Genomic DNA, 57,066 nt, shown 5'->3' with positions numbered 1-57,066 from the left:
TGGCACCCGTCACCAAAATTTTCCGGCCGTCGAACTTCGCCATGGGGTCTACCTTCGCTGTCTCCGAGTGGTCATGTCATCGATGTCATCGGCTCTGCGGAGCGCTCATATGTCATCGGTGTCATGGACGGTACCTCAGCCCGGTTGAGTCAGTGCCGAAAACGGCGAGATTGCGTATTCACGCTGTTCAGAGACGGAACCCTCCGGTCCGATATCGGCCTCTCGCAGGGGCGGCACGAAGAGTGCCGCTGGTGTCCATGTCACCGGTGACATGAATTTTCGCGAAACGCGTGACAAATGTGAGTTGTGTGGGTCACACTCGTTAACACAGCGAGCCCCGTAGGGAGCTCGACCTGCCTCGCAGATCACGATCACCGACCGTGCTGCACGGGCACCGGTGGGGGTATCCATCCCGCATCCGACGGTTTTCGATTCGACCAAGGAGTATCCATGGCCAGCGTTGCACCTGTTGCGACACCGATCCTCGAGGCGAGGGGATTGTCGAGGAGCTTCGGAAACGTGCGCGCCCTCGACGACGCCGATTTCGACATCTACCCCGGCGAGGTCGTCGCCCTCATCGGCGACAACGGTGCCGGCAAGTCGACGTTGGTCAAGGCGCTCTCGGGCAGTCTCGCGGTCGACACCGGCGAGATTCTGTTCGACGGCACCGCGGTCGATCTCGACAGTCCCACCGTGGCAGCCGAACTCGGCATCGAGACGGTGTTCCAGGATCTTGCTCTCGCGCCGCACCTGAACGCGCAGCAGAACATGTTTCTCGGACGCGAACTGCCGGCGAAGGGGCTGCTCGGCCATCTCGGCTTTCTCGACGTCTCCACAATGCGCACGCAGTCGCAGGACGCGTTGAACGAACTCGGAGCCACCGTGCGTAGCCTCACCGTTCCCGTCGGAGCCATGTCGGGTGGCCAGCAGCAGGCCATTGCGATCGCTCGCGCGGTCGCCTGGGCCAAAGGCGTTGTCTTCCTGGACGAACCGACCGCGGCTCTCGGCGTGGTTCAGACCCGAAACGTGCTCGACACCATTCGCCGCGTGGCGGACAGGGGAGTGGCCGTGGTGTTCATCAGTCACTCGATGCCACACGTGATCGAGGTCGCCGACCGCGTTCAGGTACTGCGCATGGGCAAACGTGTCGCCACCCTCGACGCCAAGAACACGACCATGGAAGAACTCGTCGGCGCGATGACCGGCGCAACCACCGGAGCCACACGATGACCAACCAGACCATCAGCCCATCCCTCGAGCCGATGCCGCCCGGCGACAAACCGTCTCGCCACTCCTTCGATCTCGTCGAAGCGCTCGGTAAGTTGGCCCGGGTTCAGGTGTTCCAGATCGTGCTCGTATTGGCTGCGATCTGCCTGGTGTTCTCGATCATGGCTCCCGGCAGCTTCCCCGAGTGGGGCAACATCCGCCAGATCATCCAGAACGTATCCATCCTGGCCGTTCTCGGGATCGGCATGACGTTCGTCATCGTCACCAGTGGCATCGATCTGTCGGTCGGGTCCGTTCTCGTCTTCTCCGGCGTCGTCTCGGCCAAGACCATGGCCGCGATCGGCGGTGACGGATGGGGAGTTGCCGCCGTCGGAATCGTGGTGGCACTGGGGTGTGGCCTGTGCTGGGGATTGCTCAACGGTTTCCTGATCGGTAAGGCCAACGTGCCTCCGCTGATCGTGACTCTCGGGACCCTGGGCGGAGCTCTCGGGCTCTCGCAGGTCATCACCGGGGGCGTCGACATCCGCGACGTACCACCGGTGCTGGTCGATACCATCGGCTACGGAAACTTCCCGGCCACCACCATCCCCCTGATTTCGAGCATCGCGTTGGTTCTCGTGGTGATCTTCGGAATCGTGCTGCATCGCACCAAGTTCGGCCTCTATACCTTTGCCGTCGGCTCCAAGGAGCAGTCTGCTCGACGCGTCGGCATCAAGGTGGACATGCACCTGGTCAAGGTCTACGCACTCTCCGGAACTCTCGCCGGGCTTGCGGGCATTCTGTCTCTGTCCCAGTACGGCACCACCGCCATCGCCGGTCAGTCGCAGACCAACCTCAATGTCATTGCGGCAGTGGTCATCGGCGGAACGAGCCTCTTCGGCGGCATCGGAACCATGTTCGGCACCGTCGTCGGCCTGTTCATCCCTGCCGTGCTGCAGAACGGTTTCGTCATCGTCGGAGTCCAGCCGTTCTGGCAGCAGGTGGCCGTCGGTGCTGTCCTCATCGCAGCGGTCTACTTCGATCAGCGTCGACGCGACGCAGCGAGTCGAGGTCAATCACCCAGCTCCCTGAAGAAACTCTGGTCCCGAAGTCCCTAGCTCCTGCAAGCCTCGAAACTCCCTCTATCGCAACCCCTTTACAAGAAAGTCGACCATGATAACATCACGCACCGCCGTCGTTGCACTGAGTGTCGCTTCGGTCTCCGCCATGTTCCTGGCGGGTTGTTCGTCCGACTCCGAAAGCGGTGGCGGCAGCGGCAACATCGCCTTCATCCAGGGCGTCAGTGGCGACGAGTTCTACATCAGCATGCAGTGCGGAATCGAAGCTGCGGCGAAGGATGCAGGCGTCACCGTCGACACCCAGGGTCCGGTCAAGTTCGATCCCACCCTGCAGAAGCCGATCGTGGATTCGGTTGTCGCATCGCGGCCGTCGGCGATCCTCATCGCGCCCACCGACGTGGCCGCCATGCAGGCACCCCTGGCAGCAGCCTCCAAAGCGGGTATCAAGGTCGTCCTCGTCGACACCACCCTGGAAGACCCGTCCATCGCGGTCTCCTCCATCTCGTCCGACAACAAGGGCGGTGGGGCAGAAGCGTTCAACGCGATCGAGCGGCTCAGCCCGGCCGGCGGCAAGGTGCTCGTCATCTCCACCGATCCCGGTGTATCCACTGCCGACGCCCGAGTGGAGGGCTTCGAGGAAGCCGTCGGTGCCAACCCTGCCTTCGACTACCTCGGCGTGCAGTACAGCCACAACGACCCGGCCGAAGCTGCTCGTCTGGTCTCGGCCGCCCTGGCCAAGGACCCCGACATCACCGGCATCTTCGCCGCGAACACGTTCGCAGCCGAGGGCACCGCGACCGGAGTTCGGCAGGCGGGCAAGCAGGATCAGGTCAAGATCATCGGCTTCGACGCAGGCCCCGCACAGGTGAAGCAGCTTCGTGAGGGAACAGTGCAGGCTCTGATCGCGCAGCAGCCCGACACCATCGGCACCGACGGCGTCGCGCAGGCCATGGCCGCCATCAACGACCAGCCGGTCACCGCCGAGATCTCGACCGGCTTCCATGTCATCACCGCCGAGAACATCGACGGCGACGGTGCGCAGTACGTCTACAAGTCGTCCTGCTGACCTGTAGCCCCTCGAACTGCGGTGGTGCTCCTGGTGGCAGAACGTGCCCGGGAGCGCCACCGCTCACCAATCCGATCCATCCGATCCGAGGAACCAGTCATGACCGAGCTTCGCCGCGCGACGTTGGAACACCTGCCCGCGACCGTCGCGAAGCCGGACTACAACTTGGACGAACTGCACTGCGGTGTAGTGCACTTCGGCGTCGGCGCATTTCATCGTGCACATCAGGCGGTGTACTTCGATCGGCTGCTCGCAGCCGGACACCTCGACTGGGCACTGTGCGGAGTGGGAGTATTGCCGGGAGACAGGAAGATCGGGGATGTCCTCGACTCGCAGGACCACCTCTACACCCTGGTCACGGTGGATCCGGATGGTCGACGCGATGCGAGGGTCATCGGTTCGGTCGCGGATTTCGTCTTCGCGCCCGACGATCCGCAGGGCGTACTCGATGTGCTCAGCTCACCCGCCACGATGATCGTGTCACTGACGATCACCGAGGCGGGCTACGGCGTCGACGACGTCACCGGTGCATTCGAGCCAACCGATCGTGCGGTGCTCGACGACCTCGGGGACCTCTCGGTACCGTCGAGTGTCTTCGGCTTCCTGACCGTTGCGCTCGCCACCCGCAGGTACCACGGAATTCCGCCGTTCACCGTGATGTCGTGCGACAACATCGTCCACAATGGTTCGGTGACCCGAACGGCATTGACCTCCTTCGCCCGTCGGCACGACGCGGACCTGGCGGACTGGATCGACGCAACGGTGGCGTTTCCCAACTCGATGGTCGACCGCATCACTCCTGCTACGACGACCGCCGTGATCGACGACGTGCGCAGCGACTTCGGAATCGACGATGGCTGGCCGGTGCGGTCTGAATCGTTTTCGCAGTGGGTGGTCGAAGACACCTTCTCGTTCGGGCGACCGCCCTTCGGCGAGGTCGGAGTGCAGCTCGTCGCCGACGTCGCGCCGTACGAACACATGAAGCTGCGCCTGCTCAACGGATCTCATCAGGCCATGAGCTACCTCGGCATCCTCGCCGGATACACCCATGTGCACGAGGTGATGGCCAGCACCGACCTGTACGAGTTCGTCGCGTCGTACATGCGAGCCGAGGCTGCCCCGACGCTCGCCCCGGTCGATGGAATCTACATCGACACCTACATCGAGCAACTACTGCAACGCTTTTCGAGCCTCGCCGTGCGCGACACGCTCGAACGTCAGATCGTCGACGCATCCGCCCGTATCCCGAAGTTCGTGCTGCCGGTGATCCGCGACCGGCTCGCACAGGACCGGTCGGTCGACCACGGAGCGCTGGTGCTCGCCGCGTGGTGCGGAGTCCACGAGCGTGGGGACATTCCGATGATCGACGCGCATGCCGAACACCTGCAGCGATTGTCGTGGGAGGACCACGACAACCCCGGCGCTTTCCTGGCGAATCCTGCTGTGTTCGGCGATCTGTCGACAAGTCCGCGGCTACGCGGGGCGTACCAACGTGCCAAGCGCTCGCTTCAGGACGGCGGCGCGCGCGGAGCAGTGCGGCGTGTGCTGGAACAGTCGGTCGGGGTGGGTCAGCCCTTGTAGTAGACCACCTGATGGCTCGTGGCCAGCAACGTCCCACCTTCGGTCCACAGTTCCGCTGTCTGATCGAAATAGCCCTGATGGAACCGGCGTGCGCGTGCGGTGCCGAGGACGTACCCGTCGGAGTGCTGCTCGAGATCTCCGGGCGTGGCGAAGTAGTGGGTCGTCAGCGAGATGGTGCCGGCCGGCACGTAGCGACCGAGGCGCTGAAAGATCCTGGGGTAGAACACATCGCTGAGCGAGGTCAGCGCCGCGAAGTCCAATGGGCGCAGCGGAGTGTCGCGGATCCAGAGGGTCTCGGTCGAGTCCGGTGATTCCTGGTCGTTCAGAGCGCCTGCAACGAAACGCATCTCGTAGTTCTGCGCCCAGGCGATCGCGTCGGGAAAGGTGCCTCGGGGCGTGTCAGCGGGGGAGGGGACGGCCGGTGCCACCGCCTCGGTATTGTCCCACGTCTCGCGCCTCGTCCCGAACACCGCTGTAGCCGTGGTCGCGACGGCACCGTCCTGGATCAGCTCGAGGTACCAGTGCTGATTGCTTCGATTGGTTCGCACGGCGCGCGCAGAGATCTCGAATTCACCCTCGGCCACCGGACCGGCGAAGTTGACCGTCAGCGATACCGGCGACCCGAGGCATTCCGGATGCCGCTCGATGGCCCGGATGAACGTCGCGGCAGTGATGCCACCGAACGGGCCGACCATGTTGTTGTACGGCGCGGAGGTGTGCCCGGCGAAGGTGCCGGCGCCGACGGTCTCGAGGGCAACTGCTGTGTCGAACGGATGCATTGTTCTCCCGTAGGTCTCGATCGGCGTTCGTGCCGATTCAAACTATCCGGCCCGCTCGGGTGGTACACCGGGCGGCTCCCTCAAGGAATGATTCGCTGGTGGCGCAACTCGGCGACAATCTCGGCGAACATCGCCTCGGTGTCGACGAAACGGTGAAAACCCAGTCGGCGCGCCTTGGAACCGTCCGCAATGACGTCGTAGTCCCACGCGAACACGAAATCCCCGAAGGCCCAGGACGATACGTCGGAGTAGGGGATCTTCTGCAGCCCGTTCTCGGCGACGATCGAATCCCACAGCCGTTCCTTGTCTGCCATGACATCGGCCAAGGACATCGGTAGGGGAGTTGCGGTGTCGAGGTCGAAAAGTCCCGCGATGCGCGGCCACATCTCGCTCCAGCGAAACAGATCGCCGTTGGTGATGTTGAACGCCTGGTTGGCGCAGCTCGGCGTGGTGGCCGCCCATACCGTCGCCTCGGCGAGCAACGATGCATCTGTCATCTCGAGCAGCGCGCCGAAGGCGCCGGGCTTGCCCGGAAACCGCATGGGGACGCCCAGTTTCTTGCACATGGTGGCGTACACGGCGATGACGGTGGCCAGATTCATCGGGTTCCCCAGCGCGACACCGCACACCACCGACGGCCGGATCGCCGACCACGACCACCGCTTACCGAGTTGGCGCGTCTCGAGAAACTGCTGCTGATCGACGTTGAACTCGGGCGGCATGTGGGGCGGATCGGATTCTCGCGCCGGGGTTTTGAAGGGACCCAGGTGCGCGCCGTACACCTTGTAGCCCTGCATCAGGCTCACGTGCTCGAGGTCCGGTGAACGGTCCTCGATGGCCATGACCACGTTGACGAGCATCGCGAGATTGGGGGCGACGAGTTCGGCCCAGCTCGGTCTCTCCTGGTAAGCGGCGTAGAAGATGTGCGTGACGTCGGTCAGCTCGGCCAGTCGACGGTGGGTCTCGTCGGCGTCGAGCAGATCCACCGCGATGTGCCGGACGCGTCCGGCGTCGGTACCGCCGCGGCGTGAGAGCCCGACGATGTCCCAATCGCCTGTTCGCTGGAGGTGATCGACCAGGTTGCCGCCGATCACTCCGTTGGCTCCCACTACTACTGCTACTCGTGACATGACCTACTCCTATCTGGATATCGCGATATTGCGATGTCCCTAGTAGACCACATATCGGGATATCGCGATATCGGAGTAGGCTTCGAGGGTGGCTGACGAATTGGACCCCGGAGAGCTCGCGGCAGTGTTCGGTGCGCTGAGCAACCCCGCGCGATTGGCGATCATGCGGTGGCTCAAGGATCCCAGCGATTTCCCGCCCCAGCTCGAGCCCGCCGAGGACGTGGGAGTGTGCCTCAAGCACATTCAGTCGAGGGCTAGCGTCTCCCAATCCACCGCCTCGCAGTACATGGCCGTGCTGCAACGCGCGCAGCTGGTGACCAGCACCAAGATAGGTCCCTGGGTGCACTACAAACGCAACGACGAATTCCTCGACCGATTGGCAGAAACGATCAGGACCGACCTGTGAAGTTGTCGATCGCCTGATCGATCGAGCTGTTGTCCTGGTGCACAGCTCGCGCCCGGTCCCGCAGGGTGCGCCGGTCGCTTGCACGTGCGATCGCGCTCAGGTCGATGCGTTGCAACAGCTTCTTCGTCACCGGTCGTTTGCTGTCCCAGAATGCCAGTGCAGCAATGAGATCGGTGGCCTGCTGGCCGGTCAACAGTGCATGGGCGACCGCGCATTCCGCTGGGTCCTCGAACGGCAGCAGATAGGTGGCGTCGTCGAACACCGCAGGTCTGCCGTCGTAGGGGCCGACCATCCTGAACTGCGGAATCTTGTGGAATCCGGAGATCGCGATCTTGTACGGCGCAAACGTGTAGGGCCCCACACCGAAGATGCAGAACCGGGCGCGACTTCGGTAGATCGTCGACTTTCGACCATCGAGAGCTGTCGCGTTGTCGATCAGGTACTTCCACAGCTTCGGCGCGCTGTCCGCCAACTGCGCGGTGTCGTCACCGGTATGCGACTGCGGAACGATCATCCAGCGCGACACCACGCTCAGCTTGTCGCGATAGACGTCGGTACATTTGAACAGGGGAAACAGGAAGTCTCTCTCGATGTCCACCGAAGCTCCGACTTTGGTTCGCGGGCCGTCGTTCTCGGCCAGTTCCATCACGGCAGACGCGTCGTGCTTGATGCCCTGACGCCACATCAGTGGACTGACGCCATCGAATTGCTTGCTTCGCTCGTAGGCGTCGACGTCCGCGACGAGTTGTCCGTCGACCACTCCGATCCTGCTACTGGGGTGCAGTGCATCCATGCTCGGATACATCTGTGCGGTGTGGTCGGTTGCACCGGTCCCGAGTTCGACCACGAACCAACAGGCATCCACTCCGGCATCGAACCACTTCTTGGCGTCGATGGGTCGCAGACTCGAACCGGTGATCGGAAGGCCGTGACGAGCGCAGTGCAACAGGATGTTTCGCGCTACCTGGGTTTTGCAGATCATCGCGACGGTGACCGGGAAATCTGCGAACTCGGCGAGCAACTTGATCCAAATGAACTCCGCGATATCGAAATTGGAGCTGCCGGTGATCGCATCGATTCCGCGCGCGTTCCCGGTGTTCGCACGAGCCGGTCTGTTGCTGGAACCCAGAACCGACAGCTGAGAGTTGGTTACCCACGGTGGGTTGCCGACGACGAGAGTCGGGCCCGGCTCCGACGTCCATGCGATGTCGCGTGCCAGGTCGAAATCGAAAATCGAGGCGGTGATCACTCTGCCGAATGTCGATGCGGCCGCGGCGTACTCGGGCTGTACTTCGATTCCGACGCGTTCTGCATCGGGGTGGCTCTCGCCGATCACCGACAGGAAGTTTCCGACACCGCACGTGGGTTCGAGGACGCGAGCCCACTGTCGTCGAGGCAGGGTGTTCACCAACGCACGTGCCAACTCGATCGGGGTCTGGAAGTCCCCGAACTCGTTGTTGGGCATCGATGCCTCCGGCAGTGGTGCGGACGAGTGCCTTCCGTGGCACGGGAGTGGAGCCTGCGCAGCGACCCTGAGCCACGGCACCACCACCACTGCCGGAGGCACTAATGTGGACTTCGATGAAGCTTTCGCGTGCGGCCCTACTGCTGTCAACTCTGGTGTTCATCGGCGCTCTGATCTGGGTCGCCGTCACCGCAAGCGATCAAGTGCCCGCGCACTTCGACGGATCCGGTCAGGTCGATCGCATGGAGTCGAAACTGTCCTTCCTGCTCACGATGGGCGGCATCGGATTCGCGATGATCGGGTTGTTCGCGAGCATCGGTCGGTGGCTCCCCAAGGTTCCGGCGTCCATGGTGAATCTGCCCAGCCGGACGATGCACGAGTACTGGACTGCCGCCGAGAATCGACCCGAGCTGAACCGGAAGATGGCCGAGGACCTCGACTGGGTCGGCGCGGCAACGGCATTGCTCTTCGCCTGGATCACCGGCGTTGCGGGTGCGACGACGGGTGACTCGGTCAGCGTCTGGGTTCTCGCGGTACCGACTGCGCTGTACCTGCTGGCCATTCTGGGATACGTGGTGTTCGTCGTCAAAGGTGGCCGGTACCGCGTGCCGAAGGACTGACTCCGGTGTGGCAGGCGGATGACGTCCTCGCTGCACTCGACCACTTCGCCGTTGGAATCCGGCGGATTCGATGACACGCACTCGGTCGATGCTCAGTGCGTAATGAGTCCGTCGAGCAGAAGTTCACCGACGAACGTCGCGTTGTCCTGCGGGCTGTTCTGTCATCGGGTGAAGCACCGCATCAGCAGAGTGTTGGTGATTCCTGCCGCGAGATCGACTGGGCTCGAGCCCTTTCGGAAGATACCGGTGTCCTGCCCTCGTGCGATGACCGGCGCGATGATCGCCGGCAGGTTGAGCTTCTCCTTGATCGAGATCAGTCCCTCCGGCTCGCCGTAGGTGTCGTGTGCGACGGCGACGAGGAGAGCGTCCATGAATTCGAGTTCGTCCGCGGCGAGTTGCGCGCACCGCAGCATGTGATTCTGCAGAATCGTCAGCTCGTCGAGGCCCAGTAACTCCTGGCTCGTATCGGAGTCCAAGTTGGAGGCGTCGCGCTCGCTCTATCTCTCGATGGGAACCGTCAACACACACTTGACGCGCATCAGAGCCAAATACACGGCAGTGGGGCGAACGGCACCGACCAAAGCGACGTTGCTGGTGCGGGCTTTGCAGGACGGGTTCATCGACATCGACGATCTGTAAGCGGCTACCGCACCTCGACGCGACTGGACCGCATCTTCTTGACCACGAACCAGCTGATCAGCGCGACGACGATGCCGATGACGACGTATTGGAACACCGAGGCGTAGTTCTCCACGTAGTGCCAGTTCTCCCCGAGGAAGTATCCGGCGAGCACGAAGATGGAGTTCCAGATCAGGCTGCCGAGGGTGGTGTAGAGGGTGAATTGCAGAATCGGCATCCGGGACACGCCGGCCGGGATCGAGATGCCCGACCGGACCATCGGAATCATGCGACCGAAGAACACTGCAGACCGGCCGTGGCGAGTAAACCAGTCCTCGGCCTTGGTCAGATCCTCCGTCCCGACGAACGGCATCCTGTCGACGATGGCATACATCCGATCGCGGCCGAGCTTGACGCCGAGCCAGTAGAGGACGAGTGCGGCGATCACCGAACCTGCCGTCGTCCAGAACAACGCACTCAGGAGCGTCATGCCGCCCTGAGATGCGGTGAACCCGGCGAGGGGCAGGATGATTTCGCTGGGAAGGGGCGGGAAGAAGTTCTCCGCTGCGACGGCGATTCCGGCACCTGGGCCGCCGATGGCTTCCATCAGACTCACTGCCCATCCGGCTATCCCTCCGAGGTCGCTGTCGGCTGCGGCAAGGGAGGAGGGGGCACTCATGACAACGACTGTACGAAACCGACGGCCCGAAAATCTCCTCACCAGGGAATATGACCGAAAAATGAGACATATGGAACACTCGGACGTGTGAACCGAGTCTCCCGGATAGTGCCCGCTGTTGCCGCCACCACACTCCTGCTGACCGCCTGTGGGTCCTCGGAATCGACACCGACGCCCACGGACGGCACCACTCCGGCATCGACATCTGCGTCGTCGACGACCTCGAACCCGAGCTCCGCGACCGTCTACAACCTGCCGGGTACCGGAGTGTTCCCCGAGGGCATCACGGCCGCGGACGACACCTTCTACGTCACGTCGACATCCGACGGCGCGGTGTTCCGCGGAACCGTCGGATCCCCGGACGTCTCGGTGTTCTTGCCCGGCGGCGCGGACGGACGCACCGCGGCCGCTGGAATCGACGTGACCGATGAGGACGATCGCGCCGACTACCTGGTGATCGCCGGTGGAGCCACCGGCAAGGTCTGGGTGTACGACGCCGATTCCGGTGATCTGGTTGCCACGTTCACCAACGGGCTCGGTGCCGACGCGACATTCCTCAACGACGTCGCGATTGCCGACAACGGCGATGCCTACGTCACCGACTCGCGTAGCCCGGCGTTGTTCCGCATACCCGTCGAGCAGATGACGGCCGGAACGCAGGACGCTCCGTTGGAGACGTTCGTGAGCTTCGACGGCACTCCGTTCGCGTACGGCGAGGGATTCAACGCCAACGGCATCGTCGAGAACGACGACGAATCAGCGTTGATCGTCGTGCAGTCCAGTACCGGCAACCTGTATCGCATCGACAAGACCTCCAAGGAGATCACACAGGTCGATCTCGGCGGAGCAACGCTCATGAACGGTGACGGGATGGAGATGGACGACGACACGCTGTACGTCGTCCGCAATCGTGACGGGTTGATCTCGAAGGTCGACCTGAATGACGACGGCCGCAGCGGATCGGTCACCGGCGAGATCACCGACCCGTCGTTCGCGTACCCGACAACCGTTGCAGCCATGGACGATCGGCTGTTCGTGGTGAACAGTCAGTTCGACAAGCGCGGGGGAGAGCCCGTCGAGCCGTTCACCGTCAGCTCTGTTCGTGAGTAGAGCGGCTGCGCCGCATGTGCGCGGAAATTCGTAGCAGAGGTCGAAGTTCCGCGCACAACGATCAGTCGGCGACGATGGCGTCGATCTGACCGATTGCCGACGCCATGCCCTCGTCCATGCCCATCTCGACGAGTTCTTCGAGCTGGGTCAGGCTGTCGAAACGCGAACGGAGGGTCATACGTGTTGTGCCGCCGACGTCTTCGAGGGTCGCGGTGGCGTGGGTGACGGGCATCGTCGACGACGGATTGCCGGAGTCGTCGGCGAAACCGTCGTCGAAGGACACGGTGGTCGGAGCGGAGATCTCGGTGAAAAGCCACCAACCGGCCGCCTTCTCGCCCTCAGGGCCGGTCATGTAGTACGACGCCTTGCCGCCCGGGACGAAGTCGTGGGACACGAACGTCGCAGGCCATGTGGGCGGACCCCACCAGCGCTCGAGTTGGCGCGGGTCCTCCCAGATCTGCCACACCCGTTCGACTTTCGCGTCGAACTCCGCGACCAGGGTCATGGTCAGGTTCTCTGCATCCTTGTGTGAGCTGATGAACGGCATGATTCAGCCTTTCTCGTCCTCGGACAGAAGGTCGTCGATCCGGTCGACGCGGTGTCGCCAGATATCCTCGTATGTATCGAGCAGGGCGCGAGCGCGTGCGATGGTCTCCAGCCGAACTCGCACGATCTGCTCCCGCCCGCGTTTGTGTTTGGTGATCAGCGCCGCGCGGTCGAGAACCGCGACATGCTTCTGCACAGCGGCAAAACTCATGGCGTAGTGAGCCGCCAACTCCGATACCGACTGTTCGCCCACAGTGACCTTCGCGACGATGTCGCGCCGCGTCTTGTCGGCGAAGGCCTGGAACAGGCGATCGACCTCGGCGTCACTCATCTCATCTACAACCATTTGGTTGTAGGTTATGCCTGCCTGACATTCAGGTCAAGGAGTGCACCGGAACTTCAGGCAACATGGAGTGTGGACGGCGATCGACGTCGTCCGAGAGGGGAGGCGTTGTGCCGATTCGACCGGCCATGATCGGCGCTCTGTTGATTGCGCTGGGCGCACTCGTGGTGCTTGTTCTCGATCTGCACACTGCATGGCAGACGCCCTCCCATCTGCGCCGAACGATCAGCGAATACGGACTCGGCGCGCAGCAGTGGGTGTTCTCGATCGGCGTCGTTCTGCTCGCATTCGGTTCGGCGCTCACCCTCGCGTCCGCGATTCGACATCGCCTCACTCGGCCCGGTGCGACCGCGTCGATCTTCCTCACACTGTGGACCGTGGGACTTGTCGCCGTCGTCGCTGTGCCGAAGCAGGATTGGTCGAACGACGCCTCGCTGAGTCTCGGCGGGACGGTCCATCGGCTGGGGGCTGCCGTGGCATTCGTCAGCATCCCGGTCGCGGTGTTCGCGTTCTCGCGGCCCTGGCTTCGTGACACTGTGTGGGCCGTGCGCGCCCGCGTGACCATGGGACTCAGCGCGCTGTCCGTTGTGACGTTGATGCCCATCGTGTACGCGCTGGCTGTGGGAGCAACCGGCTCGCGTCCGTGGTACCGCGTCGTCACACTCGGCTATGTGGAGCGGGTGCTCGTCGTAGCCGAGGTGATGGCGCTCATCTCGTTGGCTCTGTGGGTGTGGGCCGCGGAACGTCGGAACGCAGTCGCGGAGTCGGCACAGGAGATCCGGTCCTCACAGCCTGCTTAGGGAACCGATTGCGCTCGCGTCGCGTCCAACCGTTCAGTGACGTCTGTGTCGAGAGGTTGAACGAATGCGGGTAGTGATTGGACGGGGGTTCGCGGCGGTCTGTGCTTCGGCGCTGGTGCTGACGGGTTGCACGGGCTCGACGCAAGGAACACCCGCCGCCAGTGGAAATTCCTCGACTGCACCGACGACGGTGGCGGCCGGTCCCGAGCCGTTCGACCCCTGCACCATCCCCAAATCTGCAGTGACGGCCAGTGGGTTGGACGTCAGCACCGAGCGACCCGACTTCGCGGGCATCACGACGTATCCCGGATGGAAGGGCTGCACCTGGGATGGGGTCGCGCTGAACAGCTGGTACTACGTCGCAGTCTTGTCGTCGTTGGAGTCCATCGACGAGTTGCTGCTCAGCCCTTCGTTCGTACGCGGGGCGGACTTGGAGCTGTCCGGGCGCACCGCGACTCAACTGCGCCATGCCGACGACATGCAGTTCCTCGGTTGCGCAGTGGCTCTGGGTACAGGCGATGGTCTGATCGTGCTCGACCTCCAAAAGAAGGGTTCACGCGACCTGCAGGGTGAACCCTGCACCGAGGTCAATCGACACGCGGTTGATTTGGAACCGTTCTTTCCGGCATAGACGGGACGCTGAAAACGATGGAGCAGTACGGGCTGAACCACAATCTCGGTCACTGGCGTGGACTTCGAGATCAGGCGGCGGCGGGCGAACTCGACGTCGAACCAGGAGTCGCTGCGCGCTGCGATGCTGTTTGCGCCGAGTATTTGACCAAGCTCGACCGAATGCTCGAAATGACGACTTCCCTCGCGTGGCCGCAGTCTTGGGGCGATTTGGACTCAGCTCAACAACTTCAAGCGAAGTTTCATCGCCTCGCTGTTGGCGACGAGGGCTCCGCCCGCTTTGCAATCAAGCAGCAGATCGAGATCATCAAGACGATGCGCGAGTTCTTTCAACACTATTTCGCCAAGGTAGAGGCGACGGACGCCGACACTGCGGCCACTGTCGAAGCACTGTCGCCACCGCGATAGACGAAAAATCCCGACGACCCAGTTGCTCGGTCGTCGGGATCGATCGCTCGAAACATTCTGCTAGCGAGCGAGTTCCACTTCCGCATCCTCGTCGACGAAGGGATCACCGTTTCGCGGAGCGTTGTAACGCTCGAGGTCGAGGATTCCTTCGCGCTTGGCGACGATGGTCGGCACCAATGCCTGACCGGTGACATTGACTGCGGTGCGACCCATGTCGACGATCGGCTCCACCGCAAGCAGCAGACCGACGCCGGCCAACGGCAATCCGAGTGTCGACAGCGTAAGGGTGAGCATCACCGTCGCGCCCGTTGTTCCTGCCGTTGCCGCAGAACCGATCACGGACACCACGATGATCAGGAGGTAATCGGTGATGGTGAGGTCGATGCCGTAGAACTGCGCGACGAAGAGTGCCGCAATCGCGGGATAGATTGCCGCGCAACCGTCCATCTTGGTCGTTGCCCCGAGTGGTACCGCGAACGACGCGTACTCCCGCGGAACTCCGAGGTTGCGTTCGGTGACGCGCTCGGTGAGTGGCAGGGTACCGATCGACGAACGCGAGACGAAGCCCAACTGGGTGGCCGGCCACACTCCCGAGTAGAAGTTGCGCACCGAAAGTCCATGCGCGCGAACGATCACCGGGTACACCACGAAGAACACCACGGCCAGACCGACGTAGATCGACACGGTGAAGACACCGAGCGAGCCGATGGCGTCCCAGCCGTAGGTCGCCACCGCGTTGCCGATGAGTGCGGCGGTGCCGATCGGCGCGAGGCGAATGATCCACCACAGCACTTTTTGCACGATGGCCAACAGCGACGCGTTGAATTCGAGGAACGGCTCGGCCTTCTTACCGACCTTGAGCGCAGCGATACCGATGGCAGCGGCAATGACCAGCAACTGCAAGATGTTGAAGCTCAGTGATGTGGTTGCAGTACCGCTCTCGGCGACCGTGGTTCTCGCGCCGAGTGCGAAGAAGTTGTTCGGTACCAGTCCGGTGAGGAACGACCACCACGACCCGACACTCGACGGATCGCCCGCCGACTCGGCACCTGCGCTGGTACGCGAGCCGGGCTGAGCGACCAACCCGATCACGATGCCGATGATCACGGAGATGAATGCCGTGATGGCGAACCACCACAGCGTCTGGATCGCCAGACGGGCAGCATTCGTGACCTCGCGCAGGTTGGCGATGGAACTGACGATCGCCGTGAACACCAGCGGGATCACCGCGACGGTGAGAAGTTTGACGTAGCTCGAACCGATGGTCGACAGGGTGCCGACCAACCAGTTCTCGTTACCGTCGGCGGCGTCGGGCATCGATCGGGCGATGAGTCCGAATACGACTCCGAGCACGAGTCCGGCAACGATTTGTGGACCGAACGCGGTTGCCCAGGTAGGGACACGGCGCGTTCGGGTAGCGCTGGGCGCAGACATGGATATGCCTTTCGAAAAGGAGAGGTGTCGACAGGGATGGACGACAGAAATACTGGTCGGCCGATGGGCCGAACTTCAGGGGTTGCGGTTTAGAGGACCGTCAACAGGTAGCGCTGGCTTGCAGACGCAAGTCGACATACCGTCGAGAGGTCAGCAGCGGATTCACTGATCGAACGGTACTCCGCCTCCGAACTGTGCAACCGAGCAGGGCGGCTCTGAGGGATCACTGTGGAATCGGTATGGGTGCGCTGCGGCGACGCTCGGACGCCGTATTCGTGGGCTAGCTTGAGGTTTCTTCCCGCCGACGAAACGAGATCATGAGTACCGAATCGAAGCCCCGAGGATTGGCCGGACGACTCGTTCGTGCCTTCTGCGCGGTGGTCGCCGCCCTGGTTGCCGTCGTTCTGGCATCGGCCGGTTGGGTGGCATACGCGACGGCGGGGAAGGTCTACGACGTCGACGATGCGCCGGACGCACCGGTGGCCATCGTCCTCGGTGCACAAGTGCGCGACGGCAAGCCGATGCGGTTTCTCTCCGGACGTCTCGACACTGCGGTCGCGTTGATGGCGGCGGGGAAGATCAAGGCAATTCTGGTCTCCGGTGACGCAGACGGCAACTCCGGCAACGAGATCCAAGCGATGACCGACTACCTGATCGAGAACGGAATCGATCCTGCCGTGATCATCGGAGACGATCACGGCATCGACACCTACGACACCTGCGCACGGGCGAAGGAGACCTTCGGGGTCGAACGCGGCCTGATCATCAGCCAACCCCTCCATGTGTCGCGAGCAGTAGCGTTGTGTGAGGACATGGACCTCGACGTCGACGGAGTCACGGCGGACTGCATCGACTGCAATACCCTTGCGGTAGTGCGCAACTACGCGCGAGAGTTGCTGGCGCGCCCCAAAGCGGTACTGGATCTGTGGTCGGGTCGCGATCCCGTGGTGGTGTCGCCGCCCGTCGATTCTCTCGCGAACATCACGAGCCGGTGAGTTCACCGTCGGGCAGGTGTGATCAGCCCCTCGGTTCTGAATATGTGCCTCCGATCGGCGTCGGTTATTCGAAGCGGGGGAGCCGATCAGGATGGACGACGGGAAGACGACGGCTCGAGCGGCGATAGAGTGAGCTTGCCCGGTTCGACGACTCTGCGGACCCGTGTTTTCAGGAGAAGTGAACGCTTGAGCTGGATCCGCTTGAACGACGTTGCCAAGGGATACGACCAGAAGGTGATGTTGCGCGAGGTGTTCTTCCGCCTCGCCGACGGCGATCGCATCGGTCTGATCGGGCGCAACGGCACGGGCAAGACCACCCTGCTGCAGCTTCTTCTCGGGCGTGAGACGCCCGATGTTGGAACGGTCGATGTCACCGAGGGCGCCCGAATCGGGTACTTCTCGCAGTTCTCGGAACTCGACGGTGATCGCAGCATCCAAGCGGAACTCGAATCTCTTTTCGTCGCTGTCCACGCGATCGAGGTCGAATTGGCCGAGGTAGAGGCCGCACTCGGGGGCGACCTCGACGAGAAGCAGATGTACAAGCTCGTCGATCGCCAGGCCGAACTGCTCGACGCCATGGAGAACAGCGGCGGCTGGACCTATCACCAACAGATCGACACTGTGCTCTCCATGCTCGGCTTCAACACGGAGCGGCGTGAACTGCCTGTCGATCGACTGTCCGGGGGCTGGCGCAACCGCGCGGCTCTGGCCAAAATCTTGATCGAAGCGCCAGACGTGCTGCTCCTCGACGAGCCGACCAACTTCCTCGACGTGGCCGGGATCGCGTGGCTGGAGCGCTGGCTGCGTGATTTTCGAGGAGCGCTTTTGGTCGTCTCGCACGACCGCGCCTTCCTCGAGCAGGTCGTCACCAGCATCGTCGAGATCGAGAACCATCACCTGCAGACCTACGACGGTAGCTACTCGGAATACGTTCAGCAGAAACAGTTTCGACTCAAGAACCTGGAACGCGAGTTCAGCAACGAACAACAGCTGCTGGCCTACGAGCAAGAAGCGATCAGCGATCGCAAGGAAGCGGTGAAGAACCCCAGCGGGGTGCTCAAGCGTCGTCTCGCGAACATCAAGAAGAGCAAGAGCCCGCGTCCGGTCGATACGGTGGTCACTGCGATCTACGGCGGACTGCACGTCCACGACAACCTTGCGGAGATCACTGGCATCTCCAAAAGCTATGGCGAGCAACGACTCTTCGAGAACATCTCGTTCACTGTGCATCGCGGAGACCGCATCGCCATCACCGGACCGAACGGTTGCGGCAAGACGACCCTCGTCGACATCCTCGTCGGTGCCGAGCAACCGGACAGCGGCAAGATCAAGTGGAAGACCAAGGCGCCGTCGTTCATCTACTACAACCAGGTGCTGGCCGACCTCGATCTCGACGACACCGTGTCGCATTCGGTCAATGCGATGCCGGGCAGCCTCGCACTGACGGCGACCAAGAAGGAAGTCCATCGCTTTCTGACACTGCTGCAGTTCTCCGAGATGGATCTCAAATCGAAGATCGGCGTGCTGTCCGGTGGACAGAAGGCTCGAGTTGCCCTGGCGCAGTGTCTGCTGTTCGGCGCAGGCGTGATCGTGCTCGACGAGCCCACCAACCACCTCGACCTGCAGAGCACCCAGGTTCTCGAACGTGCCCTGATGGCGTTTCCCGGTGCGGTGATCCTGGTGAGCCACGACAGGTTCTTCGTGGAGAAGGTGGCATTTCGCCAGTTGTCGTTCGACGGCAAGGGCGGGGTCACCGAAATCGCCGGCGTCCAGATGGCGTGATGGCCGGGTTCCCTACTACCCCTTGATCTTCGACGTCGCCGAGCCCCACTCCGCGTCGCGCAGCTCCTTCTTCCTGATCTTGCCGGTCGACGTCTTCGGTAACTCGACGATGAATTCGACTGCACGCGGGGCCTTGTAGGAGGCAATAGCAGATTTCACGTGCGCTACGAGGTCTGCCTCGGACGCTTCTGCGCCCGGTGCCAGCACCACGAATGCCTTGGGCCGCTCACCCCACTTGTCGTCCGGTACCCCGATCACCGCGACGTCGGCGACGGCGGGGTGGCTGGCAAGTGCCTGTTCCACCTCGATCGTCGAGATGTTCTCGCCCCCGGAAATGACGACGTCTTTGGCGCGATCGAGTAGCTGAACGTAGCCGTCGGGATGCATCACACCGAGATCTCCGGAATGGAACCATCCGCCCGCGAAGGCCTGCGTCGTGCCTGCGGTGTCGTTGTAGTAGCCCTTCATGACGTTGTTGCCGCGCATGACGATCTCGCCCATTTCCACTCCGTCGGGTTCGACGTCGATCAGTGCTCCACCCGGACCGGCCTTCTCGCGCACCACGCGCAAGCGATCGGCGGTGAGCATGCCGACTCCCTGCCGAGCCAAGCGTCGAGCCTGCTCGTCGCCGTCCAGTTCGAGCCATTCCTGCTTCGCCTCGCACACCGAGTACGGGCCGTAGGTCTCGGTGAGTCCGTACACGTGCACGAGCGTGGCACCCAGCGCACGAATCTTGCCGATGATCGTCGGGCTCGGGGGAGCTCCGGCCGTCACGATGGTCAGGGGGCGATCCAGTGAATGTGCTTGCGCTGCAGTGGCAAGAGTGGTCAGCACTGTCGGTGCGCCGGCGAGGTGGTCGACGCCGCCGTCGATGGCCGACCAGATCGCATCGCCGCGGACACCGCGAAGGCAGACGTGCGTGCCCGACGCTGCCGTGACCGCCCAGGTGGTGCACCACCCGTTGCAATGGAACATCGGCAGTGTCCACAGATAGCGAGTGTCGATGCCGAACCCCTGGTGGTGCAGTTCACCCAGCGAATTGAGATAGGCACCGCGGTGGGTGTACATCACGCCCTTGGGCCGACCGGTGGTGCCTGAGGTGTAGTTGATCGTGATGGTCGAGGTCTCGTCGTCGACCTCCCACTCCAGCGATTCGTCGGAGCCTCGCCCGAGGAAGGCGTCGTATCGAGTGGCGTGCGGCAGCTGTGCGTACGTGCCGTCGGCGGCGGGTGTCTCGACGATCTCGCGGACCGAATCGGCGATCGGATCTGTTCCGAGTCCGGTCAGCAGCTCCGAATCACCGACCAGCAGAACTGAACCGGAGTGATCGCAGATGTAGCGCACCTCGGCGGGCGACAGTCTGGTGTTGATCGCGACCAGAACGGCACCGGCCAGTGGAACTGCGTAGTGCGCGAACAACAGCTCTGCAGAGTTGGACGCGATGTAGGCCACTCGATCTCCATGGCCGACACCCGACGCGCGCAGTGCGTGCGCGAGCCGGGTGACGTCGGCGGCGAACTGCTCGTAGGTGAATGTCCTCGGCCCGTCCACCACGGCGGTCTTGTGGGGGTGGACCTCCGCTGCGCGTTCGAGAAAGCGAAGGGGCGTCAAGGGAGTATCGAGACCGGTCATGGCAGTCAATGTAGCGCGCACTCACGAGGCCAGATCGGATTTGTCGAGACGTTCGCGCCCACCGGTAAGGTTCGCGCGTTCGGCGGCGGACCGGCCGGCACGTCGTCCCGCTTGATCGCGCGCCTCGATTCGTACCTCCGTTGTCGACGGATACATGGCCGTGAATGCCTTGTTCACGGCTTGGCTCCGCTCGGCCAAGACCGGCACCAAGGCACTACCGTGATGCTCCGACGCGGACTTTGTGGCTCGCTCCCGAGCTTCCAGCAAGCGCTGGCCGACGCGGTGGGCGTACGCGATCAGAAAGGATTTCCTGAAGCTGCGACCTCGGGCTTCCGGTGATTCGGCAAGTTCGTCGAGTGCGCGAGAAGACTGCACGAGTAGCGATGTGAACAGCAGCTCGCACAAATCCAGATCGACTGGGAGGCCGACGATGTTGACCAGAGCGAATCGCTTGTACCACAGGGTCCGGGCACCATTTGCTTCGCAAACACTGTGCAGGAGAAGTGACTTGGCCTCCGAGTACGGACTGTCGACCAAGATGCGGCGAGTGGTCACGTCGCCGATCGAACCGCGCGGGTTGTCGGACTCGAGCAGCGCATGGTCGATGGCGTAACGAGTCATGAGATCTTGAGCCTTCGCCGAGAACGCCTCGGCCTCGGCCGCAAACTGGGTGGACTCCGCCTTCGCCAGTAACCCCCGGATCTTGGCCAGCATCTTGGGATCCGAGACGCCACTCTTGTGGGTCGCTGACGGTGTCGGCGAGGATCGAACCGACGACCACTGTGATGGAATGGGAACGAGCTTGTCGAGTGAACCCAGTGAGGTCGTATGGCCGAGGACGGTCAACACCGTGTTCCAGCAGTCGGACGTGGAGACCCGAGGCCTTGAACACCACCTTCGAAGGCGTTCGACGGAAACGCCTGCAGTGGAATCGATTTTCAGATCGATCAGTTGCTCTCGCCAGGAATCGGGTGCGTTGGTGAGGGCCGAGGAACGCTCCGTATGGGTAGCGATCGCCTCCACCAAGAGCACCCCGGCTACGGATCCGATCATCTTTCGAGTAGCGTGCGCGAGTTCGGCTGGCTGCCAACCGATCTCGAACAACCTGTCGACAGAGTGGTCGAGTATTCGTGCTGATGCGGCGTACGCAGGATCGACTTCGGGCGTGCACTCGAATTTCGCGAGGCGGTCTGCAACCAGCCGAACGTACGCCTTCCACCCCGGCCCGCGAGTGGCATAGTCGAGGCCTATCTCGACAAGGTGAACCGGATCCGCGTCCGGCCAAATTTGCCCGGTGCGGTGAAAATCTTGCAAGCTGTCCAGATCGATACGACTCATCGTCGTCCCCTCCACGTCCCCCGGTGTGGTCCCCGAACTGTTCGGTAGATCGCAGAGTAGGGGAGGGGTCTGACAAGTTATTCGAACGTGTCAGCGAGGAGCGAGCATCTGCAGCAGTTCCTCGACCGACGGCAGACCGGGAATCGCGGGAAGGTTCGGAACAGGAACGGCGGCAGGCGGTGCCGTCAACTCGATTCCGCCGAGCGTTGCCAACACGTCGTCGGTGTTGGATCGGGTCGGTCCGTATGTATTGGATGCAATGACGAAGTCATCGCCGATCGACGCGGACGCGACCACACTCGATCGGTCGTCGGCCCATCCCCACTTGGTCCCGGTCACGCCGGGCAACTGCTTGGTGCCCCAGTCCTGAACCATTCCATCACGTGCCACAGGAGCCGCGGTGTTCATCCAGGCGAGGACGGGGCTTGCGGGATCGGTGCGCTTCTTCGCCGCCAGGAATCGCACGGTGTCGGCTGTGCTCGTGGACGAGTTGCCCCAGAAACCGCCCCGCGAGGTAGAGGTGAGCCCGAACTCCGCCGCAGTCGCATCGATGGCCTGGGGATATTTGTTGTCGAGTACGGAGGCTGCACCGTCGTCGCTGACCTGGACCATCCTGGCGGCCAGGTCGAGGTCTCTGGGCGAACCGTCGCCGAAGCGTACGACGTAATCGGCCATGTAGAGCTTGACGGTCGACAGTCCCGGGCGCGCCGAGTTGTCCTCCGCGCTGCCCACGTAGGTCCCCGTCGGTATGTGTTCGTACGACAACGACGTTCGGGCCGGGACATCCGAGAGATCGCCGGGCGTCGGCAATGCCTGCGCCGGTGCCGCGCACAACAACGCCACGGCGATACCGACAATTGGGACAGCAGTCCTGGTGAAGATGCGTCGCAGGGCCGGCATCTCGTGCTCCTCGAGGTGTTGGCCCGCCGCGAATCGGTGGCCGATGACTGTAGCTACCCCGATTGTAGACGCTTCAACCTCGATACCGTCCGGGTGAATGCGACGTTGTTGTGCATTGCACTCCGATCGACTCGAAGGCGCATCGATCGCAACCGGAGTGAGCGATCAGGAGCGGCGGAGCGCCGAGAGCATCTCCCTGGAGCGTCGCAGCGTGCCTCGGTTCGCCCCGGTCGGCCAGGTATTGGGCAGCTCGATCGGATCCGTCAGGCGGCCGGCGTTGAAGTCGTCGACCAGATGGCCGACGGTTTCCTGGGCGCAGGATTTGTTGGTGCCGATGAATCCCGAGGGGCCACGCTTGATCCAACCGGTGACATAGCTGCCGACCGAAGTCTGCCCACCGGATTCCTGCAACACACGGCCGCCGGTGTTGGGAATGATGCCGGCTCGGTCGTCGAACGGAACTCCGGGGAGCGCGACACCGCGGTAGCCGATGGAGGTGAGGACGAGTCCGGCCTCGATGGTGTCCACGTCACCGGTCGGAGTGCTGCGAACCACGTCGTCGCCGTCCGCGGACAGGCCCATTCGGTCGAACTCGATACCCGTCACGCGATCGGTGCCCAGGATCCTGGTGGGGGAGAGAAGGTAGCGCAGAGTGATTCGCTTGCGGCCGTCGCTGTGTTCGGGGGATTCGTCGACGTGGCGAAGCAATTGCAGCTTCTGCGCCACGGCGTGGGGTAGGTCGTCGGTCGCGGCGCGTCGGACGGTGACCGGATCGAGCGCGAGTTCGCTGCGGTCGATGGCCAGGTCGATATCGGGGACGGTCAGCAATCCGGCGAACTCGGGCACGGTGAAGGCGGACTGTGCCACACCGCGTCGGCCGACGATGACCACTTCGCGAACTGCGCTGTGGCGCAGGGCGTCCAAGGCGTACGGTGCGATGTCGGTCTGGGCGAGTGCATCCGGATTCATCGTCAGAATACGGGCGACGTCGAGTGCGACGTTGCCGTTACCGACGATGACGGCGCGTTCGTGCGAGAGGTCGAACGTGCGGTGCGCGTGATCGGGGTGGCCGTTGTACCAGGCGACGAAGTCGGTTGCCGAACTGCGCCCGGGCAATTCGGCTCCCGGAATGCGGAGCTCGCGATCCGATGATGCGCCGACTGCGTAGATCACGGCGTGGTGGGTGTCCATCAACTCGTCGTGGGTGACGTCCTTGCCGACCTCCACGCCGAGGTGGTAAGTGAATCCCTCTTGCGCGGAGATCGTTTCGAACAATCGGGATACCTGACGCGTCTTCTGATGATCGGGTGCGACGCCGAGTCGAGCGAGACCGTGTGGTTGCGGAAGCCGGTCGTAGACATCGACGTTCACGCCCGGCTGAGTGAGCAGCTCATCCGCCGCATACATGGCCGACGGGCCCGATCCTACGATTGCGACTCGAAGCGGCTGGCGATCCCTCGATACCGAGGCTGCCGGGGTGACCGGGGCCAGGATGGGCCGCGGTGGGCGCTCCTGCTTGTAGAAATCCGCATTGATCGTCAGGAACGGCAGTTGCGCCTCGGTCAGTTTCGCCTGCGGCACAATGGCATCGACCGGACACGCCGAAACGCACGCGCCGCAGTCGACGCATGATTGCGGGTCGATGTGCAACATTTCCGCCGTCAGGAAGTCCGGCTCGTCGGGAGTGGGATGAATGCAGTTGACGGGACACGCGAAGACGCACGATGCGTCGCTGCAACATGACTGGGTGACGACGTGGGGCATGAGGGGTTCCTGACGGCAGTGGCAAGAAAGGCTGAGCGACGAGAGCGCTATGCGGCGAACTGGCTCGAGCTGCGATCGGGCTCGCTACGGAAACGTGAGGCCTTGCCGTCGATTCCGCACAGCTTCCACATCAGGCGAGCAGCGCGATTCATCATCCCGGTGTCGGTGGCCAGCATGCGCACATCTCCGAAGTAATCCTGGAGCGCGTGCTGGGATTCCTCGGTGCCCCAGAACAGGTCCTTCTTCACCTGCTTCGGGATGTCGAACTTCGTCCAGAACGTCTTCGGCGGAATGACGATGACGTCGCACAGGATGCGCATCGTGACCGGGAAGGCCAGCGAGAGCAGGAACCGTCCGGCCTTGGACATCTTGGGAACGCGACGACGCAGCACCTGGTGCGCGAACGAGATGTGCCGTGCTTCCTCGGCGACGTGAATTGCCATGACGCTCTGCATGATCGGATGAATTTCTTCACCGGACCGCAGGACCGACTTCTGAATGTGGTCGATGGGCTCCTCGCCTGCAAGAACGCCGACGAAGAACAGTTCGGGCAGCAGCGTGGCGAACAGGGGGACGAACGGCGAGAGCATCTTCATGGGCCGACTCATGCCGGGGGCGTCGGAATCGACGCGGTTGACCATCTCCTGGAACATCAGGGTGTGGTTGCACTCTTCGATGGATTCGTGGGTGCAGTAGCGTGCCTCGGCCGAGCCGTTGGGCAGCGAGAACACGTACTGCATCATGCCGCGGATCAGGATGTTCTCGAACTGAAGACCGACCTTGGCGACGTTGGCCTGACGCCACATGCCGATCTCGATCTTCTTCTCGAGCGGCAGTGCTCGGTACCAGGCGTGACCACCGATCGGGTCCGTCTTGGCGGGGAGTACCCAGCGGGGATCGTTCGCAGGTACCGCGAACTTTTCGGACTCCCAGTCGATGTCGACGTACGGATCGAAGTGCTTGTGCACAGAGCCCTCGGACAGCAGGGTGAGTGTCTCGATGTACTGCTGTTCGTCCGTGGCGTCGGTATCGACCGAAACGGACGTGGTGCCTGTCGTCAGTGTCATGGCTTCTCCAAACGAGGTGCGAACATAGAGTTAATGTAACCCCAGTTAACACGAAAGGGAAGCGTGCGAGAGAAATCCTGTTCGGGTGCGGCCTACTGTTCGTCCGAACGCTCGTCGGAGATCTCTGCCACCTCGTCGGTCTCGAACAGCTGCAACTGGATCGCCGACGGATCGACCACCGGCGTGACCTGCTCGGGTGTGCTGCGCAGTACCTCGCGCAGAGCAGCCACGGCACGGCCCCATTTGCCGGCTTCTCGGTCTGCCTCGTCGACGTCGCAGTGCTCGTCGCCGAGATCTGCGGCGACCGCCATACCGCGCCACGACGCCTCCTGCTCAGCGCTGATGCGCAGGTAGAAGACGACGACATCGCGATCGGAGGAGCAACATCCGAGGACGGTGTTGAGGTCGAGGGATTCTTCGGACCGGGCAACGAGCTCGACCAATTCGAGCAGACCGTCCGGAAAGTCGTCCCCGTCGATCGGCGGCGGCGTCGGTTCCCCGAGTGCGCCGCCGAAATCCTCGGCGAATTTCTCGTCGACCTGCTCCCACACGTGACTGAGCATCCGCACTGCCCACAGCAGGTGATCGGCAACGAAGGGTGACCCGCTCACTCGCACCTGCGCGACGATGCAGTCCTGAACCAGGTGCAGCATCACGTCGGGGAGCTGCAGATTGAGGTCGACCAGCAACTCGGCTGCGCGGGTTCGTCCCGACACAGCGTGCACCAGCGTCGAATTGATCTCGACCACAGGTTCGGTGGGCTTGACCGACACGTACGCGGTGCCGTTGACGAACCGCAGGGGAATGTCACCGTCGGGGTCGTGATCCGGCGGGAAACCGAACCATGGTTCGAGGGCGCGATCGACGAGTTGCTGTAGGTGTTCCTTGCCCTTCGGTTGCACACACAGTGGGACGACGGTCGTGTCGGCCTCGGCGGTGGTGGCGTCGAAGCTCGGCACGTCGTAGCGACCGGTGGCGCGTGAGCCCAGGAAGGACGGGTGGGGCAGACTCCAGATGTCGCGGAACACCGCGACGGTCTTCTTTGCCAGATCGTCGGACCACGAGCGATTGCGGTCGACGTGCGGTGCCGTGGGCTCGGAATCGACTGACATGCGAAATCCGATTTCGCTCAGCGCTTCTCGCTGCTCGTCGGTGATGGTGCGGCTACTGTGCAGGTGCTCGTTGGCCGGAATCTCGCAGCGGACCATATCGAGATCCCAGGCGTAGAACTGCACGCAGGCGGCGGTGTCGGGCACTCCGTCGATGGTGTCGTATCGCGACTCGATCACCAGCGCATCGCCGTCGCGCATCGCGCTGACGTAATCGCCGAGCTTGCGCTGGAACTGCATCCAGGCAGCGTCGACGTCGAAGTCGAACTCGAGTGAATCGCTCATGTCGGCTCCTTACCCAGATCGCGTTGACGTAACGCACAGTCGGTGACGCTAGCGGCGACCACCGACACGGTCTCGGCGCTCGCGGGGGCCGTCACGACGACGCCGGATCCTCGAGCGAGCTGTAGAGCGGGTCGTCCTGCGACTCCTCGTCGATCACACCGAACGGCTGCGCCTCGGCCACACCGTCCAGCACCGCCGGACGCAACGCGTGCGGAACGGCGAGTACTTCTTCGATCCTGACGAGGATGCCCTGCTCGATGAGGGATCGAACGCGGTGGTCGATCAGCTGCGCCGTACGCAGATCTTCACCTTCGAGCTCGGCGTAGTCCTCGCCCTCGTTGTTGATCGGCAGCTCGTCGGTCATGGCGGCCAGGAGCGTCTGCACCGCGAACGTGTTGGCCAGCGACCGTGACACATCGGGGTCGTCGGCATCTCCCGACAGCTGCACGCGGACGTGTTCGGCAACCAGCTCGTGCACGGTCTCGGCTCCACGGCCGGCCAGCGAATGTGCATTGTCTCCCGGCCTGGCGGTGTCTCCGTCGATGCGAATCAGTTCGGTGGCGATGGCTGTCGACCAGTAATCGACCGCGGCACCCACATCGAGCTGGGCGGGATCGAGCGGGGCGGGGCCGACGGCGCGCTGCAGGTCGGTGTTGTCGCCCACCGCCAACCCGTCGGCCACGCGCGCGACGATGTCGTCGAGGGCAGGCAGCAGCGGCAACGCCGAGATCGCGGCGAGTTCCTGGGCCAGGGAAACGTCGGGCAGGTCGATGTCGTCGGCGTCGAGCATGTCGGGCTCGTCGCCCTCGAGGAAGTCCGAGAGGTCTTCCATGCAGTGCGCGTAGTCCTCGGGGCTGCCGTCCCAGAGGTCGGTCTCATCGAGGAAAGTCAGGTACTGCAGCGAGGTGAGAACGAGATTGACCGCGGTGTCCTCCGCTGTGTCGGATTCCTCCTGCAGGATGCGTTCGGCCGCATCGACCAGCAGGTGCGCATCGGCGGGAAGCCAGGCGCTGGGGGAGAAGCCCTGACGAGCACCAGCAAGTTGGGTCAGTGTCGACGACACGAGCCGAGAGATCGCCTCCGATTGTTCCGACATCTCGCTCTCGTCGAGCCATTCGACGAAACCGTCGATCAGATCGGCGATGCGTTCGGTGACGGCACCGGTCGGGGCCGGTCGGGATTGCTGGTGACGCCGTTGCCGGGCCTTGGTCTTTTCTGCACGTTTCTGTCCGCGGTTGGCAGGCCGCTTCGATCCCATGACTCCCAGCTTATCTGTTGGCATGTCCGGTTTCGTCGATCCATGCCCTCAGCGAAGAAGGAACGAGCCCGCAGACGCAGGAAGAGCCGGATTCGCTGCACGGCGATACAGCTCTGCGGGGCGGCCACCGCCCGCGGTCGAGGTTGCGCCTGTCCCGTCCAGTGAGCCGATGACGTGGCGTCGGAACGTGTCTTTCGGCAGCGGGCGATCGAACACGATCTCGTACAGCTCGCGGAGTTCGAGAAGGGTGAATTCCGCGTCCGTCAACAGTGCGGGATCGACCTCACGCGCGTAGCGATCACGGAGGTCGAGAACTGCCTCGGTCACCATGTTGCCGTGGTCGAAGGCCAGTGGTGACACCGGTCTGGAGCCGTCGATCGACATCGATTCGGTTGTGGGAGGGAGTGATCGAGCCGATATCGCTGCGCTGTGCGCCATCGACAGTACCCATCCGCGGTCGTCGCGGTCGGGGCCGTCGAACATCCTCAGCTGATGAAAAGTGAGATCGATCAGGCCTGCCTTCGTTCTCAACGCGCGGTCTGCCGCGTCGGCGAGAGTCTCCGACGGTCGCAGGAACGTGCCCGGCAACGCGGGGCCGCGCTCCGACGGAACGACGACGACGTGCAGTCGCCGTTCGCGGACGGTCAGTACTGCGACATCGACGGCTACGGAGGGGCGTGGATAGTCGGTCAGAGTATTGCCGTCTCGGTCTCGCCACGTCATGCCTTGCATCTTAGCGCGAATCTGATCTATAGTTAGCGCAATATCGATCTAAGGGGGACTCATGGAACTGACCGCTATGCAGCACGATCGGGCGCGAGGCGTTCTGCTCGGAACCGCGGTGGGCGACGCGTTGGGCGCAGGATACGAATTCGGATATCCCACGTCCGAGACGACCATCGCCATGATCGGCGGCGGTGCATTCGACTGGGCCCCGGGCGAATGGACCGACGACACCTCGATGGCGCTCTGCGTCGCGCGCGCACTCGAGCAGGGCGGTGACGTGGACGAGATCGCCGAGCACTTTCGCGCCTGGTTCGACCAGAACCCACCGGACGTGGGAAACCAGACTCGGCTGGTGCTCTCGCAGCCGACACGCAATGGTGCCGACATGACTGCGGCGGCAGCGTCGTTGACAGGTAGAACCGGCGGCAACGGATCACTGATGCGAACGGCACCGATTGCCCTGGCCTACCTCGACGACCCGGCTGGATGTCGAGATGCAGCGGCACGGATCAGTGCCCTCACCCATTCCGATCCCCGCGCCGGTCAAGCGTGCCAAATGTGGAGTCACGCAATTCGATACGCGGTTCTGAACTCTACCTACGACGGCGTGACCGATTTCTTGAACGAGGCCGGGGCCGATGTCCGTGAGTTCTGGCAGCCCCTGCTCCATCAGGCGCAGATGGGGCAGCCGTCCGACTTCCCGAACAATGGCTGGGTGGTCCACGCTCTGCAGACGGCGTGGTGGGCAATCCATCGATCTGCCGACGCGGAGCGGCCCCTGTCTGCCGCTCTCGAACTGTGTGTCCGCGCAGGCGGCGATACCGACACCACGGCGGCCATAGCCGGAGGACTCCTCGGAGCGCGTTGGGGCGCATCGGCGGTGCCGAGCGAATGGCGCGACATCGTCCACGGCTACCCCGGGTTGCGCGCCGACGATCTCGACCGAATCACCTCGAACATCATTGCAGTGAAGGAACTTTCATGACGATCATCGACGTCGTCCAGGGCGACATCACGGACGTGGCCGCAGATGCGATCGTCAATGCCGCCAATACGCGATTGCTCGGCGGCGGAGGAGTGGACGGTGCCATCCACCGAGCCGGTGGGCCGGACGTCCTCGCAGAATGCAAGGCGCTGCGGGCCACCACCCTGCCCCACGGCCTCGACATCGGCGCAGCCGTCGCCACCACCGCGGGCCGACTTCGAGCCTGCTGTGTCATCCACACCGTTGGCCCGCGCTTTTCCCCGCACGAGGACAGATCGGAGCTGCTGCGACTCTGCTACGCCCGAAGTCTGGCGCTGGCCGCGTCGATGAATCTGAAATCCATCGCATTTCCCTTGATTTCCGGCGGATCCTACGGATGGCCGATGCAGGATGTAGTCACCCAACAGGTCGTGGCAGTCAAAGCTGCCCGGCCGTCGGTTGACCTCGTCATGCTGGTCGCCTACTCCCGCGAAGCCGCGAACCTGACGCGGCGATCGGTGGGTTGACTGTGGTCAGTTCTCGCAGCCGACGCCATCTTCGTCGCGGTCCAGCTTGGTGCTGTACCCCGGATCCCCGGCGTAGATCGGGGCTGCGCCCGCCGCACGGACCGCATCGCAATTGGCGTACGAGACAGCGGAAGGCACTGCGGCCAACGGCGCGGGGGCGGTGTAGACGGGCTCGGGTGTGTAGACCGGCTCGGGGATATACACAGGTTCGGGCTCGGGCAGCGGGATGTATTCCGTTGTCGTCGGTATCTCGACGACGGCGGCGACGGTTTCGGTCGTCGGAGCCGCGGTCGTTGTTGTCGGGGCCGGTGTGGTTGTCGTCGGCGGCGCGGTGGTCGTCGTGACGGTGGGCAACGCAGGCACGGCCGCGACCGGTGCGATGGCGGTCGTGGTCTCGGGTTCGGTCGTGGTGGTCAGGCCCATGACGAACAGTGCCGGGAGGACAGCGATGGCAGGTACTGCCCAGACCTTGCGACCCCGCGCGGGTGACGAGCGCAGGTACATGACTCCGCTGCCGACCAGCAACGCGCCGACCAGCAACGCGCCGACGAGTAGCGCGCCGAGCTCGAACGAGAACACTGCCCCGATCAGAAAGAATGCACCGAAAACAATTGCGGCCCATGCGAATACCTTCCCGAACAGGGGGCGGCGAGGCGTCTGTGGCTCGGGTGCCGGTCGCTGAAAGGGGGGCGGGTAGGCGCTGGTCATGTCGAGGGTCCGTTCGGGTCGCGAGAGGCGTCGATGTCGCGGCCGAGATGTCACCCGCGAGACCGGAAGCAACCGTCTCGTTCTGTTCGAACCGGTCGGTCGCATTTCCGTTCACCATGTCGCATCGACGGGGTTCGTCGTTACATTCCGTGTGAGAACGCCAATCGCTCGATCAGTAGTGCTCGCGAAAGCCGCCGATCGCAGTGATGGAATTGCCGTCGGGATCGGAGACCGTCGACAGTCTGACTCCCTTGTTCGCGTCGACGATGTCGGCGAAGTCGATGCCGCGGGAACGAGCGGTATCGACGAACACCTCGATGTCCTCGACGGCAACGTTGAACAAGGACGAGCCTGCCCGCTCGGGATCTAGGGTCACTTGCAGCCACGCAGCGGAAGCCAGTCGCCACTCCACCAGACTCGCCATCGGAGTGTTGTCGGGTAGGCGGTCGAACAGCTTCTCGTACCACTCTCGTGCCGAGTCGATATCGCGCACCGCCACCACGGCAAGTACATGTTCGATCATCGCGTTCTCCTTCGTATCGTTCGGTTGCGCAGATATGGACCGGATCCGACGGCCCGACTCATCGCGCAGAATCTGTCGGTGGCTCGAGTAGGGTCGTCACGAGCCCGAAATCGGGCACCGATACGAGCAGGCAGGGGACCGCAACGGTGTTGACGCTCCACCGCGCCGAACGCGCCGGAACACTCGCGGCTGCACTGGCCGACATCCTGTCCGTGCCGTTGGACGATCCGTTCGTACCCGAGATCGTGTCGGTCCCGGCGAAAGGCGTCGAGCGGTGGCTCACGCAGCGACTGTCGAGCACACTGGGCGGATCGGATGGCGACGGTATCGCAGCGAACATCAACTTCCCGAGCCCTGCGCGGTTGGTATCGCGCGCCATTTCTGCGGTCGACGACATCGACCCCGACGACGATCCCTGGGCTCCGGGCCGGGTTCTCTGGACCGCGCTGGAGGTGATCGACGAGTGTCGCACCGAACCCTGGGCGGCGGTGCTGTTCAAGCACCTCGGTGCAGGTTCCGAGGATCATCGGGTGGGCCGCCGCTGGTCGACGGCTTCGCATGTGGCAGAACTGTTCCGCACCTACGGATCTCAACGTCCCCAGATGCTGCGCGACTGGTTCGACGGGCGTTTCACCGACGGCCACGGCGGCGATCTCGACGAGGACCTACTGTGGCAACCGCGAGTGTGGGCCGCGATGCGCGAGCGGATCGGCAGCCCGAGCCCAGCCGAACGACTGCCGCAGACCTGCGCACGACTCCGGGACGCACCGGAGTCGGTGGACCTACCGAGCCGGTTGTCGGTGTTCGGTCCTACCCGGCTGACAACCGATCAGCTCGAGATACTGAGTGCAGTGTCGCAGGCGCGCGACGTGCACATCTGGGTTCCGCATCCCAGCCCGTCGATGTGGCTCACCCTCGCCGAGATTCCGGCGGTGACGCGTCGACGAGACGACACGACAGCTCTGGCCGTCGAGCACCCACTGCTGGCCGGCCTGTCGCGAGACGTGCGAGAACTCCAGGCCACCATCGCGTCGGTGGCGACGCACACCGTGCATCACGAGGGCCCGGAAACAGCTGACACCCTGCTCGGCCGAATCCAAGCGGACATCACCGCCGATTCGCCTCCATCTGCCGAATTCGACGACGGCACAACGTTCGTGGACGGATCGGTGCAGATTCACGCCTGCCACGGACCGGCTCGGCAAGTCGAAGTGCTGCGCGAATCGTTGCTGCATCTGTTCACCGGCGACCCGACGCTCGAACCACGGGACGTACTGGTGATGTGCCCGGATGTCGAGACCTATGCGCCGCTGATCCGCGCGAACTTCGGGCAGGCGGCGCTGGTGCATCCTGGACACCGGTTGCGTGTGCGCCTGGCCGATCGGGGCCTGCGTCGCACCAACCCCGTCCTCGACGTCATCGCCACAGTGCTGGATTTCTCGGAGGGCCGGGTGACGGCGAGCGAGCTGCTGGACTTCGCCGCGAGTGGTCCGGTACGGGAGAAGTTCTCGTTCACCGACGACGACCTCGAGCGCCTGCGCGAGTGGGTGACGAGCTCCGGTGCTCGTTGGGGATTGACCGTTCGGCAACGAGAAGCATATGGCTTGAACGGTTTTCGACAGAACACCTTCAAATCGGCGCTCGATCGCATCCTGCTGGGAGTTGCCGCGGACGAGACTCGGAACGAATACCTCGACCTCGCACTACCTCTCGACGATGTCGACAGCAACGACATCACCCTCGCAGGCCGCTTCGCCGAACTGGTGGACCGGCTCGCCTCGGTGCTCCGCGCACTGGCCGGTCCGGCATCGGTGACCGAATGGACGCGGCAGCTGGGACGCGCACTCGATCTCCTTGCCGACGTGCCCACCGCCGACGAATGGCAACTGGCACAAGCACATCGCGAGATCTCCGACGCCACCGAACACGGCTGCACCGCCGAGCTACGTCTCGCGGACGTGCGTGCCATGCTGGCCGGCAGACTGGCCGGTCGACCCACCCGAGCGAACTTCCGTACCGGCGAGCTGACCGTGTGCACCATGGTGCCGATGCGCTCGGTGCCGCACCGAGTGGTGGTGCTGCTCGGACTCGACGACGAGGTGTTCCCCCGAGTGGGCAGTACCGACGGAGACGACATCCTCGCCCGTGATCCGGCCGTCGGCGAACGAGACATACGCAGTGAGGATCGGCAACTGCTCCTCGACGCGGTGATGTCGGCCGAGGAAAAGCTGCTCTTGTTCTACACCGGAGCAGACCCCGTCGACGGGTCGGCCAAGCCGCCCGCGATCCCGCTGCGCGAGTTGATGGACGTGCTCGAGGTGACGGCGGGCGGAAGCGTCGAACATCGGCATCCGCTGCAGCCGTTCGATCCGCACAACTTCGAAGCCGAGCACCCGTTCAGCTTCGACACGGTTGCCCTGGCCGGAGCGGTGTCCCAGCAACGGACGCCCGATCCAGTGGCACCGTTTCTGCCCCACGCGCTCCCTACGGCCGATCGCGGGGACGTCGAACTCGCCGAACTCATCGCCTTCGTCGAGAATCCGGTCCAGGCCTTTCTGCGGCAACGGCTCGGCTTCCGCGTTCCGGAGCTCGAGGACGACCTGGCAGACAGCCTGGACATCGAGCTCGATCCGTTGTCCCGGTGGAACATCGGTGATCGGATGCTCGCCGCAGTGCTCGCCGGTGGGGACATCGGAGAATTCGCCGACGCCGAGTGGCGGCGCGGCACCCTCCCGCCGTTCCACCAGGGCCGCCGGGAGATGTCCGACATCCGGCAAATCGTCGGAATCATCGCCGACGCGGCCGCCCCCTTCCACGAGGGTCCGGCCGAGACGATCGACGTCGCGGTCGATCTCGGCGGCGGACGCCGCCTGACCGGCACCGTCACCGGAATTCACGGCCGCACGCTGGCGCGCTCCTCGTACTCGCGCCTGGCCGCCAAGCATCGACTGGCCGCGTGGGTGCGTTTGCTGGCAGTAGCGGTATCGGAGGCAGGGGAGTGGAGCGCCGTCACCATCGGCCGCGCGAGCGGGATGCGCCCGCCTCGTCGCTCTCGGTTGAGCGCCCCGCGTGACCCCGTCGCGGTCCTGCGGGAGTTGGTGGACTTGCGTGATCGTGGAATGACCGCGCCGCTGCCGATATCGACCGGTACCGCGTCGGCGTACGCGGAGAAGCGGTTCGGTGGCGGATCCATCGAGGACGGCTACGACTCGGCCACGTGGGCTTGGCGGGGCGACTTCGGCGACGGGACCGATCGATCGTTGCGGTACGTGCATGGGTCGACCCTGTCGTTCCAGACATTGCTCGCCGCGGCCCCGCTCGCCGACGAGACCGAGCCGTCGAACGAGAAGAGCCGCTTCGGGATTCTCGCTCGAAAACTGTGGGACCCGTTGCTCACCGCCGAGAACATGGGGAACGCATGACTGCCGCCCACGGATTCGACCTGCTCGGTCCGATGCCGACCGGAACGACCGTGCTCGAAGCCAGCGCCGGGACCGGCAAGACGTACGCGATCGTGGGGTTGGCCGCGCGCTACATCGCCGAAGGGATCGCCGAGATCTCGGACCTGCTCCTGGTGACGTTCAGTCGGGCCGCGACCCAGGAACTCCGTGATCGCACCCGTAGCAGGTTCGCGTCGATCGCCCGGGACCTGGCAGACCCGGACGCCGCTCGTTCATCTGGGGATCCACTCGTGGCGTTTCTGGCAGAAGTCGACGACGCCGAAGTGGACCGGCGGCGTCGACGGTTGCGTAGGGCATTGTCGGATTTCGACGCCGGAACCATCGTCACCACTCACAGTTTCTGTCAGCGCATGCTCGACGGGCTCGGCATCGCAGGCGAGCGCGAACCGGAATCGGCCTTCGTAGAATCGGTCTCGGACCTGCTCGAACAGGTCGTGGACGACCTGTATCTGCAGATGTTCAGCGGTGACGACGAGGCACCGGCATTCAGCAGGCGGGATGCTCAGCAGTTGGCGTTGGCAGCTGTGGGTGACCAGCAGTCGATTCTGTATCCCGACACCGAGGACCTGGACGACGACAACCGCGAGCCCGCACTACGTGTGCGGTTCGCCCGGGAAGCGCGCCGGGAGATCGAACGTCGCAAACGCCTGCTCGGGGTGCGTGACTACAACGATCTTCTGGGACTTCTGCATTCGGTGTTGTCCGACCCCGTCCACGGCGAGGCCGCCTGCGCGCGAGTGCGAGACCGATTCCGCGTCGTGCTGATCGACGAGTTCCAGGACACCGACCCCATGCAATGGGACATTCTGCGGCGGGCGTTTCACGGCTTCACGACGCTCATCCTCGTCGGCGATCCGAAGCAGGCCATCTACGCGTTTCGCGGAGCCGAGGTACTGAGTTACCTCGACGCGGTGCAGACCGCGGACCATCTCTACGAGCTCACTGCCAATTGGCGAAGTGATTCGGGGCTGCTCGATGCCCTGCATCATCTGTACGGCGGCGCAGCCCTCGGGCACGACGACATCGTGGTGCACCGAGTCGAGGCTCGAAGCCCTCTCTCGCGCATGGTCGGCCATTCTCCCTTGCGGTTGCGCTATCTCCCTCGAACCGGCGCTGGTCCACTGCGGCAGGGTTTCCCGGCAGTCGACCGACTCCGATCCCGGGTTGCGGCAGACGTTGCGGCGGACATCGTCGAGCTATTGTCCGGACATGCCGTGATCGAGCGACCCGACGGCCCTCGGGTGATCGAACCGCGAGACATTGCCGTGTTGACCCGAACGACCAAGCAGGTGGCGTTGATTCGGGACGCACTCGACGCGGTCGGGGTGCCGTCCGTCGTGTCGAGCAGCACCAGCGTGTTCGGCACCGAGAGTGCCCGACACTGGCTGTGGTTGCTGCAGGCGATCGAGCAACCTCATCGCACCGACCGCGTACGCCTGGCCGCCTTGACTCCGCTGCTCGGGTGGACCGCCGCGCAGCTCGACTCCGGGGCCGAGGACGCGCTGTCCCAGGTCAGCAGTCGGCTGCGTGAGTATTCGGTGCTGTTCGACGAGGCCGGGTTCGCGGCAGTCTTCGAGCGGGTGTCGGCCCAGTCAGGACTCGATGCCCGGTTGCTCGCGGTCGAAGCCGGTGAGCGCACGATGACCGATCTGCGGCACATCGCCCAATTGCTGAATCGCGCAGCGGTATCGGAGTCCTACGGAATCACCGCTCTGACTCGCTGGCTGACCGACCGCATCAAGGAACCGGCTGCGGGCGGGTCGACCGACCGCAGTCGTCGACTCGACAGTGATTCCGCAGCAGTGCAGATCATGACGACACACGGCAGCAAAGGGCTCGAATTCCCGGTCGTCTATCTGCCCTACGCGTGGGACACGTTGTACTTCAGCAAGCCGTCGACGCTGTTGCTGCACGAGAACGGCACGCGAATCCGAGACGTCGGCGGACCGTCCGGAACGGGCTACGCGGCCAGGAAGATTCTCAACGACCAGGAGGAGGCAGGCGAGGAACTGCGATTGCTCTACGTCGGTCTCACCCGCGCCGAGTGCCGGATCGTGCTGTGGTGGGCGCCGGGCCGAAACACCGCGACGTCCTCGCTGCACCGCATGCTGTTCGGGCGCATCCCCGGAATTGCTCTGCCGGAGCCGTCGTACAAGGTTCTCGACGACGCGACGACCGCGAACCGGCTCCAATCCTGGGTCGGGTCGGCAGCCGGCCTCGTCTCCGTCGAACCGGTGGGGCCCGGTGAGCCGTCCACCGCACACTGGATTCGTCCCGAGCAACCGCACCTCGACGTCGCTGCCGCACGATTCGATCGAACCCTCGACCTCCTGTGGCGTCGGACGTCGTACTCCGCGTTGACAGCTCACGCTCACGACGCCGCACCCGTCCAGCCCGAGGTAGGAGTGACCAGCGAGGCCGAGCATCCCGAGAAGACGGACGAGCCTGCCGAAACGTCGGTGGGCGGTGAATACCCAGGAAGCGAGTACATCGACGAACAGCTGGACGGAATCGCGTCACCGATGAACGGCATGCCTGCCGGCGCGGCGTTCGGAACGCTCGTCCACGAGGCGCTCGAACACGTCGACACGTCCGCACCCGATCTGCTCGCGGAACTCGAACGTCGCTGCGCTGCGGCGGTCGCGTCGCGGATGGCGGAGGTCGATCCGGTGGCGTTGGCCCAAGCCCTACTACCGGTGATGCACACACCGTTGGGATTCGGGACGCTGGCAGACGTAGCGTCGTCGGACCATCTGGCCGAGCTCGACTTCGAGCTGCCCTTGGCCGGCGGAAACGATCCGGTGGCGGACACGGTCACGTTGAAGTCCGTGGCGCGCCTGTTGCGTCACCACCTCGATCCGGCGGACGTGCTCGCGTCCTATGCAGATCTGCTCGACGAGCTGGAGGCGACACCACTTCGCGGGTTCCTCACCGGAAGTATCGACTCGGTTCTGCGCGTGTCAGGACCGCGGTACGTCGTGGTGGACTACAAGACGAATCGAATCGCCAGAGGTGAGCTGACCACCGGCAACTTCACGCGCGAGAAGATGGCCCAGGAAATGATCCGCTCGCACTATCCGCTGCAGGCAATCCTGTATGCCGTTGCGCTGCATCGATATCTGCGATGGCGTCAATCGAATTACGACCCACACCTACACCTCGGCGGCATCCGATACCTGTTCGTGCGGGGCATGGTCGGACCGCAGACCCCCGACGGGTGCGGGGTGTTCGACTGGAATCCGCCCGCAGCTCTGGTGGTCGAGCTGTCGGACCTGCTCGCGGGGAAGGTGATTCGATGACCGGAGTCTCGATTGCGCTGCGCGGCAGTGGAATCCTGCGCACGTTCAACGACGTGGGTGTGCTGTCGGCATCCGACGTGCACGTGGCGTTGCGCCTCGGTGCCCTGGCCGGGGAGTCGTCGGAGCACGTACTGCTCGCCACTGCTCTGACGGTGCGCTCGGTGCGATCCGGCTCGGTGTGCCTGGATCTGCGACGACTGCGAGACGTCACCGTCGACGAGGATTCGGACGTCGATCCGAGCGCACTTCCGTGGCCCGAACTCGACGACGTGCTCCGAGCGCTGAGGGTGAGTCCACTGGTGCTCGGCAGTTCGAATGGACCGTTGAGGCCGCTGAAACTGGTCGACACCGATCAGGGTGAGCTGCTGTACCTGGACCGATACCATTTGCAGGAGAGCACCGTTCGAGATCTCCTCGACGTGCGTTCGCAAACCCACCCGGCCGCCGATGCCGTCGAGGTCAGCGACGCCTTGGCTGCGCTGTTCGTGGACGAATCGGGCGCACCGACGGCCGCTCCCGATCGACAGCGAATAGCGGCGGCTCTGGCGGCGACGCAATGGACCACGGTCATTGCCGGCGGACCGGGAACCGGAAAGACCCACACCGTGGCGAGAATTCTGGCGCTCCTCGTCCGCGAACACGGGAGCGATCTGCGCATCGGGCTGGCTGCACCCACCGGCAAGGCCGCAGCCCGACTGCAGGAGTCCGTGTCGGAACAAGCCGGGCTCCTCGGACTTCCTGCGGACCTCAAAGCAATGACGCTGCACCGACTGCTCGGATGGAAGCCCGGCAGCAAGACGAGGTTTCGACACGACGCCGAGAACCGGCTGCCGTACGACGTCATCGTCGTCGACGAAACTTCGATGGTGTCTCTGACGATGATGTGTCGGCTGCTCGAAGCCGTGCGTCCCGAGTCTCGGTTGATTCTCGTCGGCGACCCGGATCAGCTGACGTCGGTCGACGCAGGCGCGGTGCTTTCAGATCTGGTGGCCAGGCCGGTCACCGGCACCGAGAACCCGGTTCTGGCGCAGGTCGTCGACGAGGACTTCGCCGCAGCCGAGGATCCCGCAGAAGCGGCTCTGAGCGCGTTCGAGCGAGACCGACTTCGCGGCGGCGTCGTTCGGCTCAGTCGTGGTCGACGGTTCGGCGGAGCCATCGCTCGCTTGGCCGTGGCCGTGAGGGACGGCCGGGGCGACGAGGTGATGGCGTTGCTCGAGTCCGGTGCGGAGGAGATTTCGTTCCAGGGCCCCGACGACGTCGACGCGCTGCGTTCGGACGTGATCGACACCGCAGCCGAGGTCACCGCCGCCGCGGTACGCGGAGATGCCACCGCAGCACTGCTCGGGCTCGAGAAACATCGCCTCCTGTGCGCGCACCGTGAGGGTCGATGGGGGGTCTCGCGGTGGGACCGGCAGGCGATGGAGTGGGTAGGAGAAGGAAGCGGAACGTTTCTCGACCCCTCGCTCTGGTACCCCGGGCAGCCGTTGCTGGTGACGGCCAACGACCACGAGGCGAGGATCTACAACGGGGACACCGGTGTTGTGGTGTTGGGAGACAACGGAACTCCGATGGCGGCGTTTGCCCGAGGTCGTGGCCACGTCTTGATTCACCCGAATGTGCTCTCCTCGGTGCACACCGTGTACGCAATGACGATTCACCGAAGTCAAGGCAGTCAGTACGACACCGTCTCGGTTCTGCTGCCCGCCGAGGCATCGACACTGTTGACCCGAGAACTGCTGTACACCGCCATCACCCGCGCACGATCGCACGTACGGGTGATCGGTACCGAGGAGGCCATCCGCGCAGGCGTTGAACGTCAGGTGCTGCGGGCGAGCGGCCTGCGCCGAAAGATCCTGTAGTTCGTCAGATCCTGTTCGTCACCGGCACGCGTGCCGGTCTGCCCTCGTCACGGCGTCCATGCTGTGTGCGACCAGGAGCCAGGTGCGGGCAAGGTTTTTCCATACCGCGACCGAGTTCTCCCGACTCGCGTCGGCGGCGGGGCGAGCCCGAACAGCGGCCGATCGATACAGCGACAGTGCTCGAGCTTTCAACGCGTCGATATCGCCGTCGGCGCACACCGATCGAACAGTGTGCGCATCGACGCGCCGACCGACCAACTGGCACAACGCTTGCAGTGACCTCAGCTCGGCAGGAACGTCGTCGGATGCCTCCGACGGACTCTCGACCGCTGCGCCGGTCGTGCGACCGACCAACCCGCGCTGCAGGTCGACCGGTCCCGACGATGCACCGTCGGCCGCCACACTCCACACGCTCAGGAACGACGGATGCGGGACGTTCCAGATCTCTCGGAACGCGCGCGTGATCAGCTCCGCGACGAGCGCCGCGTCAGCTCGGGTGTCGGTTCGAGTGAGGTCGATGATCGATCCGTCTGCGACCGGCTTGCCTCGATCCAACCAACCGCAGTCGAGGAGCTGCACATCCATGGCCGTGGCGTCCGGGGCATCCGGGTACAGCAGTGAGGGCAGCGCTGCCACCGACACCAGCACGCCGCCGTCCGTCGCCGCCACATCGATGTACGGCCGCAATCCACGCTCGCCGGGGCTCGCCTGAGCGGCGGACACCGTGATGTAGTCCCGCCTCGGCAAGGTCCGAAGACGAGCATGCAGGTTTTCGGTGAACGTGGCCCACGCGAGCGCGGTGGTGGAGTCGAAATGGCCGTTCTGCAGTGCGGTCACGATGCAAACCCTCTTCTCGGACGAGAACTGATGCCTGTATCCGAGACCGTAGCGAGAGGGTCCGACAAGAACCTGAGTCAGTACACGTCGCGCAGGTAGCGCTTGGATTGTTTGAGGTCGTCGACGTAGTCCTCGGCGGCGTCGGGGGAGCGGCCACCATGTTCGGCGACGATCTCGTGCAGTGCCTCGTCGACGCTCTTGGCCATGCGTGCCGCATCGCCGCACACATAGAGCTGCGCACCCGCTTCGAGCCACCCGTACAGCTCCTTGCCTGCCTCACGCATACGGTGCTGGACGTAGATCTTCTGCGGCTGGTCGCGAGAGAAGGCCAGATCGAGTCGCGTCAGCAGACCGTTCCGCTCGAAATCGACTAGTTCGTCCTCGTACAGGAAGTCGCTCGCTCGATGCTGATCACCGAAGAACAGCCAGTTCTCGCCCGACGCGCCGCGAGCACCACGCTCGTGCAGAAATGCTCGAAACGGTGCCACTCCGGTTCCCGGCCCGATCATGATGATCGGGGTGTCGTCGGACGGGAGGCGGAACGATTTGTTGGCCGACAGGAACACTCCGGCCTGATGCCCGTCCCCGACGCGATCGGCCAGATACGTCGAGCAGACACCGCCGCGATCACGCTCGGCCGACCGATATCGGACCGTCGAGACGGTCAGATGCACGCTGCCCTCGTGCACGATCGGCGACGACGAAATCGAGTAGGCCCGGTGTTGCAGAGGACGCAGCAAACCGAGGAATTCCGCTGGATCGAACGCTCCCGACCGATCGAGATGGAGAACGTCCACGACGTCGCGACCCCACGTCCAGGCGTCGAACGACGCACGGTCGCCGTTCTGCAGAACGTGATCGAGCTCGGCGTCACCGGCGCGTTCGGCCACGGCCTCGATCAGATCCATGGACGGGATGCCGATCTCGTAGTCCGTGGTCAAGGCATCGGCCAAGGTGATCTCGCCGGATTTGGTGTGGACCGCGGTGTCGGCCGGCACACCCAGGCGCTCGATCACGGCCGAGACCAGCGCCGCGTCGTTGACGGGCTTGACGCCGAATCCGTCGCCGGCTTCGTAGGCGATGCCGCTGTCGCCGAGCGCGATCGAGAAGTGTCGAACTTCTTTGGCCGACGTGGGGCCGGAGAGGCGTCGGTTGCTCAGAATCTGCGCGCGGTAGGGATTCTTCCGATTCCACGGTGAGCGCTTCGATGCGGTCTTGGTGGCGCCGAGATCGCCGGTTCGAGCGTCGATGTCCTGTACCTGCCTTGTGGTAGTCGTCTCTGTCGGTCGACTGGGAGGTCGACCTGTTCGAACACTAATCGGGACCACTCACTCGCGGTGCAGGACCTCGATTCCGTCGACGGAGAAGACGACGTCGAATCCGCTCGCCAGCGCCCGGCTGATCGCCTGACGATCGCCGGTCTCGTCCGTCGGCCAACCCGCAGGCCGCTTCTGGTTGACGACGATCCAATCCGGGACGGTCGAATCGGTCGTGCGCTGTGGAAAGACCGACACGTCGTGGTCGGCGACGAGTTGCGCCACGAGATTGTTCGACGCCGCAACTCGATCACCGGCGGGAATCCACTCGGAGATTTCTCGGGCGGTCTCGGCCTGCGGATCGATCGTCCACTCCTGCGCGTGCACCACACGTGACATGGGCAGGAACGGCAATGCGACGACCGCGAACGCGGCCACGAACGCGACGATCAGCTTCCGGCCGCGTTCGGTGAGCTGACCGTGCCGGTGGCTACGCGCCAACGCGTCGAGCAATGCGACGAACACGATGACCATGAGGATCGCGTTGTAGTGGTAGATCGGCTTCCAGAAGTTGGTGTTGTCACTGAGAAAGCGCCACGCGACCGTCGGGACGGCGACCAGGAGCAGTGGAGAGCGCAGGGCGAAGAAGCCAGTGACCGCGAGCAGCAGAAAGGCGGTGGCCGCCCGTGAATCGCCGGCAACCAGACCGTGCGCGGTGTCGGCGATGCCTTCGCCGAGAGGAGGCAGCTTCGAGCCCTGGTCGTACGAGTTGTCCGAGCTGAGGGCCGGGATGATCACCTTGACTGCGAGAACCACCCAGGTCAGTCCCCACACAGCAGTCAGCGCCCCCAGGATGCGCGTTCGGCCGCTCGTCCACAGCGCCACCAGTGCCCCGATGACGATCACCGTCAGGCCCATGTCCTCTTTGACGAACACCAGGGGTAGAGCCCAGGCCAGGGCCGGGAGCCAGCGTCGGCCGACCAGAGCGACCATCGACATGGCCAGCAGGGGCATCGCGAACGCCACCTCGTGGAAGTCGAAGTTCAGCGCGGCCTGTATGCCCCACGACAGTCCGAATGCCGCGGCCGTCACGATGCCGACGATGGTGCCGAATTTCTGTACCGCCAGTCGGCTGATCGGAATCACGGCAAGCGCGAACAACACGGCTTGCGCGATCAGCAGCGTCTCGGCGTGCGGGAACACCCGGTAGAGCGGTCCCAGCAAGGCGGTGATGGGCGAGAAGTGATCGCCGAGCGTGTTGTAGCCGGTGCCGAGCAGGTCGGACGTCGGCGCGCGAAACTGCGAGTACGACGCGATCTGTTGAACGAATATCCCCAGGTCGAATCCGGATGTACGGAGCTGGCGATGGCCGAGGACGGACATCACCGAGTACAGGGTGGCCAGCACGGCGAACGAGACGGCAGGCACCAGCGTCTCGGCCGAGCGGAATCGTGCGCGCCGATCTGTGGTCGCTGTTTCGTCGGTCGCTGTTCTCTCGGTCGCTGTGTCGACACTGTCGGCATCGGTGACGACCGTGGATTTCTCGGTAGTGGTCACGAGAAGGCATGTCTACCGGACCGACGTGAGACGTTGCTGAGAACTCCAGGTCAGCGCTTGCGCTTCTTCGCGGGCTTGCGTCGTGGCGGCTGGGAGGTGAGGTGATAGTAGAGCGCATCCTCGGAGTCTTCGACCACCACATCGATGAAGTCGCCCACCTCCAGATAGTCGTTGACGGCGATCCGGTCGGTCGAGCCGATGACTGCTTTCACCGATCGAGCGGGAACGAGGCCTCTACGGCCGTCCGGTCCGACGGCGAGTGCATAGCGTGGACCGGTGCGGGTGACCCTGGCGCTGATGAAGTCCGGATCCTTCGGAATCGGGTCGGCCGCGAGCACGCCCCCGTCCTTCGACGCGGCCGTCAACGAGTCGAGCTGCGCGGCCAGATCGTCGGCCATCGCATCCACCTGATCGAGCAGGTGGGCCATGTGCGCGGCGTAGTCGGTGTGCTTCTTGGTCGGCTTGAGTGCCTCACCGGGCTTGTACATGTCCTCGTGGGTCAGCTCGCCCCAGGCGTCCTGCAGGCGCGTCTTGACCTGAACTTCCACCTTCACATCGAGGTCACCCTGATGTGTTGCCACTCGAACGACCAGCACGGCGTGGTACGCGCGGTAGCCACTCGGCTTGGGAAAGGCGACGTAGTCGGTGGGTGGTTGCGCGAATCGTACAGAGCATTCCGGGTCGTTGCACGCACGCTCGAGCGCAGCGACGAACGTCAGCTGATCGCGCGGGGTCTTGCACAGCACCTTGACGCCGACGAGATCGGGCAACGCCTCGGCGACGGCATCGGCGTCGGTCGGCTCGGTGATGCGGCCCTCGGAGAGATAGCGGCGCAGTTTGTCGGCCGATCTGCCCGGGTCCTTGATGCGTGCCGTCTGCGCATTCAATCGGTCTCGATCGACGTCCTCGAGAATTTCGTCGGCGATGGTCTCGAGGAAGTTCTGCGCAGTGACGAGAGCGGCTTCCCACGCTCGACGACGCTGCAGGTACAGCTCTTCGACCAAGTCGTCGATACTCGTTGCCGATGTCACGATGCCGAGGTTAACGCAGAAGTGTCGGCAAACCTTTCGGCGGCGCGCGTTCGAGCTGTGGCGCGACTGTGTCCGGTTTACGCTCTACCGCATGACCGTGGCCTCGGAACAGAAGGACGACTTCGTCGAGCAGTTCGATCCCTTTCGTCGTGAGTTGCTCGCGCACTGCTATCGCATGACCGGGTCGATCCACGATGCCGAGGACCTGTTGCAGGAGACGTACATTCGCGCGTGGCGGGGGTACGCCAAATACGAGGGCCGTTCGTCCCTGCGCACGTGGCTGTACCGAATCGCAACCAACACCTGTCTCACCGCTCTGGACGGCCGGGCGAAGCGTCCCTTGCCGACAGGCTTGGGTGCACCGAGTTCAGGCCCCACCGACGAACTGGTGCAGAACAACGAGATTCCGTGGCTCGAGCCGATCGCGGATTCAGATCTGGCGGATGCGAGTGATCCCGCCTCGATCGTGGTGGCCAAGGAATCCGTGCGGCTCGCCTTCGTCGCCTCGCTGCAACATCTGTCGTCGCGACAACGCGCGGTGCTGCTGATGCGCGAAGTGTTGCAGTGGAAAGCGTCGGAGGTTGCCGAGGTTCTCGCCACGACGACGACCGCAGTCAACAGCCTCCTGCAGCGAGCACGGGAGCGTCTCGACGAAATCGCGCCCGAGCTCGACAACGTCGAGCCCATCGAATGCGCGGAATTGCAGAAACTTCTCACCCAGTACGTGGAGTGTTTCGAGAGCTACGACATCGACCGACTGGTCACACTGTTCACCTCGGACGCGGTGTGGGAAATGCCGCCGTTCGTCGGGTGGTACCAGGGTGGCGAGACGATCGGATCTCTCATCCGCAACAACTGCCCCGCAAACGGAGCAGGCGATATGCGGATGGTGGCCACCTCTGCCAACGGTCAGCCTGCTTACGGGCTCTACATGCTGGCCGAGGACGGTGTGCACCGGCCGTTCCAGCTGCACGTTCTCGATATCGATGCCAGAGGGGTCGGGCACGTGGCCTGCTTCTTCGATCTGACTCTGTTCGATCGTTTCGGTTTGCCCGACCGCCTCTAGACGAAAGGTCGGTCAGCTCTCCGGGACGGCCGACGGATCCATCCACATCACTTCCCACACGTGGTTGTCGATATCTCGGAACGCCCGGCCGTACATGAACCCGTGATCCTGGGGCTCCATCCACTTCGATCCACCCGCCGCGATCGCCGCGTCGGCGAGCGAGTCGACCTCGTCGCGGCTGTCGGCTGAGACGCACATCAGCACCTCCCGGGCCGAGCCCGTGTCGCAGATCGAGTCGGAGATGAAGTCCTCGAATCGCGAAGCGGCCAGAAACATCACGGTCGCCTGATCGCTGACGACCATCGAGGCACAGTTCTCGTCGCTGAACACATCGTTGAACTCGAATCCGAGTCCCTCGAAGAATGCGCGGGTGGCGACGACGTCGCGGACGGGCATGTTGGCGAACAGCATTCGGGACATGGGTACACACCTTTTCTGGAAGAACCTGCTGCGTCGAACCGTCGAACAACGGTCTTGCTCGTACTGACAGCTGTCGATCCGAAAAATCATCGGGTGCAGAGGTGCCGACACGACGCGACCCCGCCGAGCGGATGCTCGACGGGGTCGCGGACTGCGAAGCTGAGGGGGCGTGTAGCTATCGCGTGATCTGCGCCAGGCGCGAGAGCATGCGTGAGAAGACGTGGCCGTCGTTGCCGAGGTCTGCATAGGGATCGGCAGCCTGGTCCGACTCGGTGGCGTCGGGCGTTGCCGCGGCAAGCGTGCGCGCCAGGCGGGTGCGACGCGCGATGGCGTCGAGGATGGTGGCGTCCAGCGTTGAAACTTCGTCGAAGAGCTGGTCGACGTCGGCTGTCGCGATATCGGCGTTGTCGGTGCCAATTGCGAGCGAATCGATCTGAACAGTCACATCGTCTCCTTTTGTTCGCGTCCTGAGGTGTGAGTCGTTCGGTCGGCCGGAACCGTTACAGCTCGACCCGTGTAAAAACGATGTTTCGTCGCCCAGACCAAGATGCCCACTCGACGGGCCTGGGCCAACCTCTTCGGGGTGTGATGCTGCATACAGTCCGGTCGGTTCCCCCACCTGCGGGTTCTCCGGACTGAGCGGCCCGAAGGATTCTTCTCGTGTTGTTCCGGGTAGCCACGGAGCAAATAACGTCGACTTTCGAGGAGTGAACGATGCGTTACGACTACCTGATCATCGGCGGGGGAATGGTTGCGGACAGCGCAGCTCGCGGAATCCGCGAGCAGGACGGGTCCGGCTCCATCGGCATACTCGGCGCGGACCCCGACGCGCCGTACACGCGCCCGGCGCTGTCGAAGAAACTGTGGACCGACCCGGAGTTCGGCCGCGATCAGGTCTCGCTCGACACGGCCTCCGACACCGGTGCAGAGGTGCACACCGGAACTCGAGTCGCGTCCGTCGACCGCTCGAACTCGTCGGTCACCACGGAATCCGGAGAACGCCACGAGTACGGACAGCTTCTCCTGGCAACGGGTGCAACGCCGACGCGCATCGAACTGACTCCCAGCCCCCGCGTGGTGTATTTCCGCACCTTCGCCGATTACCGGGCGCTGCGCGAGCTGACGAAGACCGCCGATCACATCGCTGTGGTCGGCGGCGGATACATCGGAACCGAAATCGCAGCTGCCCTGTCTCTTCAGGGTGTGAAGGTCACACTGGTGACGTCGGACGCCGTACTCGGTGGACACATGTTTCCGCCGAGCCTGGCTGCCGGCTTCGACAAGGGTTTCGGCGGCCACGGTGTGACCGTGCGCCGGGGAACGAGGGTCGTTTCCGGAGCCGAGGCGTCGGCGCGCGTGCAACTGCAACTCGACGACGGTTCGACCGTGGAGGCGGACGGAGTCGTGTTCGGACTCGGCGTGCGACCCGACACAGAACTGGCCGAATCTGCAGGGCTGGCAGTCGACGACGGCGTGATCGTGGACGAGTTCCTCCGGACCGAGGACGAACACGTCTACGCCGCCGGTGACGTGGCGAGCTACCCCGACGCCATCCTCGGACGCCGACGGATCGAGCATGTCGACAACGCGACCGAGATGGGCAAGGCCGCAGGACGCAATATGGCCGGCGCCGCGGATCCCTACACGTACACCCCGTACTTCTACTCCGACGTCTACGACGACGGCTATCAGGCGATCGGCACGGTGTCCACGACGCTGAATGTCGTCGAGGACTGGAAGTCCGTAGGAAAGGAAGGCGTCGTGTATTACCTCGACGACGATGCCGTCGTTCGGGGTGTACTGATGTGGAACGTCTGGGAGGGTCTCGACGTGGCGCGCACCCTGCTGGCCGAGAAGAAGCCGCAGACCGAGCAATCGTTGCGCGGACTGATCTGAACTTCTGGAACACTCGATGGCGAGCGATCAGTCGACGACACCGGCGATGCGGCGTGACCTAGGAGAGACGATGCCCGAGTTCGATGGCAGTGAGTCGGCCGAACAGCGTGCCCGATTCGACGACGAGGTCCACCGCCGCTGCGCCGACTGCCGGTTGCCCGGTCGCTCCGAGCCACTGTCCGACGCGGCCGCTGTCGCCATCGCGGCCGGGCGCGTGGACGAGGCTACCCGAGTCGTCCTCGTCGACCGATGGCATGCCGGACGCTCGCTGCCGTCGATCGGGGGTTTCGGCGCACTGCGCACTCTGGTGGACGAGCGCGATCGCTGGCTCGCCAAGGACACGACGAGCAAGCCCGGATCGGCTCTCGTGTACAGACTCCGAGCTGCCGAGTTGACCAAACGAATCAATCACCACCGCACCACCGTGGTGATGTCCAATCGGCACTACGCCACCGGAGTACGTGCGGCGCGTAAAGAGCGCCGGGAAGGTGTGCATCTCGACCTGGACCAGCGGGACGCGGTCTTCGATGCGTTGACGAGAACGCCTGCGCCACAGAAGTTCGGCCCGATCGCCGAGCGTGGCCTGTCGCTGGTGGATGCGGCCACGGATCGGGTGAGCACGCTGGCGCGCAAAACCCCGGTGGCCGACAGGGTCGAGTGGGCGACAGGAATGGTGGATCAGTTCGTGGACCGAAAGGACGACCGCTTCGACGATCGCTACGACACCCTGCTGTTCCTTGCCGGCACTTCGTTCGATCGGGTGCGTCGGTCGCCGGCATGGCAGTCGACGTACTTCGAGATCCAACGTAATCAGCTGGACCTGTTCGTCGAACTCACCGAGATCTCGGTCGATGCCACGTCGCTGTGTACGGTAGCGACCGAGCTGAACCGGATCGGTGAAACGATGGTCGACGAGGAGACCGCAGCGCAGGTCGAATCCCGCCGTGGCGCACTGGAAGTGGTGTGGAAACAGTTGACCGGACGGGTGGCCGCGCTGGTTCGACTCGCGAATGTGGTCGAGTCCTCGGAGACCGAGGCACGCACCTCGGACGCGATGGCCCGCGCGCACAGCTTGGACGATCGGATCGATGACCTCGTCGGGCGGTCGGGGAGCCGGGAGATGTCTGCCGAGAACACGCACTTCGTCGGTGATCAAGTGCGGACACAGTGGCGCGATTGAGTGCCGCCATCGGCACAGTGGCGCGACTGAGTGCCGCCAAAGGCACTCGGCCGCGCCACTGGCTCTAGGCGATGATTGCGAACAGAATTCCCGCGACGGCGAAGCTGACCACGGACAGAATTGTCTCGAGGACCGTCCACGTTTGCAGTGTCTGCTTGACGGTGAGGTTGAAGAACTTCGCGATGATCCAGAATCCGCCGTCGTTGACGTGGCTGGCGATGATCGAGCCCGCCGCGATGGACATGGCGATGAGTGCGACGGCCGGAGCCGAGTAGTCCTGCGCTGCTACCAGGGGTCCGACGATTCCGCCGGTCGTCACGATGGCCACCGTGGCCGAGCCCTGCGCCACGCGCAGTGCACAGCTGATGATGTAGGCCAAGACGATGATCGGTAGACCAGCGGCCGCCATGGTGTCGGCCAACGCGGTGCCGATGCCTGTGGCCGAGATGACCTTTCCGAAGAACGCGCCTGCCCCGACGACGAGCAGCAACATGCCCACGGGACGCAGAGATTCTCCGGTCAGTTTGCTCAATTCCTGGACTGTGGATCCGCGGCGGATTCCCAACACGTAGAACGCGATCAGTACTGCGATGAGTAGTGCGACGGCCGGTGTGCCGAAGAACGTGAGCACTTCGAGCAGGTTGCCGGGATCGAGCAGAATGCTGCCGAACGTGGCACCGAGGATCAGGACCAGTGGAACCGCAATGATCGCTCCGATGGTGCCCACCGACGGCGGCGTCGTGACGATCGGGCGCTTGGTCGCGACCGTGCCTGCGCCTCCACCCTCGGTGGTGCTCGCGTCGTCCCCGTCGTTGATGAACTCCTCTGGGACGTCGACGATGATGCGTTTGCCGATCCAGTTACCCCACACCAGGCCGGCGGCGATGAATCCTGGTATTCCGCAGATGAATCCGAACAGGATGAGCCAGCCCAGGTTCACCTCGAGCAACCCTCCGAGGGCAACCGGACCTGGATGTGGCGGCAAGAAAGCGTGCGTCATGGACAACCCTGCCAGCATCGGCAGCGCATAGAGCACCAACGACTTTCCGCCTTGACGCGCCGCCACGTACACCAGCGGTGCCAACACGAAGATGCCGATGTCGAAGAACACCGGGATGCCGAAGATCAAGCCCAGCAGGCCCATTGCGATGGGTGCTCCGCGTTCTCCGAAGACTCCCAGCAGCTTGGCGGTCAGTGCCTGTGCGCCACCGGACTTTTCGAGAATCGCGCCCAGTACCGTTCCCAGTCCGATGATGACTGCGATGTGCCCGAGGATGCCGCCGAACCCGGTTTCGAGAAGCGATTCGTTGCTCTTGATGGCGGTGCCGACTATCTCGTTGACGGGCAAACCGGCAGCGAGAGCCAAGCCGAGGCCGACGATGAGAAGTGCGATGAACGGTTCGAGTTTGACCTTGATGATGACGACGAGCAGTACGGCAATTGCGATGCCGCACAATATAAGTAGACCTGGCGTGGAGGTTCTGAGCCAGTCGACGACAGAATTCATGACGAGCCTTCCTTGATGTCTGCACTGATAGCCGCCACGAACGTCTGCGCTCGAACGGTGATGTCGTCCCACTGGGCGGCCGCAACCGACGCCGGTGGAACCACATCGGTGCCTGCAGTCACTGCGACGGCACCGGATGCCAGGAACTGAGCAGCGTTGCCCGCGTTGACGCCCCCGGACGGAACGAGTTGTGCGTCGGGGAAGGGGCCGAGCAGATCCTTGAAATACGCGGGCCCGACGGTCCGAGCCGGAAAAATCTTCACGGCATCCGCTCCGAGATCGAGGGCGGTCATCACCTCCGACGGGGTGAGCGCGCCCATCATCAGCGGGATCCCGGCGTTGGTGACGATCGCGGCAACGTCGGGACGCAGCCCGGGGGTCACGACGAAGTGCGCCCCTGCGTCGATCGCCGACCGCGCTTGGTCGGCGGTCAGTACGGTGCCCGCCCCGACGAGGGCACCTGCGTTCGATGCCGCGCGGATCAGTTCGAGGACGCCGGGTGTGGTGAAGGTCAGCTCGAGCGCGCGAATTCCTCCGCGCGCGAGGGCAGCTGCCAACGCAGCAGGATCTGAGATGTGCGGGGCGCGGACCACCGACAGTGCGCGGTCCTCGAGAATCGTCGTCAGTGCGTTCATGATGTTTGCTTTCCGGTGGGATTCATCCGCAGGGCGTGGCCTGCCAGTGAGTGAGTGGGGCGTTGATCGTCGATGGCGAACGCGCCGTTGACCATGACGTGGCTGATGCCCTCGGCCTGTTGCTTCGGGTTCTCGAACGTGGCGGTATCGCGCACGGTGGCCGGGTCGAACAGGACGAGATCGGCTGCGTGCCCTTCGGCGATCGTGCCGCGGGCGCGCAGGCGGAGCCGCGCAGCGGGACGACCGGTCAGGTGATTGATGCAGTCCTCGAGTGAGAGCAGCTGCTCGTCCCGAACGTAGTGACCCAAATAGCGGGGGAACGTTCCCCAGGCGCGTGGGTGCGGCTTCTCGCCGACCAGGATCGCGTCACTGCCGCCCATATGGCGTGGATGCGCCATGATCTCGCGCACGTTCTCCTCGTGTCCGACGTGCTGCAGGATGGTGGTGGCCAGCGCGTCTCGGCGAAGGAAGTCGAAGAACACGTCCACCGGGGACCGACCCGTCTCGGCCGCGATGTCGGACATCGTGCGCCCGACGTAGCGATCGAGCTCCGGATTCGCCACTCCACTGAGCTGGATGGTCTCCCACTCGACGGTCACGCCATGGCAGCCGTCGGACCCGTCGACGTCGACATCCTGTGCGATGCGTCGACGCATGTCCGGATCGTCGAGGCGTTCGAGCGCGCGGTCGGGGCCACCGGACATCGCCCAACTCGGCAGCAGCGCAGACAGAGTGGTGGCTCCGGGCAGATATGGATACGTGTCGAGGGTGACGTCGCATCCGTCCGCGATCGCAGAATCGACGCGGTCCAAGAACTCACGTGCCCGGCCCCGATTGACGCCGAAGTTCATCGTCGCGTGAGTCAGATGCAGCGCACATCCCGTCTCCCCGGAGAGATCGAGCATCTCCTGGTATGCGTCGAGCGCGCCCGCGCCGTACGACCGAGTGTGCGGTGCATAGAACCCACCGAAGTCGGCGACGACCTCGCACAGTGCTCGTAATTCGCTTGTGTCCGCGTACATTCCGGGTGTGTACGTCAAACCGCTCGACATCCCGACGGCACCCTCCTGCAATCCCTGGGCCAGCAACTCCTGCATGTGGGCGATCTCGGACGGCGTCGCGGGTCGCTGATCAGGGCCCACCGCGAGGTATCGCAGTGTTCCCTGGGGAACGAGATAGGCAGCGTTCGGAGTGATCCCCTGGTCGAGGCGAGCGAGGTACTCCGAGACCGAACGCCACGAGAAGTCGAGGTCGACGGGATTGCCGTTCCACCCGGCGATCTGACGCCGCACCACATCGAGCGTCGCGTCGTCGATCGGAGCGTAGGCGATCCCGTCCTGTCCGATGACCTCGGTGGTGACGCCCTGACTGATCTTCGGGAAGTGGTCGGGGTCGGTCAGTAGACGCAGATCGGAATGGGCATGCATGTCGATGAACCCAGGGGACAGGACCTGCCCCGGAGTCGCGTCGACAATTCTGTCGGCACCGCGAACGGTGCCGGGTTCGGCGATCGAGGCGATGATTCCGTCGCGTACGAGCACGTCACGACGCAGGCGTGGCGATCCGGTGCCGTCGATGACGTCGGCACCTCGAAAGAGGATATCGGGCATGAGGTTTCGGCTCTCTAGAAGAATGTGTGTACGAGATCGACGACGCGGGGATCGTCGCCATCGGCGTCGTCGACGACGGGAACCAGACGCCACTTGTCGAAGGCGGTGCACGGGTGAGACAGGCCCAACCGCACCACCGATCCCACCGGCAGCGCCGTGCTGTCCTCGGCCGGTAGGCGAAGGAACGCGTGCTGATCGTTCAGTGCTGTGATGTCGGCACCGGAATCGAGAGTCTCGGTTCCCCGAATCAACTGGGGGACGGGCAGACCTTCGTCGAACGGAAAGTCCCGCTTGCCTGCATCGAGCAGCGCAAGACCGGGCTCCGGCCGGGAGACCGTCCGAGCCCATCCGTGCATCGCCGACATCAGCGGCGCGTCGGTGCGGGCGGGAGTGAGTGGTGAGATCTGTGAGTAGAAGCCGTCGTCGTGCACCACATAGGCGCCCGAGCGCAGCACCACGTCGGTAGGTACACCCTCTCCGGTAGTGAGGGAGTGCAACCGCTCGACAACAAGGTCCTGGTAGGCGCTGCCGCCGGCGGTCACGATCGCATGGTCGCCGTACAACCCTTCGGCATCGAGCGCGCGATGGAGGGCGGCGACGTTGTCGAGATAGCTCCGAACCGCCGCGAGGCCGCTGTCGGTCCGGTCGTGGCTGAGTGCGCCCTCGTAGCCGCCGACCCCGGCCAGGGTCAGCCGCGGCGACGACGCGATCGCACGAGCGACCGAGGTCGCTTCGTCGGTCGTCCGCGCGCCGGTTCGTCCGTGCGGGCCACCGAGTTCGACGATGACTCGGATGGAGCGTGTTCCCTGCGCAGTCAGTATGCGGTCCATCTCGTGCACCGTTGCGACGCTGTCCGCCCAGCAGTAGAACTCGAATGTCGGATGCGAATCCAGTTCGGCCGCAATCCACGTCAGCGCAACAGGGTCGATCTCGGCATTGGCAAGAACGATCCGTTCGACCCCGAACGCACGCGCTGCCTGGACCTGCCATCCGGTTGCGAGGGTGATGGCCCAGCTTCCCGCGTCGAGTTGGTGCTTCCACAGTTGAGGGGCCATCGACGTCTTGCCGTGAGGTGCGAGCAGCACTCCTGCGCGCGCGGTCCACTCGGCCATGACCGAGATGTTCGAAGCGATGCGTGCACGGTCGAGAGTGAGTACGGGCGTAGTGAACTCGGAGAGCCGTGGCGACGTGGCGAGAAAGCTCTCGATGGTGTGCCCCCACGACCTGGGGGGCAGCGCCTTGTGCTCGGGTCCGAGCACTCGTCGGCTGAGTGCCTCGACGGCATCGGTGTCGATCACGGTCGTCTCCTCGGTGTCGAAAGATCCGCATTGCGTTGCGTAGTTTGCAACGCTAGTTGCGCAATGTGTTTATGGTTTGTAGTCTGCAACGAAAGTCAGCGTTCCCGCAAGAGTTCGAGGAGATCGACGTGAAAGCACCACGAGCGGTGTGTGTAGGCGAAGGCCTCGTCGTTCTGGTTGCCGAGCCCGGCCCACTGGAGAAGTCGAACACGTTCCACCGCACGGCCGGGGGCGCAGAAGCCAACGTGGCCAGAGTGTTCGGTCAATTGGGCGTCGATGCATCGTGGATCTCGCGAGTGGGCGACGACGGATTCGGCCGGTACCTTGTCGGCCAATTGGTCGCGGCAGGTGTCGACACCTCCGGTGTGACGATCGACGACGAGCGACCCACGGGAATGTATGTGAAGCAACGCGGCTCGGGTTCCGGCGACCGCCACGACCTCGCATGCCGAGACAGTGCGATGACGTACTTCCGTGCCGGCTCGGCTGCGAGCGCCCTGTCGCCCAGAGACATCGACGGGCATGCGGCGAACCTGGTTGCCCGTGCCGACCTGATCCACTTCACCGGAATCACCGTGGCCATCTCCGATACCGCGGCCGACCTGACGAGGTCCTTGATGGATCTACCCGCCGTTGTCAGCTTCGATCTGAACTATCGGCCGGCGCTGTGGAAGTCTCGGCCGGACGCAGCCGCAGATGTGCTCGGTGAACATGTTCGAGGAAGCGATGTGGTGGCCATGGGTGCCGACGAAGCTGCGATGGTGTTCGGCACATCGGATCCCGCCGAGCTGCGCGAGATGTTTCCGCAACCACACCACCTGGTCATCAAGAACGACGCGCACACCGTGACGGCGTTCGAGGGAACCTCTCGGGTCGACGTACCGGCGCTGAAGCTCGACGTAGTCGAAAAGATCGGCGCCGGAGACGCGTTCGCGGGCGGATATCTGACCGGACTGCTGTTGGGCAGAAGTTCCGTCGAGCGCGTTCGGTTCGGGCATCTGTGCGCGGCGGGTGCCCTGACCGGGCACGGCGACATCGCCTCGGTGCTGCCCCTGGCGGTGCTGACCGAACTGGCCGAACTGCACGACGCCGATTGGGCGAGGCTGAATTACGCAGCCACTGCCGCGCGTCACTCGGAGGTATCGCAGTGAGTCAGAGTCTCGCGCGGGCGATGACACTTCTCGGCTTGCTCGGCGACGGACCGCGATCACTCGACGAGCTGGCGTCGGTCCTCGAGGTCCACAAGACGACCGTGCTGCGGCTGCTTCGCACGATGGAAGCCGACAGATTTGTCCAGCACGACGAGGATCACCGGTATCAGCTCGGATCCAGGTTGTTCGAGCTCGCCAACCATGCGCTCGAACAGCGTGACGTTCGGAGCATCGCCCGGCCGCACCTGGCGGAACTCAACACGATCACCGGTCAGACCATTCACTTGGCAACGTACGAAGCGGGTGAGGTGATCTACATCGACAAGTTCGACGCCAAACAAAGCGTGCGGATGTATTCGCGGGTCGGCAAGCCTGCGCCGTTGCACTGCACAGCCGTCGGGAAGGTTCTGATCGCTGCACGCCCACAGGTAGAGCGTGAGCAGATTGCGCAGCGCATCACCTACACGCCTTTCACCGAACGAACTATCAGAACGGCAGAGCAGTACTTGCGTGAGCTGGACCTCGTGCTCGCACAGGGATTCGCGGAGGACCGCGAGGAGCACGAGACGTTCGTCAACTGCATCGGCTCCGCTGTGCGCAACGGAACCGGCGATGTCGTGGCAGCAGTCTCGATGTCGGTACCCGACATGCTCCTCGACCATGACCAAGTACTGGAAACGCTGCCCGAGGTGCAACGGACCGCTGCCGCAATTTCCGAGGGGCTGGGCTGGCAGCCGCAGGAACTCCATGACCGTATGACAACCGATGAGAGCCCGATGGAAGGAAAACAATGAGCGAGAAGATCGAAATTCGCACCACAGGAGCCCCGGCACCCGCCCACACGTTCTCCCAGGGAGTGCGGAAGGGCTCGTTCGTGCAGGTATCCGGACAGGGCCCGGTGGATCCTGCTACCAGCGAATACCTGTACCCCGGCGATGTCGCTGCCCAGACCACCCGCACTCTCGAGAACGTCAAAGCCATCGTCGAGGCCGGCGGTGCGACGTTCGACGATGTCGTGATGCTGCGCGTGTACCTGACCAAGCGTGAGGACTTCTCGACCATGAACGACGCTTATGGTGCGTTCGTGTCCGCACACACCTCCGGTGACGTACTGCCGAGTCGCACCACGGTGTTCACAGGACTGCCGAGGGAAGAGATGTTGGTCGAGATCGATGCCGTCGCGATCGTCTGACGGAGCTCTGATCGGGTTGCCTGGTCAGATGTTCACGCAGAAATTACATCTGACCAGGCGATTTGCGTATGTGTTGGTCTTGGCGTAACTTTTGTCGAGTCAGAGCGACACGGACACCGACCCGGTCTTCACGGACTGGGACAACGAGGTTGTACGGAGTGTGCACTGAACAACCCAGGCAAGGCTTGAAAGTAATCAGCCATGTCTGGGGTTCGAGCGTGTAAGCCCCGGAGTTACCGTGCAAGCGGCAGTGACGGTGTGTGCGTGTTCTTTGAGAACTCAACAGTGTGTCGATGAATGTCAGTGCCGAATTTTATTTGGTGAATGCATTCG

General features: G+C 63.9%; 53 protein-coding genes (1 of these 53 only partly in view). 24 read left to right on the top strand and 29 right to left on the bottom strand.

Features of this window, described 5'->3' with window-relative positions; genetic code table 11:
• Positions 1 to 43: the start of an SDR family oxidoreductase gene (locus R4P57_RS18600; protein ID WP_317804303.1), read on the bottom strand. Its footprint begins 683 nt before the window's first position; 43 of the gene's 726 nt are visible here — the first part of the coding sequence; its start codon is at positions 41 to 43; its stop codon lies beyond the left edge, outside the window.
• Between the two features lie 407 nt (positions 44 to 450).
• On the opposite strand from R4P57_RS18600, the gene R4P57_RS18595 reads away from it, so the two are divergent.
• The 4 genes from R4P57_RS18595 (at position 451) to R4P57_RS18580 (ending at position 4,932) form a co-directional block, all read left to right on the top strand.
• Positions 451 to 1,230 (top strand): ATP-binding cassette domain-containing protein, encoded by a 780-nt coding sequence (locus tag R4P57_RS18595; RefSeq protein WP_317804302.1) that lies wholly within the window; start codon positions 451 to 453, stop codon positions 1,228 to 1,230.
• On the top strand, positions 1,227 to 2,324 hold the full coding sequence (locus R4P57_RS18590) for an ABC transporter permease (RefSeq protein ID WP_080730678.1): 1,098 nt from the start codon (positions 1,227 to 1,229) through the stop codon (positions 2,322 to 2,324). Before R4P57_RS18595 ends, R4P57_RS18590 begins: the two co-directional genes overlap by 4 nt.
• Positions 2,325 to 2,379: 55 nt before the next feature.
• A complete protein-coding gene (locus tag R4P57_RS18585; protein ID WP_317804300.1) occupies positions 2,380 to 3,351 on the top strand; it encodes an ABC transporter substrate-binding protein in 972 nt (323 codons plus the stop codon).
• A gap of 99 nt (positions 3,352 to 3,450) precedes the next feature.
• A complete protein-coding gene (locus R4P57_RS18580; protein WP_317804299.1) occupies positions 3,451 to 4,932 on the top strand; it encodes a mannitol dehydrogenase family protein in 1,482 nt (493 codons plus the stop codon).
• On the opposite strand, the gene R4P57_RS18575 is transcribed toward R4P57_RS18580, so the two are convergent.
• Both R4P57_RS18575 and R4P57_RS18570 read right to left on the bottom strand, forming a co-directional pair.
• Positions 4,920 to 5,711, bottom strand: coding sequence for a thioesterase family protein (locus R4P57_RS18575; RefSeq protein ID WP_317804298.1), 792 nt, complete (start codon positions 5,709 to 5,711; stop codon positions 4,920 to 4,922). The two genes, R4P57_RS18580 and R4P57_RS18575, sit on opposite strands and share 13 nt — an antisense overlap.
• An 80-nt stretch (positions 5,712 to 5,791) precedes the next feature.
• On the bottom strand, positions 5,792 to 6,841 hold the full coding sequence (locus tag R4P57_RS18570; protein ID WP_317804297.1) for an SDR family oxidoreductase: 1,050 nt from the start codon (positions 6,839 to 6,841) through the stop codon (positions 5,792 to 5,794).
• Between the two features lie 163 nt (positions 6,842 to 7,004).
• Here R4P57_RS18570 and R4P57_RS18565 point away from each other — a divergent pair, with 163 nt between their 5' ends.
• Entirely contained in the window at positions 7,005 to 7,247 is a 243-nt protein-coding gene (locus tag R4P57_RS18565) for an ArsR/SmtB family transcription factor (protein WP_411742395.1), read from the top strand.
• On the opposite strand, the gene R4P57_RS18560 is transcribed toward R4P57_RS18565, so the two are convergent.
• Positions 7,231 to 8,712, bottom strand: a complete 1,482-nt coding sequence (locus R4P57_RS18560) for an SAM-dependent methyltransferase (protein WP_317804295.1) — start codon at positions 8,710 to 8,712, stop codon at positions 7,231 to 7,233. The genes R4P57_RS18565 and R4P57_RS18560 overlap by 17 nt on opposite strands.
• A 116-nt stretch (positions 8,713 to 8,828) precedes the next feature.
• Between R4P57_RS18560 and R4P57_RS18555 the strand changes: the two genes are divergently transcribed.
• Complete coding sequence (locus R4P57_RS18555; protein WP_317804294.1) at positions 8,829 to 9,332, top strand: DUF1648 domain-containing protein; 504 nt, start codon at positions 8,829 to 8,831, stop codon at positions 9,330 to 9,332.
• 161 nt (positions 9,333 to 9,493) lie between these two features.
• Here the strand turns inward: R4P57_RS18555 and R4P57_RS18550 are convergent, their stop codons facing one another.
• Positions 9,494 to 9,808 carry a hypothetical protein gene (locus tag R4P57_RS18550; protein WP_317804293.1) on the bottom strand — a complete coding sequence of 105 codons (315 nt, stop codon included), beginning with the start codon at positions 9,806 to 9,808 and terminating at the stop codon, positions 9,494 to 9,496.
• Between the two features lies 1 nt (position 9,809).
• Between R4P57_RS18550 and R4P57_RS18545 the strand changes: the two genes are divergently transcribed.
• Positions 9,810 to 9,971: a DNA-binding response regulator gene (locus R4P57_RS18545; RefSeq protein WP_317804292.1), complete on the top strand. Its 162-nt coding sequence runs from the start codon at positions 9,810 to 9,812 to the stop codon at positions 9,969 to 9,971.
• Positions 9,972 to 9,975: 4 nt separating this feature from the next.
• On the opposite strand, the gene R4P57_RS18540 is transcribed toward R4P57_RS18545, so the two are convergent.
• The gene (locus R4P57_RS18540; protein WP_317804291.1) at positions 9,976 to 10,629 is read right to left on the bottom strand and encodes a DedA family protein; all 654 of its coding nucleotides are present in this window, start codon (positions 10,627 to 10,629) and stop codon (positions 9,976 to 9,978) included.
• An 87-nt stretch (positions 10,630 to 10,716) separates the two neighbouring features.
• On the opposite strand from R4P57_RS18540, the gene R4P57_RS18535 reads away from it, so the two are divergent.
• The gene (locus R4P57_RS18535) at positions 10,717 to 11,739 is read left to right on the top strand and encodes a superoxide dismutase (RefSeq protein WP_317804290.1); all 1,023 of its coding nucleotides are present in this window, start codon (positions 10,717 to 10,719) and stop codon (positions 11,737 to 11,739) included.
• Positions 11,740 to 11,800: 61 nt separating this feature from the next.
• Here the strand turns inward: R4P57_RS18535 and R4P57_RS18530 are convergent, their stop codons facing one another.
• Both R4P57_RS18530 and R4P57_RS18525 read right to left on the bottom strand, forming a co-directional pair.
• On the bottom strand, positions 11,801 to 12,286 hold the full coding sequence (locus R4P57_RS18530) for an SRPBCC domain-containing protein (protein WP_317804289.1): 486 nt from the start codon (positions 12,284 to 12,286) through the stop codon (positions 11,801 to 11,803).
• 3 nt (positions 12,287 to 12,289) lie between these two features.
• Complete coding sequence (locus tag R4P57_RS18525; RefSeq protein ID WP_317804288.1) at positions 12,290 to 12,631, bottom strand: metalloregulator ArsR/SmtB family transcription factor; 342 nt, start codon at positions 12,629 to 12,631, stop codon at positions 12,290 to 12,292.
• 107 nt (positions 12,632 to 12,738) lie between these two features.
• Between R4P57_RS18525 and R4P57_RS18520 the strand changes: the two genes are divergently transcribed.
• The 3 genes from R4P57_RS18520 to R4P57_RS18510 all read left to right on the top strand — a co-directional run bounded on the left by R4P57_RS18520 (position 12,739) and on the right by R4P57_RS18510 (position 14,466).
• Entirely contained in the window at positions 12,739 to 13,428 is a 690-nt protein-coding gene (locus tag R4P57_RS18520) for a DUF998 domain-containing protein (protein ID WP_317804287.1), read from the top strand.
• A gap of 64 nt (positions 13,429 to 13,492) precedes the next feature.
• On the top strand, positions 13,493 to 14,059 hold the full coding sequence (locus tag R4P57_RS18515) for a DUF3558 domain-containing protein (RefSeq protein ID WP_317804286.1): 567 nt from the start codon (positions 13,493 to 13,495) through the stop codon (positions 14,057 to 14,059).
• 17 nt (positions 14,060 to 14,076) lie between these two features.
• On the top strand, positions 14,077 to 14,466 hold the full coding sequence (locus tag R4P57_RS18510; RefSeq protein ID WP_317804285.1) for a hypothetical protein: 390 nt from the start codon (positions 14,077 to 14,079) through the stop codon (positions 14,464 to 14,466).
• Between the two features lie 60 nt (positions 14,467 to 14,526).
• Here R4P57_RS18510 and R4P57_RS18505 read toward each other — a convergent pair whose 3' ends face one another.
• Positions 14,527 to 15,900 (bottom strand): dicarboxylate/amino acid:cation symporter, encoded by a 1,374-nt coding sequence (locus tag R4P57_RS18505; protein WP_317804284.1) that lies wholly within the window; start codon positions 15,898 to 15,900, stop codon positions 14,527 to 14,529.
• Positions 15,901 to 16,217: 317 nt separating this feature from the next.
• Here R4P57_RS18505 and R4P57_RS18500 point away from each other — a divergent pair, with 317 nt between their 5' ends.
• Together R4P57_RS18500 and R4P57_RS18495 are read left to right on the top strand one after the other, a co-directional pair.
• Positions 16,218 to 16,895: a vancomycin high temperature exclusion protein gene (locus tag R4P57_RS18500; RefSeq protein WP_317804283.1), complete on the top strand. Its 678-nt coding sequence runs from the start codon at positions 16,218 to 16,220 to the stop codon at positions 16,893 to 16,895.
• Between the two features lie 186 nt (positions 16,896 to 17,081).
• Positions 17,082 to 18,677 carry an ABC-F family ATP-binding cassette domain-containing protein gene (locus R4P57_RS18495; RefSeq protein ID WP_317804281.1) on the top strand — a complete coding sequence of 532 codons (1,596 nt, stop codon included), beginning with the start codon at positions 17,082 to 17,084 and terminating at the stop codon, positions 18,675 to 18,677.
• A 15-nt stretch (positions 18,678 to 18,692) separates the two neighbouring features.
• Here R4P57_RS18495 and R4P57_RS18490 read toward each other — a convergent pair whose 3' ends face one another.
• The 8 genes from R4P57_RS18490 to R4P57_RS18455 all read right to left on the bottom strand — a co-directional run bounded on the left by R4P57_RS18490 (position 18,693) and on the right by R4P57_RS18455 (position 28,753).
• Positions 18,693 to 20,309, bottom strand: coding sequence for an AMP-binding protein (locus R4P57_RS18490; RefSeq protein ID WP_317804280.1), 1,617 nt, complete (start codon positions 20,307 to 20,309; stop codon positions 18,693 to 18,695).
• A gap of 21 nt (positions 20,310 to 20,330) precedes the next feature.
• Positions 20,331 to 21,647, bottom strand: a complete 1,317-nt coding sequence (locus R4P57_RS18485; RefSeq protein WP_317804279.1) for a DUF2786 domain-containing protein — start codon at positions 21,645 to 21,647, stop codon at positions 20,331 to 20,333.
• Between the two features lie 90 nt (positions 21,648 to 21,737).
• The gene (locus tag R4P57_RS18480) at positions 21,738 to 22,547 is read right to left on the bottom strand and encodes a hypothetical protein (protein WP_317804278.1); all 810 of its coding nucleotides are present in this window, start codon (positions 22,545 to 22,547) and stop codon (positions 21,738 to 21,740) included.
• Between the two features lie 165 nt (positions 22,548 to 22,712).
• Positions 22,713 to 24,311, bottom strand: a complete 1,599-nt coding sequence (locus R4P57_RS18475) for an FAD-dependent oxidoreductase (RefSeq protein ID WP_317804277.1) — start codon at positions 24,309 to 24,311, stop codon at positions 22,713 to 22,715.
• A gap of 47 nt (positions 24,312 to 24,358) precedes the next feature.
• Positions 24,359 to 25,378, bottom strand: coding sequence for a diiron oxygenase (locus tag R4P57_RS18470; RefSeq protein WP_317804276.1), 1,020 nt, complete (start codon positions 25,376 to 25,378; stop codon positions 24,359 to 24,361).
• Between the two features lie 92 nt (positions 25,379 to 25,470).
• The gene (locus R4P57_RS18465) at positions 25,471 to 26,772 is read right to left on the bottom strand and encodes a T3SS (YopN, CesT) and YbjN peptide-binding chaperone 1 (RefSeq protein ID WP_317804274.1); all 1,302 of its coding nucleotides are present in this window, start codon (positions 26,770 to 26,772) and stop codon (positions 25,471 to 25,473) included.
• Between the two features lie 91 nt (positions 26,773 to 26,863).
• Entirely contained in the window at positions 26,864 to 28,054 is a 1,191-nt protein-coding gene (locus tag R4P57_RS18460; protein ID WP_317804273.1) for a hypothetical protein, read from the bottom strand.
• 24 nt (positions 28,055 to 28,078) lie between these two features.
• A complete protein-coding gene (locus R4P57_RS18455; protein ID WP_317804272.1) occupies positions 28,079 to 28,753 on the bottom strand; it encodes an NrtR DNA-binding winged helix domain-containing protein in 675 nt (224 codons plus the stop codon).
• Positions 28,754 to 28,814: 61 nt separating this feature from the next.
• Between R4P57_RS18455 and R4P57_RS18450 the strand changes: the two genes are divergently transcribed.
• Positions 28,815 to 29,741: an ADP-ribosylglycohydrolase family protein gene (locus R4P57_RS18450; RefSeq protein WP_317804270.1), complete on the top strand. Its 927-nt coding sequence runs from the start codon at positions 28,815 to 28,817 to the stop codon at positions 29,739 to 29,741.
• Complete coding sequence (locus R4P57_RS18445; RefSeq protein ID WP_317804269.1) at positions 29,738 to 30,247, top strand: O-acetyl-ADP-ribose deacetylase; 510 nt, start codon at positions 29,738 to 29,740, stop codon at positions 30,245 to 30,247. The genes R4P57_RS18450 and R4P57_RS18445 overlap by 4 nt, the downstream gene beginning before the upstream one ends.
• A 6-nt stretch (positions 30,248 to 30,253) precedes the next feature.
• On the opposite strand, the gene R4P57_RS18440 is transcribed toward R4P57_RS18445, so the two are convergent.
• Both R4P57_RS18440 and R4P57_RS18435 read right to left on the bottom strand, forming a co-directional pair.
• A complete protein-coding gene (locus tag R4P57_RS18440) occupies positions 30,254 to 30,955 on the bottom strand; it encodes an excalibur calcium-binding domain-containing protein (protein ID WP_317804268.1) in 702 nt (233 codons plus the stop codon).
• Positions 30,956 to 31,127: 172 nt separating this feature from the next.
• Positions 31,128 to 31,478: a VOC family protein gene (locus R4P57_RS18435; RefSeq protein WP_317804267.1), complete on the bottom strand. Its 351-nt coding sequence runs from the start codon at positions 31,476 to 31,478 to the stop codon at positions 31,128 to 31,130.
• Between the two features lie 146 nt (positions 31,479 to 31,624).
• Between R4P57_RS18435 and recC the strand changes: the two genes are divergently transcribed.
• The 3 genes from recC to recD are packed head-to-tail and all read left to right on the top strand — an operon-like array spanning position 31,625 to position 40,097.
• A complete protein-coding gene (gene recC / locus R4P57_RS18430) occupies positions 31,625 to 34,900 on the top strand; it encodes an exodeoxyribonuclease V subunit gamma (protein WP_317804266.1) in 3,276 nt (1,091 codons plus the stop codon).
• A complete protein-coding gene (locus R4P57_RS18425) occupies positions 34,897 to 38,238 on the top strand; it encodes a UvrD-helicase domain-containing protein (RefSeq protein ID WP_317804265.1) in 3,342 nt (1,113 codons plus the stop codon). Before recC ends, R4P57_RS18425 begins: the two co-directional genes overlap by 4 nt.
• Entirely contained in the window at positions 38,235 to 40,097 is a 1,863-nt protein-coding gene (gene recD / locus R4P57_RS18420; protein WP_317804264.1) for an exodeoxyribonuclease V subunit alpha, read from the top strand. The genes R4P57_RS18425 and recD overlap by 4 nt, the downstream gene beginning before the upstream one ends.
• A gap of 18 nt (positions 40,098 to 40,115) precedes the next feature.
• Here the strand turns inward: recD and R4P57_RS18415 are convergent, their stop codons facing one another.
• The 4 genes from R4P57_RS18415 to R4P57_RS18400 form a co-directional block, all read right to left on the bottom strand.
• Positions 40,116 to 40,934 carry a TY-Chap domain-containing protein gene (locus R4P57_RS18415; RefSeq protein ID WP_317804263.1) on the bottom strand — a complete coding sequence of 273 codons (819 nt, stop codon included), beginning with the start codon at positions 40,932 to 40,934 and terminating at the stop codon, positions 40,116 to 40,118.
• 77 nt (positions 40,935 to 41,011) lie between these two features.
• Positions 41,012 to 42,262 (bottom strand): sulfite reductase subunit alpha, encoded by a 1,251-nt coding sequence (locus R4P57_RS18410; RefSeq protein ID WP_317804262.1) that lies wholly within the window; start codon positions 42,260 to 42,262, stop codon positions 41,012 to 41,014.
• Positions 42,263 to 43,747 carry a DUF2079 domain-containing protein gene (locus R4P57_RS18405; protein ID WP_317804261.1) on the bottom strand — a complete coding sequence of 495 codons (1,485 nt, stop codon included), beginning with the start codon at positions 43,745 to 43,747 and terminating at the stop codon, positions 42,263 to 42,265.
• Between the two features lie 50 nt (positions 43,748 to 43,797).
• Positions 43,798 to 44,778 carry a GTP pyrophosphokinase family protein gene (locus R4P57_RS18400; protein ID WP_094613371.1) on the bottom strand — a complete coding sequence of 327 codons (981 nt, stop codon included), beginning with the start codon at positions 44,776 to 44,778 and terminating at the stop codon, positions 43,798 to 43,800.
• Positions 44,779 to 44,869: 91 nt separating this feature from the next.
• On the opposite strand from R4P57_RS18400, the gene R4P57_RS18395 reads away from it, so the two are divergent.
• Positions 44,870 to 45,844 carry a sigma-70 family RNA polymerase sigma factor gene (locus R4P57_RS18395; RefSeq protein ID WP_317804260.1) on the top strand — a complete coding sequence of 325 codons (975 nt, stop codon included), beginning with the start codon at positions 44,870 to 44,872 and terminating at the stop codon, positions 45,842 to 45,844.
• 12 nt (positions 45,845 to 45,856) lie between these two features.
• Here R4P57_RS18395 and R4P57_RS18390 read toward each other — a convergent pair whose 3' ends face one another.
• Positions 45,857 to 46,264 carry a VOC family protein gene (locus R4P57_RS18390; protein ID WP_317804259.1) on the bottom strand — a complete coding sequence of 136 codons (408 nt, stop codon included), beginning with the start codon at positions 46,262 to 46,264 and terminating at the stop codon, positions 45,857 to 45,859.
• A gap of 175 nt (positions 46,265 to 46,439) precedes the next feature.
• A complete protein-coding gene (locus R4P57_RS18385; RefSeq protein WP_317804258.1) occupies positions 46,440 to 46,709 on the bottom strand; it encodes a hypothetical protein in 270 nt (89 codons plus the stop codon).
• A 269-nt stretch (positions 46,710 to 46,978) separates the two neighbouring features.
• Here R4P57_RS18385 and R4P57_RS18380 point away from each other — a divergent pair, with 269 nt between their 5' ends.
• Together R4P57_RS18380 and R4P57_RS18375 are read left to right on the top strand one after the other, a co-directional pair.
• On the top strand, positions 46,979 to 48,160 hold the full coding sequence (locus R4P57_RS18380; protein WP_317804257.1) for an FAD/NAD(P)-binding oxidoreductase: 1,182 nt from the start codon (positions 46,979 to 46,981) through the stop codon (positions 48,158 to 48,160).
• A 70-nt stretch (positions 48,161 to 48,230) separates the two neighbouring features.
• Positions 48,231 to 49,340: a hypothetical protein gene (locus tag R4P57_RS18375; RefSeq protein ID WP_317804256.1), complete on the top strand. Its 1,110-nt coding sequence runs from the start codon at positions 48,231 to 48,233 to the stop codon at positions 49,338 to 49,340.
• Between the two features lie 64 nt (positions 49,341 to 49,404).
• Here R4P57_RS18375 and R4P57_RS18370 read toward each other — a convergent pair whose 3' ends face one another.
• Genes R4P57_RS18370 through R4P57_RS18355 form a run of 4 tightly spaced genes read right to left on the bottom strand, consistent with a single transcriptional unit; the run spans position 49,405 to position 54,390 of the window.
• Positions 49,405 to 50,847 carry a gluconate:H+ symporter gene (locus R4P57_RS18370; protein WP_317804255.1) on the bottom strand — a complete coding sequence of 481 codons (1,443 nt, stop codon included), beginning with the start codon at positions 50,845 to 50,847 and terminating at the stop codon, positions 49,405 to 49,407.
• The gene (locus tag R4P57_RS18365) at positions 50,844 to 51,482 is read right to left on the bottom strand and encodes a bifunctional 4-hydroxy-2-oxoglutarate aldolase/2-dehydro-3-deoxy-phosphogluconate aldolase (RefSeq protein ID WP_317804254.1); all 639 of its coding nucleotides are present in this window, start codon (positions 51,480 to 51,482) and stop codon (positions 50,844 to 50,846) included. Before R4P57_RS18365 ends, R4P57_RS18370 begins: the two co-directional genes overlap by 4 nt.
• The gene (locus tag R4P57_RS18360) at positions 51,479 to 53,092 is read right to left on the bottom strand and encodes a D-aminoacylase (RefSeq protein WP_317804253.1); all 1,614 of its coding nucleotides are present in this window, start codon (positions 53,090 to 53,092) and stop codon (positions 51,479 to 51,481) included. The genes R4P57_RS18365 and R4P57_RS18360 overlap by 4 nt, the downstream gene beginning before the upstream one ends.
• 14 nt (positions 53,093 to 53,106) lie before the next feature.
• Complete coding sequence (locus R4P57_RS18355) at positions 53,107 to 54,390, bottom strand: alanine racemase (protein WP_317804252.1); 1,284 nt, start codon at positions 54,388 to 54,390, stop codon at positions 53,107 to 53,109.
• Positions 54,391 to 54,518: 128 nt separating this feature from the next.
• On the opposite strand from R4P57_RS18355, the gene R4P57_RS18350 reads away from it, so the two are divergent.
• Genes R4P57_RS18350 through R4P57_RS18340 form a run of 3 tightly spaced genes read left to right on the top strand, consistent with a single transcriptional unit; the run spans position 54,519 to position 56,733 of the window.
• Positions 54,519 to 55,541: a sugar kinase gene (locus R4P57_RS18350; RefSeq protein WP_317804251.1), complete on the top strand. Its 1,023-nt coding sequence runs from the start codon at positions 54,519 to 54,521 to the stop codon at positions 55,539 to 55,541.
• The gene (locus R4P57_RS18345) at positions 55,538 to 56,335 is read left to right on the top strand and encodes an IclR family transcriptional regulator (protein WP_317804250.1); all 798 of its coding nucleotides are present in this window, start codon (positions 55,538 to 55,540) and stop codon (positions 56,333 to 56,335) included. Before R4P57_RS18350 ends, R4P57_RS18345 begins: the two co-directional genes overlap by 4 nt.
• Positions 56,332 to 56,733, top strand: coding sequence for a RidA family protein (locus R4P57_RS18340; protein ID WP_317804249.1), 402 nt, complete (start codon positions 56,332 to 56,334; stop codon positions 56,731 to 56,733). Before R4P57_RS18345 ends, R4P57_RS18340 begins: the two co-directional genes overlap by 4 nt.
• Positions 56,734 to 57,066 lie beyond the last annotated feature (333 nt).

It is taken from the genome of Rhodococcus sp. IEGM 1330, assembly GCF_033142445.1.
Taxonomy (GTDB): domain Bacteria; phylum Actinomycetota; class Actinomycetes; order Mycobacteriales; family Mycobacteriaceae; genus Rhodococcoides.
Note: the sequence above shows the minus strand (reverse complement) of the source record. Positions and strands in the feature narration are given on the sequence as shown.

Bases quoted from the DNA above. Each gene is read 5' to 3' on its own strand.
- R4P57_RS18455 (WP_317804272.1), bottom strand. From the start codon at position 28,753: ATGACGTGGCGAGACCGAGACGGCAATACTCTGACCGACTATCCACGC.
- R4P57_RS18445 (WP_317804269.1), top strand. From the start codon at position 29,738: ATGACGATCATCGACGTCGTCCAGGGCGACATCACGGACGTGGCCGCA.
- R4P57_RS18560 (WP_317804295.1), bottom strand. From the start codon at position 8,712: ATGCCCAACAACGAGTTCGGGGACTTCCAGACCCCGATCGAGTTGGCA.
- R4P57_RS18395 (WP_317804260.1), top strand. From the start codon at position 44,870: ATGACCGTGGCCTCGGAACAGAAGGACGACTTCGTCGAGCAGTTCGAT.
- R4P57_RS18540 (WP_317804291.1), bottom strand. From the start codon at position 10,629: ATGAGTGCCCCCTCCTCCCTTGCCGCAGCCGACAGCGACCTCGGAGGG.
- R4P57_RS18480 (WP_317804278.1), bottom strand. From the start codon at position 22,547: ATGCCGGCCCTGCGACGCATCTTCACCAGGACTGCTGTCCCAATTGTC.
- R4P57_RS18565 (WP_411742395.1), top strand. From the start codon at position 7,005: ATGCGGTGGCTCAAGGATCCCAGCGATTTCCCGCCCCAGCTCGAGCCC.
- R4P57_RS18340 (WP_317804249.1), top strand. From the start codon at position 56,332: ATGAGCGAGAAGATCGAAATTCGCACCACAGGAGCCCCGGCACCCGCC.
- R4P57_RS18525 (WP_317804288.1), bottom strand. From the start codon at position 12,631: ATGGTTGTAGATGAGATGAGTGACGCCGAGGTCGATCGCCTGTTCCAG.
- R4P57_RS18515 (WP_317804286.1), top strand. From the start codon at position 13,493: ATGCGGGTAGTGATTGGACGGGGGTTCGCGGCGGTCTGTGCTTCGGCG.
- R4P57_RS18450 (WP_317804270.1), top strand. From the start codon at position 28,815: ATGGAACTGACCGCTATGCAGCACGATCGGGCGCGAGGCGTTCTGCTC.
- R4P57_RS18460 (WP_317804273.1), bottom strand. From the start codon at position 28,054: ATGCCAACAGATAAGCTGGGAGTCATGGGATCGAAGCGGCCTGCCAAC.
- R4P57_RS18570 (WP_317804297.1), bottom strand. From the start codon at position 6,841: ATGTCACGAGTAGCAGTAGTAGTGGGAGCCAACGGAGTGATCGGCGGC.
- R4P57_RS18440 (WP_317804268.1), bottom strand. From the start codon at position 30,955: ATGACCAGCGCCTACCCGCCCCCCTTTCAGCGACCGGCACCCGAGCCA.
- R4P57_RS18555 (WP_317804294.1), top strand. From the start codon at position 8,829: ATGAAGCTTTCGCGTGCGGCCCTACTGCTGTCAACTCTGGTGTTCATC.
- R4P57_RS18370 (WP_317804255.1), bottom strand. From the start codon at position 50,847: ATGAATTCTGTCGTCGACTGGCTCAGAACCTCCACGCCAGGTCTACTT.
- recD (WP_317804264.1), top strand. From the start codon at position 38,235: ATGACCGGAGTCTCGATTGCGCTGCGCGGCAGTGGAATCCTGCGCACG.
- R4P57_RS18365 (WP_317804254.1), bottom strand. From the start codon at position 51,482: ATGAACGCACTGACGACGATTCTCGAGGACCGCGCACTGTCGGTGGTC.
- R4P57_RS18380 (WP_317804257.1), top strand. From the start codon at position 46,979: ATGCGTTACGACTACCTGATCATCGGCGGGGGAATGGTTGCGGACAGC.
- R4P57_RS18575 (WP_317804298.1), bottom strand. From the start codon at position 5,711: ATGCATCCGTTCGACACAGCAGTTGCCCTCGAGACCGTCGGCGCCGGC.
- R4P57_RS18590 (WP_080730678.1), top strand. From the start codon at position 1,227: ATGACCAACCAGACCATCAGCCCATCCCTCGAGCCGATGCCGCCCGGC.
- R4P57_RS18500 (WP_317804283.1), top strand. From the start codon at position 16,218: ATGAGTACCGAATCGAAGCCCCGAGGATTGGCCGGACGACTCGTTCGT.
- R4P57_RS18505 (WP_317804284.1), bottom strand. From the start codon at position 15,900: ATGTCTGCGCCCAGCGCTACCCGAACGCGCCGTGTCCCTACCTGGGCA.
- R4P57_RS18375 (WP_317804256.1), top strand. From the start codon at position 48,231: ATGCCCGAGTTCGATGGCAGTGAGTCGGCCGAACAGCGTGCCCGATTC.
- R4P57_RS18510 (WP_317804285.1), top strand. From the start codon at position 14,077: ATGGAGCAGTACGGGCTGAACCACAATCTCGGTCACTGGCGTGGACTT.
- R4P57_RS18360 (WP_317804253.1), bottom strand. From the start codon at position 53,092: ATGCCCGATATCCTCTTTCGAGGTGCCGACGTCATCGACGGCACCGGA.
- R4P57_RS18465 (WP_317804274.1), bottom strand. From the start codon at position 26,772: ATGAGCGATTCACTCGAGTTCGACTTCGACGTCGACGCTGCCTGGATG.
- R4P57_RS18595 (WP_317804302.1), top strand. From the start codon at position 451: ATGGCCAGCGTTGCACCTGTTGCGACACCGATCCTCGAGGCGAGGGGA.
- R4P57_RS18470 (WP_317804276.1), bottom strand. From the start codon at position 25,378: ATGACACTGACGACAGGCACCACGTCCGTTTCGGTCGATACCGACGCC.
- R4P57_RS18580 (WP_317804299.1), top strand. From the start codon at position 3,451: ATGACCGAGCTTCGCCGCGCGACGTTGGAACACCTGCCCGCGACCGTC.
- R4P57_RS18585 (WP_317804300.1), top strand. From the start codon at position 2,380: ATGATAACATCACGCACCGCCGTCGTTGCACTGAGTGTCGCTTCGGTC.
- R4P57_RS18485 (WP_317804279.1), bottom strand. From the start codon at position 21,647: ATGAGTCGTATCGATCTGGACAGCTTGCAAGATTTTCACCGCACCGGG.
- R4P57_RS18390 (WP_317804259.1), bottom strand. From the start codon at position 46,264: ATGTCCCGAATGCTGTTCGCCAACATGCCCGTCCGCGACGTCGTCGCC.
- R4P57_RS18425 (WP_317804265.1), top strand. From the start codon at position 34,897: ATGACTGCCGCCCACGGATTCGACCTGCTCGGTCCGATGCCGACCGGA.
- R4P57_RS18475 (WP_317804277.1), bottom strand. From the start codon at position 24,311: ATGCCCCACGTCGTCACCCAGTCATGTTGCAGCGACGCATCGTGCGTC.
- R4P57_RS18490 (WP_317804280.1), bottom strand. From the start codon at position 20,309: ATGACCGGTCTCGATACTCCCTTGACGCCCCTTCGCTTTCTCGAACGC.
- R4P57_RS18435 (WP_317804267.1), bottom strand. From the start codon at position 31,478: ATGATCGAACATGTACTTGCCGTGGTGGCGGTGCGCGATATCGACTCG.
- R4P57_RS18530 (WP_317804289.1), bottom strand. From the start codon at position 12,286: ATGCCGTTCATCAGCTCACACAAGGATGCAGAGAACCTGACCATGACC.